This window comes from Stratiformator vulcanicus, from assembly GCF_007744515.1.
GTDB lineage: Bacteria > Planctomycetota > Planctomycetia > Planctomycetales > Planctomycetaceae > Stratiformator > Stratiformator vulcanicus.
In genome coordinates, this window is the sequence record NZ_CP036268.1 from 4,583,113 (window position 1) to 4,639,726 (window position 56,614).

At 58.0% G+C, this 56,614-nt stretch carries 54 protein-coding genes, 1 tRNA gene and 1 pseudogene (1 of these 56 cut by a window edge); 30 read left to right on the top strand and 26 right to left on the bottom strand.

Features of this window, described 5'->3' with window-relative positions; genetic code table 11:
• From Pan189_RS18215 to Pan189_RS21755, 5 genes and pseudogenes are all read left to right on the top strand, one after another.
• Nucleotides 1-259 (top strand): annotated as a pseudogene (locus Pan189_RS18215) (WD40 repeat domain-containing protein); the annotation flags it as partial.
• 231 nt (nt 260-490) lie between these two features.
• Nucleotides 491-1,033 (top strand): hypothetical protein, encoded by a 543-nt coding sequence (locus Pan189_RS18220; protein WP_145365511.1) that lies wholly within the window; start codon nt 491-493, stop codon nt 1,031-1,033.
• Nucleotides 1,034-1,172: 139 nt separating this feature from the next.
• On the top strand, nt 1,173-2,423 hold the full coding sequence (locus tag Pan189_RS18225) for a replication initiation factor domain-containing protein (protein WP_145365512.1): 1,251 nt from the start codon (nt 1,173-1,175) through the stop codon (nt 2,421-2,423).
• Between the two features lie 152 nt (nt 2,424-2,575).
• A complete protein-coding gene (locus tag Pan189_RS21750; protein ID WP_145366249.1) occupies nt 2,576-2,797 on the top strand; it encodes a helix-turn-helix domain-containing protein in 222 nt (73 codons plus the stop codon).
• A gap of 268 nt (nt 2,798-3,065) precedes the next feature.
• A complete protein-coding gene (locus Pan189_RS21755; RefSeq protein ID WP_375154915.1) occupies nt 3,066-4,034 on the top strand; it encodes a tyrosine-type recombinase/integrase in 969 nt (322 codons plus the stop codon).
• Here the strand turns inward: Pan189_RS21755 and Pan189_RS18240 are convergent.
• Nucleotides 3,994-4,067 (bottom strand) — tRNA-Val (locus Pan189_RS18240). The two genes, Pan189_RS21755 and Pan189_RS18240, sit on opposite strands and share 41 nt — an antisense overlap.
• A 195-nt stretch (nt 4,068-4,262) precedes the next feature.
• Here Pan189_RS18240 and Pan189_RS18245 point away from each other — a divergent pair.
• Both Pan189_RS18245 and Pan189_RS18250 read left to right on the top strand, forming a co-directional pair.
• Nucleotides 4,263-6,164 carry a GTPase gene (locus Pan189_RS18245; RefSeq protein WP_310820764.1) on the top strand — a complete coding sequence of 634 codons (1,902 nt, stop codon included), beginning with the start codon at nt 4,263-4,265 and terminating at the stop codon, nt 6,162-6,164.
• A 120-nt stretch (nt 6,165-6,284) separates the two neighbouring features.
• Nucleotides 6,285-8,171, top strand: coding sequence for a dynamin family protein (locus tag Pan189_RS18250; RefSeq protein WP_145365514.1), 1,887 nt, complete (start codon nt 6,285-6,287; stop codon nt 8,169-8,171).
• Nucleotides 8,172-8,215: 44 nt separating this feature from the next.
• Here Pan189_RS18250 and Pan189_RS18255 read toward each other — a convergent pair whose 3' ends face one another.
• Complete coding sequence (locus Pan189_RS18255; protein ID WP_145365515.1) at nt 8,216-9,748, bottom strand: hypothetical protein; 1,533 nt, start codon at nt 9,746-9,748, stop codon at nt 8,216-8,218.
• Nucleotides 9,749-10,069: 321 nt separating this feature from the next.
• Between Pan189_RS18255 and polA the strand changes: the two genes are divergently transcribed.
• From polA to nusB, 7 genes are all read left to right on the top strand, one after another.
• Nucleotides 10,070-12,772 carry a DNA polymerase I gene (gene polA, locus Pan189_RS18260; RefSeq protein ID WP_145365516.1) on the top strand — a complete coding sequence of 901 codons (2,703 nt, stop codon included), beginning with the start codon at nt 10,070-10,072 and terminating at the stop codon, nt 12,770-12,772.
• 306 nt (nt 12,773-13,078) lie between these two features.
• Nucleotides 13,079-13,759 carry a dephospho-CoA kinase gene (gene coaE / locus Pan189_RS18265; RefSeq protein ID WP_145365517.1) on the top strand — a complete coding sequence of 227 codons (681 nt, stop codon included), beginning with the start codon at nt 13,079-13,081 and terminating at the stop codon, nt 13,757-13,759.
• Nucleotides 13,760-13,943: 184 nt separating this feature from the next.
• Nucleotides 13,944-15,353, top strand: coding sequence for a transcription termination factor Rho (gene rho, locus Pan189_RS18270; RefSeq protein ID WP_145365518.1), 1,410 nt, complete (start codon nt 13,944-13,946; stop codon nt 15,351-15,353).
• Nucleotides 15,354-15,357: 4 nt separating this feature from the next.
• Entirely contained in the window at nt 15,358-15,780 is a 423-nt protein-coding gene (locus tag Pan189_RS18275; protein ID WP_145365519.1) for a hypothetical protein, read from the top strand.
• Between the two features lie 303 nt (nt 15,781-16,083).
• The gene (locus Pan189_RS18280; RefSeq protein WP_310820765.1) at nt 16,084-16,851 is read left to right on the top strand and encodes a DUF4058 family protein; all 768 of its coding nucleotides are present in this window, start codon (nt 16,084-16,086) and stop codon (nt 16,849-16,851) included.
• Nucleotides 16,848-17,369 (top strand): 6,7-dimethyl-8-ribityllumazine synthase, encoded by a 522-nt coding sequence (gene ribH / locus Pan189_RS18285; RefSeq protein ID WP_145365521.1) that lies wholly within the window; start codon nt 16,848-16,850, stop codon nt 17,367-17,369. The genes Pan189_RS18280 and ribH overlap by 4 nt, the downstream gene beginning before the upstream one ends.
• Nucleotides 17,370-17,541: 172 nt before the next feature.
• Nucleotides 17,542-17,961, top strand: coding sequence for a transcription antitermination factor NusB (gene nusB, locus Pan189_RS18290; protein WP_145365522.1), 420 nt, complete (start codon nt 17,542-17,544; stop codon nt 17,959-17,961).
• A gap of 12 nt (nt 17,962-17,973) precedes the next feature.
• On the opposite strand, the gene Pan189_RS18295 is transcribed toward nusB, so the two are convergent.
• The 3 genes from Pan189_RS18295 to Pan189_RS18305 all read right to left on the bottom strand — a co-directional run bounded on the left by Pan189_RS18295 (nt 17,974) and on the right by Pan189_RS18305 (nt 21,416).
• A complete protein-coding gene (locus Pan189_RS18295) occupies nt 17,974-18,342 on the bottom strand; it encodes a PilZ domain-containing protein (RefSeq protein ID WP_145365523.1) in 369 nt (122 codons plus the stop codon).
• 268 nt (nt 18,343-18,610) lie between these two features.
• Complete coding sequence (locus Pan189_RS18300) at nt 18,611-20,170, bottom strand: hypothetical protein (protein WP_145365524.1); 1,560 nt, start codon at nt 20,168-20,170, stop codon at nt 18,611-18,613.
• 379 nt (nt 20,171-20,549) lie between these two features.
• The gene (locus Pan189_RS18305; protein WP_145365525.1) at nt 20,550-21,416 is read right to left on the bottom strand and encodes a deoxyribonuclease IV; all 867 of its coding nucleotides are present in this window, start codon (nt 21,414-21,416) and stop codon (nt 20,550-20,552) included.
• A gap of 49 nt (nt 21,417-21,465) precedes the next feature.
• Between Pan189_RS18305 and Pan189_RS18310 the strand changes: the two genes are divergently transcribed.
• Nucleotides 21,466-21,948 carry a hypothetical protein gene (locus tag Pan189_RS18310; RefSeq protein WP_145365526.1) on the top strand — a complete coding sequence of 161 codons (483 nt, stop codon included), beginning with the start codon at nt 21,466-21,468 and terminating at the stop codon, nt 21,946-21,948.
• A gap of 4 nt (nt 21,949-21,952) precedes the next feature.
• Here Pan189_RS18310 and Pan189_RS18315 read toward each other — a convergent pair whose 3' ends face one another.
• From Pan189_RS18315 to Pan189_RS18330, 4 genes are all read right to left on the bottom strand, one after another.
• Nucleotides 21,953-22,567 (bottom strand): HD domain-containing protein, encoded by a 615-nt coding sequence (locus Pan189_RS18315; protein ID WP_145365527.1) that lies wholly within the window; start codon nt 22,565-22,567, stop codon nt 21,953-21,955.
• Nucleotides 22,564-24,570: an ABC transporter ATP-binding protein gene (locus tag Pan189_RS18320; RefSeq protein ID WP_145365528.1), complete on the bottom strand. Its 2,007-nt coding sequence runs from the start codon at nt 24,568-24,570 to the stop codon at nt 22,564-22,566. Before Pan189_RS18320 ends, Pan189_RS18315 begins: the two co-directional genes overlap by 4 nt.
• A gap of 148 nt (nt 24,571-24,718) precedes the next feature.
• Nucleotides 24,719-25,666, bottom strand: coding sequence for an ABC transporter permease subunit (locus Pan189_RS18325; protein WP_145365529.1), 948 nt, complete (start codon nt 25,664-25,666; stop codon nt 24,719-24,721).
• 193 nt (nt 25,667-25,859) lie between these two features.
• Nucleotides 25,860-26,156, bottom strand: coding sequence for an acylphosphatase (locus Pan189_RS18330; RefSeq protein ID WP_310820766.1), 297 nt, complete (start codon nt 26,154-26,156; stop codon nt 25,860-25,862).
• A 128-nt stretch (nt 26,157-26,284) separates the two neighbouring features.
• On the opposite strand from Pan189_RS18330, the gene Pan189_RS18335 reads away from it, so the two are divergent.
• Complete coding sequence (locus tag Pan189_RS18335; RefSeq protein WP_145365531.1) at nt 26,285-27,127, top strand: MBL fold metallo-hydrolase; 843 nt, start codon at nt 26,285-26,287, stop codon at nt 27,125-27,127.
• Nucleotides 27,128-27,248: 121 nt separating this feature from the next.
• On the opposite strand, the gene Pan189_RS18340 is transcribed toward Pan189_RS18335, so the two are convergent.
• Nucleotides 27,249-27,812 carry a Uma2 family endonuclease gene (locus tag Pan189_RS18340; protein ID WP_145365532.1) on the bottom strand — a complete coding sequence of 188 codons (564 nt, stop codon included), beginning with the start codon at nt 27,810-27,812 and terminating at the stop codon, nt 27,249-27,251.
• A gap of 137 nt (nt 27,813-27,949) precedes the next feature.
• Between Pan189_RS18340 and Pan189_RS18345 the strand changes: the two genes are divergently transcribed.
• The 3 genes from Pan189_RS18345 (at nt 27,950) to Pan189_RS18355 (ending at nt 30,214) form a co-directional block, all read left to right on the top strand.
• Nucleotides 27,950-29,302 carry an outer membrane protein assembly factor BamB family protein gene (locus tag Pan189_RS18345; protein WP_145365533.1) on the top strand — a complete coding sequence of 451 codons (1,353 nt, stop codon included), beginning with the start codon at nt 27,950-27,952 and terminating at the stop codon, nt 29,300-29,302.
• Nucleotides 29,289-29,564 (top strand): hypothetical protein, encoded by a 276-nt coding sequence (locus Pan189_RS18350; RefSeq protein ID WP_145365534.1) that lies wholly within the window; start codon nt 29,289-29,291, stop codon nt 29,562-29,564. Before Pan189_RS18345 ends, Pan189_RS18350 begins: the two co-directional genes overlap by 14 nt.
• 329 nt (nt 29,565-29,893) lie before the next feature.
• A complete protein-coding gene (locus tag Pan189_RS18355; protein WP_145365535.1) occupies nt 29,894-30,214 on the top strand; it encodes a hypothetical protein in 321 nt (106 codons plus the stop codon).
• 110 nt (nt 30,215-30,324) lie between these two features.
• On the opposite strand, the gene Pan189_RS18360 is transcribed toward Pan189_RS18355, so the two are convergent.
• The 4 genes from Pan189_RS18360 to Pan189_RS18375 form a co-directional block, all read right to left on the bottom strand.
• Nucleotides 30,325-30,876, bottom strand: coding sequence for a hypothetical protein (locus Pan189_RS18360; protein WP_145365536.1), 552 nt, complete (start codon nt 30,874-30,876; stop codon nt 30,325-30,327).
• Nucleotides 30,877-30,992: 116 nt separating this feature from the next.
• A complete protein-coding gene (locus Pan189_RS21825; RefSeq protein ID WP_145365537.1) occupies nt 30,993-32,534 on the bottom strand; it encodes an anthranilate synthase component I family protein in 1,542 nt (513 codons plus the stop codon).
• Nucleotides 32,461-33,876 (bottom strand): DUF6513 domain-containing protein, encoded by a 1,416-nt coding sequence (locus Pan189_RS18370; RefSeq protein ID WP_145365538.1) that lies wholly within the window; start codon nt 33,874-33,876, stop codon nt 32,461-32,463. The genes Pan189_RS21825 and Pan189_RS18370 overlap by 74 nt, the downstream gene beginning before the upstream one ends.
• Nucleotides 33,877-33,928: 52 nt before the next feature.
• Complete coding sequence (locus Pan189_RS18375) at nt 33,929-34,756, bottom strand: SDR family NAD(P)-dependent oxidoreductase (protein ID WP_145365539.1); 828 nt, start codon at nt 34,754-34,756, stop codon at nt 33,929-33,931.
• A gap of 822 nt (nt 34,757-35,578) precedes the next feature.
• Here Pan189_RS18375 and Pan189_RS18380 point away from each other — a divergent pair.
• The 7 genes from Pan189_RS18380 to Pan189_RS18410 all read left to right on the top strand — a co-directional run bounded on the left by Pan189_RS18380 (nt 35,579) and on the right by Pan189_RS18410 (nt 41,243).
• Nucleotides 35,579-35,935, top strand: coding sequence for an ArsR/SmtB family transcription factor (locus Pan189_RS18380; protein ID WP_145366251.1), 357 nt, complete (start codon nt 35,579-35,581; stop codon nt 35,933-35,935).
• 152 nt (nt 35,936-36,087) lie between these two features.
• Nucleotides 36,088-37,215, top strand: a complete 1,128-nt coding sequence (carA, locus tag Pan189_RS18385; protein ID WP_145365540.1) for a glutamine-hydrolyzing carbamoyl-phosphate synthase small subunit — start codon at nt 36,088-36,090, stop codon at nt 37,213-37,215.
• A gap of 103 nt (nt 37,216-37,318) precedes the next feature.
• Nucleotides 37,319-37,780, top strand: coding sequence for a nucleoside-diphosphate kinase (gene ndk, locus Pan189_RS18390; protein ID WP_145365541.1), 462 nt, complete (start codon nt 37,319-37,321; stop codon nt 37,778-37,780).
• Between the two features lie 56 nt (nt 37,781-37,836).
• Nucleotides 37,837-38,187 (top strand): hypothetical protein, encoded by a 351-nt coding sequence (locus Pan189_RS18395; protein WP_145365542.1) that lies wholly within the window; start codon nt 37,837-37,839, stop codon nt 38,185-38,187.
• Nucleotides 38,184-38,498 (top strand): hypothetical protein, encoded by a 315-nt coding sequence (locus Pan189_RS18400; protein ID WP_145365543.1) that lies wholly within the window; start codon nt 38,184-38,186, stop codon nt 38,496-38,498. Before Pan189_RS18395 ends, Pan189_RS18400 begins: the two co-directional genes overlap by 4 nt.
• A gap of 22 nt (nt 38,499-38,520) precedes the next feature.
• Nucleotides 38,521-38,991 (top strand): DinB family protein, encoded by a 471-nt coding sequence (locus Pan189_RS18405; protein ID WP_145365544.1) that lies wholly within the window; start codon nt 38,521-38,523, stop codon nt 38,989-38,991.
• A 569-nt stretch (nt 38,992-39,560) separates the two neighbouring features.
• Nucleotides 39,561-41,243: a DUF262 domain-containing protein gene (locus Pan189_RS18410; protein ID WP_145365545.1), complete on the top strand. Its 1,683-nt coding sequence runs from the start codon at nt 39,561-39,563 to the stop codon at nt 41,241-41,243.
• 244 nt (nt 41,244-41,487) lie between these two features.
• Here the strand turns inward: Pan189_RS18410 and Pan189_RS18415 are convergent, their stop codons facing one another.
• The 10 genes from Pan189_RS18415 to Pan189_RS21535 form a co-directional block, all read right to left on the bottom strand.
• Nucleotides 41,488-42,561: a glycoside hydrolase family protein gene (locus tag Pan189_RS18415; protein WP_145365546.1), complete on the bottom strand. Its 1,074-nt coding sequence runs from the start codon at nt 42,559-42,561 to the stop codon at nt 41,488-41,490.
• A gap of 45 nt (nt 42,562-42,606) precedes the next feature.
• Nucleotides 42,607-44,346, bottom strand: a complete 1,740-nt coding sequence (locus Pan189_RS18420; protein WP_145365547.1) for a hypothetical protein — start codon at nt 44,344-44,346, stop codon at nt 42,607-42,609.
• A gap of 86 nt (nt 44,347-44,432) precedes the next feature.
• Nucleotides 44,433-45,185 (bottom strand): DUF4328 domain-containing protein, encoded by a 753-nt coding sequence (locus Pan189_RS18425; RefSeq protein ID WP_145365548.1) that lies wholly within the window; start codon nt 45,183-45,185, stop codon nt 44,433-44,435.
• Nucleotides 45,175-46,053: a succinate--CoA ligase subunit alpha gene (gene sucD, locus Pan189_RS18430; protein ID WP_145365549.1), complete on the bottom strand. Its 879-nt coding sequence runs from the start codon at nt 46,051-46,053 to the stop codon at nt 45,175-45,177. Before sucD ends, Pan189_RS18425 begins: the two co-directional genes overlap by 11 nt.
• Nucleotides 46,054-46,112: 59 nt before the next feature.
• Nucleotides 46,113-46,829 (bottom strand): DUF4058 family protein, encoded by a 717-nt coding sequence (locus tag Pan189_RS18435; protein WP_145365550.1) that lies wholly within the window; start codon nt 46,827-46,829, stop codon nt 46,113-46,115.
• Between the two features lie 99 nt (nt 46,830-46,928).
• Nucleotides 46,929-47,450 (bottom strand): hypothetical protein, encoded by a 522-nt coding sequence (locus Pan189_RS18440; RefSeq protein ID WP_145365551.1) that lies wholly within the window; start codon nt 47,448-47,450, stop codon nt 46,929-46,931.
• A gap of 28 nt (nt 47,451-47,478) precedes the next feature.
• Nucleotides 47,479-47,949 carry a hypothetical protein gene (locus tag Pan189_RS18445; RefSeq protein ID WP_145365552.1) on the bottom strand — a complete coding sequence of 157 codons (471 nt, stop codon included), beginning with the start codon at nt 47,947-47,949 and terminating at the stop codon, nt 47,479-47,481.
• Nucleotides 47,946-49,154, bottom strand: coding sequence for an ADP-forming succinate--CoA ligase subunit beta (sucC, locus tag Pan189_RS18450; RefSeq protein WP_145365553.1), 1,209 nt, complete (start codon nt 49,152-49,154; stop codon nt 47,946-47,948). Before sucC ends, Pan189_RS18445 begins: the two co-directional genes overlap by 4 nt.
• Nucleotides 49,155-49,362: 208 nt before the next feature.
• The gene (locus Pan189_RS18455) at nt 49,363-50,955 is read right to left on the bottom strand and encodes an HTTM domain-containing protein (RefSeq protein WP_145365554.1); all 1,593 of its coding nucleotides are present in this window, start codon (nt 50,953-50,955) and stop codon (nt 49,363-49,365) included.
• A gap of 341 nt (nt 50,956-51,296) precedes the next feature.
• Complete coding sequence (locus Pan189_RS21535) at nt 51,297-51,431, bottom strand: hypothetical protein (RefSeq protein WP_310820770.1); 135 nt, start codon at nt 51,429-51,431, stop codon at nt 51,297-51,299.
• Between the two features lie 341 nt (nt 51,432-51,772).
• Between Pan189_RS21535 and Pan189_RS18460 the strand changes: the two genes are divergently transcribed.
• A complete protein-coding gene (locus Pan189_RS18460) occupies nt 51,773-52,648 on the top strand; it encodes an SDR family oxidoreductase (RefSeq protein ID WP_145365555.1) in 876 nt (291 codons plus the stop codon).
• 34 nt (nt 52,649-52,682) lie between these two features.
• On the opposite strand, the gene Pan189_RS18465 is transcribed toward Pan189_RS18460, so the two are convergent.
• Nucleotides 52,683-53,066, bottom strand: coding sequence for a hypothetical protein (locus Pan189_RS18465; RefSeq protein ID WP_145365556.1), 384 nt, complete (start codon nt 53,064-53,066; stop codon nt 52,683-52,685).
• Between the two features lie 444 nt (nt 53,067-53,510).
• On the opposite strand from Pan189_RS18465, the gene dcm reads away from it, so the two are divergent.
• Genes dcm through Pan189_RS18480 form a run of 3 tightly spaced genes read left to right on the top strand, consistent with a single transcriptional unit; the run spans nt 53,511 to nt 55,764 of the window.
• Nucleotides 53,511-54,554 carry a DNA (cytosine-5-)-methyltransferase gene (dcm, locus tag Pan189_RS18470; RefSeq protein WP_375154917.1) on the top strand — a complete coding sequence of 348 codons (1,044 nt, stop codon included), beginning with the start codon at nt 53,511-53,513 and terminating at the stop codon, nt 54,552-54,554.
• A gap of 17 nt (nt 54,555-54,571) precedes the next feature.
• Complete coding sequence (locus Pan189_RS18475) at nt 54,572-55,342, top strand: type II restriction endonuclease (RefSeq protein WP_145365558.1); 771 nt, start codon at nt 54,572-54,574, stop codon at nt 55,340-55,342.
• 11 nt (nt 55,343-55,353) lie between these two features.
• Nucleotides 55,354-55,764 carry a very short patch repair endonuclease gene (locus Pan189_RS18480; RefSeq protein ID WP_145365559.1) on the top strand — a complete coding sequence of 137 codons (411 nt, stop codon included), beginning with the start codon at nt 55,354-55,356 and terminating at the stop codon, nt 55,762-55,764.
• 8 nt (nt 55,765-55,772) lie between these two features.
• Here the strand turns inward: Pan189_RS18480 and Pan189_RS18485 are convergent, their stop codons facing one another.
• Nucleotides 55,773-56,614 carry the 3' portion of an adenylosuccinate synthase gene (locus tag Pan189_RS18485; protein WP_145365560.1) on the bottom strand. It continues 442 nt past the right edge of the window, so 842 of the gene's 1,284 nt are visible here — the last part of the coding sequence; its start codon lies off the right edge, out of view; its stop codon occupies nt 55,773-55,775.

The following is a 56,614-nucleotide window of genomic DNA, read 5'->3' on the forward strand; positions in this document are numbered from 1 at the left end:
CGGTCAGGAGACCCTCACGCTCACAGGGCATACGAGTCATGTCAACAGCGTGTGCTTCAGCCCGGACGGCAAGCGGATCGTCAGTGGGGGTGGGGACTGGACGCTGAAGGTGTGGGATGCCGAGAGCGGTCAGGAGACCCTCACCCTCACAGGGCATACGAGTTCTGTCTACAGCGTATGCTTCAGCCCGGACGGCAAGCGGATCGTCAGTGGGGGTTATGACAGAACGCTGAAAGTTTGGAACGCGCAGAGCGAGTAGAAGCGTCACCCGTTGCGCGGGATATTTTCGGGGTGTGAAGCGTCTCCCACTGCCCCTCCTGTCGAGCCTGAGCCTAGGTCTGGAAACAGGTCTCGGCTATTTCTTTGCGCGCCGCGAATTCGCTAGGCGGAAAAACCCCACGCGATTTCACCTGAAAAGCGAAAGTAATAGCTCTGATGTGTCGATACTAAGTCTTAGCAAGACCAACCAACGAAGAGTGGGGGAGCCGTAATGTCAACAAAGATTGATACAAACGACCGCGTACGAGTGCAGGTCCAAGTCGAAGAAACCTACGCGAAAAAGCTTAACGAATTGTCAGAGGTGCTGGATCGAAGCGTTTCGTGGATCGGCGCCGAACTGGTGAAAGACCGCCTTCTAGACCATGACAACTTCGTGGAGTGGATCGCTGGGCAAGTTCTCTCGGCAGTTACGGCGCCGGTAAGAGGCTGGAAGCGGAAGACAGGTGGGTCGAAGGTGACCGTGCAGCTACTGGTTGAGCAACCGACGGCCTTAAGAGTCGAGAGACTGGCTGAACGGTTGAATCTTTCGACCTCAAAGGTTGCAGCACTTCTGCTGGAGTCAGCAATCCATAGCCAAGGGTGGCTGATTAAATTCGTCAACTCGAACTGGGGCCACCGATTTGTTGAGCCATTCGAGGAATTGATGAAGATATGGTTCGGCGACCACAACAAGCTGGAAAAGAGCAAAGATTTGGAGTGCGCGAAACGCACGCAAACTGACATTGATTTGGAGAGTGAACACAGAGCCGCATAAGCCGCAGCGGGGCCGGTCCGAGGCCGCGAGGGACGCCCCGCGGCCTCGGACCTGGCCCCGCTGTGAGCTAAATCGAGCAGCGTTGGTGAAGCAATGTCGTTTCACCAGTTTTCGAAGTCCTCCAAGGATGGAGCATGCAATGCAATTTGATAATCACGGCGAGCCTGAGCGTCCGTTAGACGTGAAAGGCTCGGCCCGTAGCGGCGACACCGGCGGGGAGCCGGGTTCGCCGCAGCGGGCCGAGCAATCTGAAAGCCTTGAAGGCATGGCGTCACCTGTAACACGCCATGCCCCAATTTCAGGTCCGGAGGATTGGGAGTTTCTGGGAGCCAATGTTGATTCCCTTGATCTCGGCGTCTTCGTCGACTGGGGCGAAGGTTGGGATCAATTTTCAGCAGAACTGGCCGAAGCGAAAGAAGCCGCCGCTGGAAGAAAGGATGTTCGGTTCCGAACCGACGACTGCCTCATGCTCCCGAAGGGCAAGGCTCCTGCCTATCAATGGCATCTTCAATACCGAGAGTTTCATCTCTTCATTGGTAAGTCCGGTCAGCCACGTAATGCGTCCCCCAACGTGTTTGTCTCAATCAATGCGAGGGCGTTGTGGCAGTTTGGGATGGACTCGATGGTCGACACGATCGCCACGGTAATTCGTGAACTCGGCGGGAAGGTTCTGCTGGTGAAGCCCAGCCGGGTTGACCTCGCCGCCGACTTCCGTATTTCAGCGGGCCTCAGTGAAGCGTTCCTTCAAGCGTCTCGTGTACCGCAACGCGGAAAGAATGAGTCTTACCGCGATGGGAACACATTGGAGACGTTCTACCTCGGCCAACGTGGCGCGCCGAAAATGCTTCGCATCTATGACAAGGCGCTTGAGGTCGCCAAGAGTGAAAAGACTTGGATGTCCGACATCTGGGACTTGGAAGAATGCCGGGATGTCTGGCGAGTTGAATTTCAAGTCCGCCGTCCGTTCTTAAAGGAACGCGGTATTAATTCGATCGATGATCTTCGAGAGAATCTCGGCGGGATGTGGCAGTACCTCACAACCGATTTCTTCTCGCTGAGGCTGCGCGACAATCCCAATGTCTCCCGCTGTTCCATGCACCCGTTTTGGAGTGACGTGCAGCGAGCCGCAGGAAAGTTTGGTGAGGTCCATAGCTTGGCTCGGATCGAACAGGAATCGATTGCTGACGCCAACTGGTACGTCGCACATATCGCAGGCTGCCTGCTCGGGTATGCGGTCAGGCGACGAAAGCCAACGCTCGACGCGGCGCTTAAGGACGTGGCTCGGGGAGTGATCCGCTACTGGCGGAAGCGAGATTTCGAAGGCGAATATCGCAATCGCTCGATACGCGACGGGTACCGCGGTGACGATGACTTCAAGATGGCGGCGTGACGCTGCTCTCTTCGAAAGTGATCCGCTGATTCGGTTCGTCAAAAGTCGGAATCTCTATCCGTCGGTCTCTCGGAAAGTCAATCGTCGTGAATCCTCTTAATAATTCCGAGCGTCTATTGATCGATCCGAAGGAAGCCGCAAAGGTGCTTTGTATGTCGCCGCGGAAACTCTGGAGCCTCACGACTCCCCGCGGCGACATACCTTGCATCAAAGCGGGGCGACTCGTGCGGTATGATCCCGTCGACCTGCGGGAATGGATCGACCGCACAAAGCTGCAAGGCGTTTCAGAATCTCCAGAAGGCGGAGCCGATTGTGGCAAGCATCTCGATCGACAAGAAAACCGGCCGTCGAACGATTCAGTTCAGCGGCAGTGACGGGAAACGGCGCAGCATTCGTCTCGGCAAGGTCGACAAGCGAACGGCCGAAGCGGTCAAGGTCCGCGTTGAGCGTCTCGTCTCGGCGTTGCTGATGAACCACAGCCCCGACGATGACACGGCTCGATGGGTAGCCGGTCTGGAAGAGCCGCTCTACGAAAAGCTGGCAGCCACCGGCCTTGTTGCGGAGCGCGCCAAGGCCACTCTGAAAGGATTCATCGACCACTACTACGCGACGCGGAAGGACGTAAAGCAATCGACCAAAACGATGTGGGGACACACCCGGCGTAACCTCATTGAGTACTTCGGCGAAGGAAAGAATCTCCGCGACATCACGCAAGGTGACGCGGAAGAATGGCGGCTCTATCTGCTGCACGATCAAAAGCTTGCAAGCAACACAGTCCGCCGTCGCAGTGGAATGGCAAAGCAGATATTCCGGGCGGCGATTCGGCGGAAACTCATCTCTGACAACCCCTTCTCCGATCTGCCTGCGGCGGTCGGTGGAAATGCTGAGCGGCAATACTTTGTGAGTCGTGAAGAAGCCGACAGGGTGCTTGCTGCATGTCCCGACGTGGAATGGCGAGTCCTCTTCGCCCTGTCCCGGTTCGGCGGATTTCGTTGCCCGTCTGAGCACCTGCGACTGCGATGGCAAGACATCGATTGGGCGCAGAATCGGCTGACCGTCCACTCGCCGAAGACCGAACATCACGAAGGGAAAGCATCGCGGCTGCTGCCGCTCTTCCCCGAGTTACGAACGCACCTGTTCGATCTTTGGGAAGCAGCCCCTGAAGGTGCCGAATATGTGATCACGAGATACCGCGGCACCAATTCGAATATGCGGACCACGCTCTCAAAGATCATCAAGCGAGCCGGGTTAAACCCGTGGCCGAAGTTGTTCCATAACCTCCGAGCCACGCGTCAAACGGAGCTGCAGGAAGAGTTCCCGTCGCACGTGGTCTGTAGCTGGATCGGGAACACGCAGTCGATCGCGCAGAAGCACTACCTGCAGGTGACCGAGGATCACTTCGAGCAGGCAGCAGGCGGTGCAAAATCCGGTGCAGTGGATAGGCAAAATGCGGTGCAGCGAGAAGCCGCACCAAATCGCACCGTTTCGCAGGGCAATCCGCAAGTCGTGAGGCGAAAGAAAGATACGCCGCCCCGTGCGATTCGGTGCGGCGTATTGCAACGACAAAAACTGGGCGATGAGGGACTCGAACCCCCGACATCTTGCGTGTAAAGCAAGCGCTCTAACCAACTGAGCTAATCGCCCTCCGGTGGAGATCGGACAGCGCTTCCGGCGGGCCGGTTCGTGTCACAACTTCCGCAGGCACGATAGAATACGCGCACTCGGCGGTCAATTCTCCGTTGGTTTCGGGGGATCGTCACCGGGCCGATGGTCGCTCGTTTTCACGCCTGCGTTGGATCGACAGGTTCCGCATTATCAGTTCTGGAAGTCAGCTTCTCAATGACGTCGTTGCTGCAAGAGTATGCCGGGACACTCGAGCGGTTGGAGCGGGAACTGCACCAGCTCGAACAGAATTGCGGCCTGCTCCAACTCGATCCGATCGTCGGCCGACCGTGGCATGAACTGCTGGTCGAGAAACTGATTCCGCAGACGGGGCGCGGCGCGTACCTCGTGGTGGGGATCGTCGGCGGAACGAACATCGGCAAGAGTGTCATTTTCAACCACCTCGCCGGCGAACGCGTGAGCGCGACTACCCCGTTGGCATCGGGAACGCGGCACCCGGTTTGTCTTGTTCCACAGGGGTTTGGCGAGTCGCGCGAACTCGCCGAGGTCTTCCCGAAATTCGATTTGAAGCCGTGGGTTGAAGCGGACGCTGCCCTGCAGGAAGACGATCGAGACCTGCTGTTTTGGCGCGAAAGTGGAGCGATCCCGAGCAATCTCGTGCTGCTTGATACGCCCGACGTCGACAGCGATGCCCGCGTCAATTGGGATCGAGCGGCCAAGGTGCGATCGGCTGCGGACGTGCTGCTCGTCGTTCTGACTCAGCAGAAATACAACGACGCCGCGATTCGTGAATTCTTTGCTCGCGCCGCCCGCGAAGAGAAGGCGATCGTGCTCGTGTTCAATCAATTGCACCTGCCCGAAGATGCCGATTATTGGACGACCTGGACGAAGACGTTTTGCGAGTCGACCGGCGTGTCGCCCGAATATGTCTACCTCGCGCCGCATGATCGAGCCGCAGCCGAACAGGGAGAGCTGTCGTTCGTTGAGCATTCCTGGCCGCCCGAAGCTGAGGACGGGAAGCAGATTGCAGAAGGTCGGGCTTGCGATCTGGCCGAGTCGCTATCGCGTCTTCATTTCGACGAAGTCCGGCTGCGAACTCTGAAGGGGGCGATCCGGCAATTGGCCGATCGCCGTGCCGGAATCCCAGGGTATCTCGCCGAAATCCAGGAACGCAGCGGACGACTGGCGGCCGTCGAAGAACGCCTTCGCAGCGAGTCGGTCGTGCGGATCTCCGATTGGCCGACGATTCCCGCCAATACGCTGGTGTCCGAAATCCGCCGCTGGTGGAAGGAGCATCAGACCGGCTGGGTTCGCGGCGTCAGCTCTTTCTACGACGTTGTCGGGACCGGGGTGATGTGGCCGGTCAAGCAGTTGCGGGGCGAACGCAAAGGCCGAACCGCGATCGATAGCTATCGCGAGGCGGAATGGTCGGCGGTTGTCCGTGGGGTCACGGAAATCGTTGACCGGCTGACTTGGATGGCCGATACGGGCGGCGACCTCGTCGGTGAACCGATCCGCGATTTGCTCGCCCGCGTCGATCGCGGCGAGCTGCTGGAACGACTTCGCGAAGGGCACCTCGGCTGCGATCTGCAAGCCGATTTGCAACTGCTGGTCGAAGTCGAAATGCAGAAATTTGAGAAGGAGGCCCCGATCACATTCGCGGTGATTCAAAAGCTACATGTCGCGGGGGCGGGATTGCGGCCGGTGATGAGTGTCGGGCTGTTCCTCGGATTCGGCGGAGCGGATATCGCGGCTCAAGCGTTGACGAGCGCCGTCGCTCAATCGACGCTACACGTGATGGCCGATCTGGCGGGTGGGACCGCGGCCTCGGTCGCGGGAGAACAGGTGGTCGCCAAGGGCGCGGGCTACGGTGTCGGGCAATTACAGGCCATGATGCAGCGGTTGCAGGATCGATTCGCCGAGCGGCGACTCGCTTGGTTCGCGGAATTGCTGCGGCGCGAGTTTCTCGGGGAACTCGCCGATGAACTCGCATCCGCCGCCACTTTGGCCGAGTCCAAGGAGTTCCAAAACGTCAGCGAGCTCACCGAACGGTTGCCCAAGCAATTCGAAGAAGCCATCGAGGCCATGACCGCGTCCGACAATGTCCACGGACAATAAAATCCAAGACACGCCCAATGAAGTTCCTCTCCGATAACGGGCGCGTTGCGATGACCGATTTCGGAGTCACGCAGGCAGACATCAAAACGCAGCTTCGCGAATTCCAAAGGCGGCGGGCGAATGGGTTCTGACGATATCGAAGAGATCGAATTTATGGGCCGTGTCGATCGCCTGTTCGATCGCGTGACCACGTGGGCAAATGCCTCAACAACGTGGGAGCCGCTGAGCGAAACTCAGGCGGTGGTGCGGCGCACGTTGGACCGGGTCGGCCACTTGCGCGATCGCGAAACGGTCCCCCTCATCGTGGCGACCTTCGGCGGGACCGGCACCGGTAAGAGTTCACTCGTGAACGCATTGGTCGGAGAAACGGTCACGCCGACCGGCCGCGAACGACCGACGACCCGACGTCCGACGTTGTTGATTCATGAGACGGTCGAAGTCGATGCGCTCGACCTTCCGCTCGAACATGTGGCGGTCGTCCGCAGCGATGATCCGATGCTGCAAAACTACGCCGTGCTCGACTGCCCCGATCCCGACTCCGGCGCAGAAGACGATGACGGCGGCAATCTGGAACGACTCCGGCAGATGCTGCCCTACTGCGATGTGTTAATCTACACGACCACGCAGCAGAAATATCGTTCGAATCGCGTGCTCGACGAATTGAAGGATGCCGCCGAGGGAGTTCGGCTGATCTACGTGCAAACTCATGCCGGGGTCGATTCTGACATTCGAGACGACCTGAAGGCACAACTCTCCGGCGAATACGAGGTGCCGGAGGTGTTCTTCGTCGACTCGCTCGAGTCGCTCGCGCGATCTCGCGCGGACGAACCTCCGACCGGTGATTTCGCGCGGCTCATCGATACGCTTTACCAAGAGTTGTCGCAGCGATCGCGGGGTCGCATTCGCCAGGTCAATCAATTCGCCCTGCTGTCGTCCGCACTCTCACGCGGGTACACAGAGCTAAGTCGAGATCGATCGGCGCTCAACGAACTGGCCGAAGCGTGTCGGCAGCAGCAGGAGCGGATCAGCCGGGTGATGACCGACCGACTGAAGAAAGAGTTGACCGACAGCCGGGCCCTGTGGGAGCGACGATTGCTGTCAGCCGTTGCCGATCGATGGGGCGCGAGTCCATTTTCCGGCGTGCTGCGACTCTTCAGCGGGCTCGGGAACCTGCTCACGTCGATGACGTTGTTTCGCGCCCACAATTCCGCCCAGGTCGCCTTAATCGGAGCGATGCAGGGAGGACGCTGGCTGAAAGCTCGGCAGAGCGAAAAAACCGCCGAGGAGCAGACGGCCAAGGCGTTCGCGTCGACCGTCGACGAAGACCTGCTGCTGGAAGCGCGATTCGTGTTGGACCAAGCGGTTCGGAAAGCCAAATTCGATCCGCAGATTCTCGCGGGATCATCGAGCGACGAGCTCCGACAAACCGCGGGGTCTGTCGAGCAGGACTTCTTCGTGGAAGCCCGCCGACGGGTCGAAGAGTCGATCGATCGCCTCGCCGCGGCGAACTCACGCTGGTTCGTCCGGATGCGATTTGAGTTTGCCCTCGCCGCCTATCTTGCTTTCGTCGTTTATCGCGTCGGCAAGAATTTCTTCTGGGACAGTTTCTTCGGTCCGTGGGTCGCCGCGTCCGAACCGGAGCCGCTGCTGACGGCCGACTTCTATATCTCGGCGGGCGTCTTCCTGCTGCTTTGGGCCTGGTTTCTGGTCACGATGTTCACTCGGCGGCTGCGGCGAGGATTGAAACGGGAGATCGCCGACCTCGCAACGAACCTGACGGCGCGAAAAATCCCGTCGCACCTGTACCCCAAGGTCTCGTCGGCCATCGACGATGCTCAGCAGCGGGTTCTCGAACTGCAGACGCTCAGCGACCGCACCAATGCGTTAGCCGCCTCCATCAGTTCAAAGACAACGCTTGGCGGGAAGCGGCCTGCTCCGCCGACCGGCGCAGAAAAACAGCCGACGACCCAAGGATCGCCGGCTGTGGTTTCCATCGTCGAGGAGTAACGGCGGTCGACCCGCCAGTTCTCTCGAATTTAATTACTTTTCGATTACTTATTGAACAAGCTGCTGGCCTGTCCGCTCGATGAGTTCGGACGAAGATCGCGTTCGCGTCTCTCATCCTCATAGAACAGACCGGAAACCCGACCGGTTGACGATGGATCGGTTTGATCGCCGCTCGGATCGTTGCGGCTGCCCGATTTGAGCGTCCAGGTTTCCTGCATCCCGGGTGCCCACAGTCGTCGCTTCGGCACGTATCCGATGTAATCCTTGAACTGGTTGAGCGACACGACGCGAATACCGTTCAGGCGGGCTTCGTTGAGCATTTCGCGGCGATGCGTCATCAACTTCTGGACGACCGGCTGTTCGGAAGGTCGAGCATCGGTCACCGGGTCGGGCGTATGGCCGACCACGAGGAACCGCGTCGTGATATCGAGTTCCGACTCGCCGACCCGCTCTCCGTCTTCGAGCGTTTCCGAACTGATCTTGGCCCCGGCGGCCCAGAGCAGTTCGTGGAGTCGTTCGCGATCTTCCTTGGTGTGATTGCCGTCGTTATCCATATCGATCAGTCCGACGAACGCGAATTTCTCGGTTTGGCCGGGTGACCAGACCGGGGTGTAGATCGAATCGCCCGGCGCCATCGGTCGGGCCAGATCTTCTTTCAGGATGCGTGCCTCCGCCAGGTGCGGCGAGATCAGGCGAACGACCTCGATCGAGCCGATGATATCTTCTCGATCCCGGGCAATCTCAACGGCGTCCTTTTTGTAGACGCTGAAATTGATCCGGCGCCGGAGATTATCGGCCTCACCCAGGTCAATCCACACGAGCCGGCTGACTTGGTCAACGCGAACGATTTTTCCGTCCGGTTTTGCAAAGCTGAAGTTCTGAATCGCAGCCAGCTTATCTCTTAAGCCGTCGTTAATATCGCGAAGCTTGACCATGTCTTCGTTCAAATCTCGAAGCTGTGCGGTCAATTGGGCACGCGTCTGGTTCAATTCGAATTGGGCGTCGTTGAGTTGCTTGCGCAGATCTTCGATCTGCGAGTCCTTCGTCTTGAGAAGTTCATTCGTTGTTGATTCGACTTTGACCAATTCATCGTTGGCGCGGGCTCGTTCCGAATCGATTGAAGTCCGCCGGGCGTCGAAATCAGACCGCAGCGAGGCGACACGGGCCGACGCATCGGCAAGGGACGCGCGAGCCTGGCCGAGCTCTTCGATTTTCTTATCGTACTCGGCCCGCACTTTTTGCAGGGCATCGACAAGCTGCTGCGATGCCGGATCGGTGCCGTAATTCGCAATGGCGTTTTGGGCCTCACGAATGACCGTTCCCTGCGCCGGGTCGGTCGCCCCGACTTCCGGCAGGTCGGGGTAGCCGATCACAGTTTTCAGCGCGTCGACCTCGGTGATTCGTCCCTTTAATGCGGCCTCGGCGACCTGCAGCCGGTCGTCGGTCGACTTCACCAAAGCCTGCTGCTCGGCGAGGTCCTTGAAGTTCAGGTAAGCCACGACCCCCAAAATGATGCTCAGCATCACGAAAAAGATCAGGCTGAAGTGAACCGCGGTAGTTTTTCCGGAGGCGGCCATGAAATCCCCGATTGAGCGAGCAAATGAAGCAGATGATGCCTGAAGCAGGCGAGTGAACAGCGACCAGAATCGGTCCGAAGCGAAGCGGGGCCTCGAATGCGAATCGGCCTCCTGCAGATTACCCCAAGCGTACCGACGGCAGGCGGCGTGTCAAGAAGTAGTTGCAGCCGCCTCTTTGTTCAACGACATCTTGAGGCCGGTTGCAACAGGGCCGATTGGAATCTGGCATGCCGATTTCTAAGCTGAGGAAGACTTTGCGGGTTATGCGGCCCGCCGGAAAGGTCAACATCCTCCCTCCCCGTTTTGAACCGCCGCGCGTCGATGAAAAAGCTCCTCTACCTGATCGACACTTTCTCACTCGTCTTTCAGGTGTTTCACGCGATCCCGCGGATGACCGCCCCAAAAGGGGAGCCGACCAACGCGATTTTCGGATTCACCCGCGATCTCCAACACATTCTCGGACAAAAAGGCGCCACCCACGTCATTTTGGCAATGGAGAGCGACGGACCCGGCAAACGGGCCGAACTCTACGAAGAGTACAAAGCCAATCGCACCGAAATGCCGGAAGATTTGCGGTTGCAGATTCCTCGCATTCTGGAAGTCGGCGAAGCGTTCGGGATTCCGGTCGTCAGTCACGCCGGCTGGGAAGCCGATGACGTGATTGCCACGCTGTCAACGCGGGCCGTCGCAGACGGCTTCGAGGTGCGTATCGTCACGTCCGACAAAGACGCCCGGCAATTGCTCGGCCCGCAGGTCAAGCTCTACAACTGCCGCAAGCAGTCGTTTCTCGGCACGGAGGAACTCGCCGCCGATTGGGGCATCCGGCCCGATCAGGTGACCTGCTTCCAAGGCCTGACCGGCGACGCCACCGACAACATCCCCGGCGTCCCCAAGATCGGGCCGAAGACCGCCACGAAGCTGCTTGACGATTATCACACCCTCGAAGGTGTCCTCGAACATGCCGAGGAGGTCTCGCGCAAACAGGCGCGGGAGAACCTGCTCAAATATGCCGACCAGGCGCGCGTCAGTAAGGAACTGGCGACGTTGCAGACCGACTTGCCGATCGATTTCGAATGGGAGTCGGCGGCGATCTCTGAACCGGATCACGAGAAGTTGATCGAGCTCTTCACGGAATTCGGTTTCAAAAGGTTCAGCGAAGAAGCCCGAGCCACGATGCAGGGGAAAACGAACGATCCGACTGCCGCAGCAGAAGATCAAAAGTACGAATGGAACATTATCAGCACACCCGCGGCGCTGAAGAAATTCGCGACGCAGATCAGCCGGCAGAAACACCTTTGCATCGACCTCGAAACCACCGATCTGAACGCCACGGAAGCGGAGATCGTCGGTTGGGCCGTTTGCTGGGAAGCGGGGACCGGCTATTACCTGCCGGTGCAATCGCCCGACGGCGAACAGACGCTCGATCCGCAAGCGGTCATCGACCTGTTTCGCCCGATCCTGGCCGACCCGAAGGTTCAAATATCCAATCAGAATCTGAAATACGATCTGATCGTGCTCCGCAAGCACGACATCGAGGTCGAGACCGACTCGATCGGCGTCGATCCGATGGTCGGGGACTATCTCCTCAACGCGGGCGAGCGCAGCCACAGCCTCGACACGCTGGCCCGCCGGCACCTCAATCGTGAGGTCATCCCGATCAGCGACCTGATCGGTAAAGGTAAACAGCAAAAGAAGATGTTCGAGGTCGAGGTCGAAAAAGCTGCCGAATACGCGGCTGAGGACGCTGTAGTGGCGTTCCAACTGGCGTCCGTGATTGGAGACAAGCTCAAGCAGGAAGAGTTGTGGGATCTCTACTGGGATCTGGAGCGACCACTTATTCCGGTGCTGGTCGAGATGGAGTCAAACGGCGTGCGAGTGAACGTCGAGGAGCTCGGTCGGCAAAGCGCCGCACTCGACTCTCGCATTGCGCAGTTGCAGATCGAGATCTATGAGCTGGCAGGGCATGAGTTCAACATTGCCAGCCCGAAGCAACTCCAGCAGGTGCTGTTCGAGGAATTGAAGCTGCCGGTCGTGAAACGCACAAAGACCGGGCCGAGCACCGATGCCGACGTGCTCGACAAACTGGCCTCAAAGCATGAGTTGCCCGCTCGGATCATCGCCCATCGTCAGCTCGCCAAGCTCAAAGGCACGTATCTCGACGCGCTGCCTAAGCTGGTGAATCCTCTGACCGGAAACATTCACGCCTCGTTCAATCAGGTCGTCGCGGCGACCGGTCGGCTCTCCAGCAGCGATCCCAACCTGCAGAACATTCCCATCCGCACCGAAGAAGGCCGGCTCGTTCGCAAGGCATTTATTCCTTCCCGAGAAGACTGGGTGCTGGTGTGCGCCGACTATTCGCAGATCGAGCTGCGCGTCCTCGCACACTTCAGCGGCGATGAGTCGCTTCAGTCGGCTTTTCGCGACGGACGGGATATCCACGCCGCCGTCGCGGCCGAAATCTATGGCGTGAACGAAGACGACGTGACCCGCGAGATGCGAGGGGTCGCCAAGACGGTCAACTTCGGCGTCATCTACGGCCAAAGTGCTTACGGGCTATCGGACACGCTCGGCATACCGCAGGAAGAAGCGGCCGCGTTCATTGACCAGTACCTCGCCCGATACTCCGGCGTCGCCGAGTTCATCACCGAGACGCTGCAGAAGGTTCGCGTGAGCGGTTATGCCGAGACGATCCTCGGCCGGCGGCGCGAGATCAACGGGATCCGTCCCAAAGTTTTCGGTCAAATGAATCTGCCGGAGCGAACGGCGTTCAACACCGTAATCCAAGGCTCGGCCGCGGACCTCATCAAGCGCGCCATGATCAATCTGTACGAGCGATTGAAGAAGGAGCAGCGCCCCGACCGCATGTTGCTGCAAATCCACGACGAACTCGTGCTCGAAACGCCATCGGATGAGCGTGAAGCTGCCGGCGCGATCGTTCGTGAGGAAATGGAAGCAGCGATGGAGCTCGCGGTTCCACTGGTCGTCGACCTCGGATTCGCTCAGAGCTGGTACGACGCGAAGTGACGACTCTGATTGCGGATCAGTTCGACCATCCCGCCCGCTAGGCTGAGCCGATCCCGTTCGATGATGGGGCCGACCGGTCGGTGCCCGTCAGAGTTTTCCTGCATCGCCTGAACCGATTCGTGAGAACCGAACGGCCTCGCTCGGACCCGCCGGGGCAACTTTTTCGTTGACACTTTGGTGCCGAGTGGTCAACGTATGAGAACTCCATCTTGTCCTCAGCAGAATTCAACCATCAATTCAACGCCGAAGCGGCGCCCGATCTCGCCGCTCGCCACTCGGCACATTTCTTAGCCACCAGTCGGCGGGATGTTTCCGTCCGGACCTTTGGATTCGAACTTCATCATTCAGACAGCGAACACGATCGGTTTCGTCGGCGGAATCGGCTCCGGCAAAAGTGCCGTTGCCCGGGCGTTCGGTGAGCGACATCGCCTTCCGGTGCTCGATGCCGACAAGTTCGGCCATGACGCCCTCCATTTGGAGAGCGTCAAGTCGTCCTTGCGAAACGTCTTCGGAGACTCCGTTTTTCAAACTGTTGACGGAACACAACAAGTGGACCGGTCGGCTTTGGGCCGCGTGGTGTTCAACGAGAGGGAAGAAGCGAAGCGATATCGGAAGCAATTAGAGGCAATCGTTCATCCGGTCATCCGCGAACGGATCGGCGATCAAATCGCCGCATTGAGTCGGCAGCCCCATCCGCCGTCGATGATTGTGATTGATGCCGCGGTAATGTTGGAGACGGGATGGAGCCGGAATTGTGACCGGATCGTCTTTGTCGACGCGACCGAACAAATTCGAAAGCAGCGGGTCAAAACGAATAGAGACTGGACCGAAGACGAGTGGCGGCGACGGGAGCAAAACCAGTGGCCGCTGGACCGAAAAAGAGACGCAGCCGATATCGTTATCTCCAACAACGGAGAATTATCGCACGCCGTTGATGAACTGGAGCGCAAGCTCGAACTGGCTGCATGCGGGCCTGCCGAAATTTGATCTCACCCGAAGCTGACGCGATGTCGGCGAATCCAACTAACTCCGACTAACTGCGAATCGACGACTGAAAGAATTCGACTGCCCGTTCCGCGGATTTTCTTCCGTTTCGGCGGGTCGTCCCTTTCCGACAATTCACCCTTCCCAATCGGCCGTTCTAACCGGCCCCAACCTCTGGCAATTCACAATGAGCCGACCGACACGCCCCGCATCGACCGACACTGCGACCACCTCCGCGAGTGTCGCCGAGGAACCGACCGTCTCTTTTCCGGAGACCGCCGACCCGTCGATCGCCAACCCCGCCGACGCGCGTTACGAGCAAATCAAGCACGGCGAAATTCACATCGCGCAGTTGCAACGCTGTACGATGAAGGAACTGCTCGACTTGGCCCGTGCCGACGGCATCACCGAATACTCCGGTCTGAAGAAGCAGGATCTGATTTTTAAGATCCTCAAAGAGCGGACCAAGATGAACGGACTGATGTTCGGCGAGGGAACGCTGGAGATCCTGCCGGACGGGTTCGGGTTTTTGCGCAGCCCCGACTATCACTACCTGCCCTGCCCTGACGACATTTACGTCTCGCCGAGCCAGATTCGTCGCTTCGGTTTACGCACCGGCGCGACCGTGGCCGGACAGATTCGTCCGCCCAAAGAAAATGAGCGCTACTTCGCGCTGCTGCGTGTCGAAGCGATCAACAACTCCGATCCCAACTCAATGTCGACACGGGTCCCGTTCGACGACCTCACGCCGCTGCACCCGAAAGATCGGCTGCGTCTCGCGGCCGATCCGGCGATGATCAGCACGCGGGTCGTCGACATGGTCGCCCCGATCGGGATGGGGCAGCGGGGCTTGATCGTTTCTCCCCCGCGGGCAGGCAAAACGATTTTGCTGCAGCAACTCGCGCAAGCGACGCTGCAGAATCATCCGGACGCCTACGTCATCGTGTTGCTGATCGACGAGCGGCCCGAAGAAGTGACCGACATGGAACGCCAGGTCAAAGGCCCCAATTGCGAGGTCATCAGCAGTACGTTCGACGAACCCCCGAGCCGGCACATTCAGGTCTCCGAAATGGTGATCGAAAAGGCCAAGCGGATGGTCGAAGCGGGCAGCGACGTGATCATTTTCCTCGATTCGATCACGCGACTGGCGCGAGCGTGGAACACGGAAGTGCCTCACTCCGGTAAGATCCTCTCCGGTGGTGTCGACGCGAATGCGCTGCAGCATCCGAAGCGATTCTTCGGCGCCGCCCGCGCCGTCGAGGAAGGGGGCAGCCTGACGATCGTCGCCACCGCACTGGTCGACACCGGCAGCCGGATGGACGAAGTGATCTTTGAAGAGTTCAAAGGCACCGGCAACACCGAACTGCACCTCGATCGCCGCATGGTAGAAAAACGCGTCTGGCCCGCGATCGACGTCAACAAATCGGGCACCCGCCGCGAAGAACTTCTGATGGATGAAGAAGAACTGCAGCGCGTCTGGATCCTTCGCAAAGTGCTCAACGACATGAACCCGGTCGAAGCGATGGAACTGCTGACAAGCCGGATGAAGCGGACAAAGACGAACGAAGAGTTTTTGCTGAGCATGAACTTAGGGTAGAGCGATGAAAACAATTGAAGACACGCAAATTACGGACCCCAGCTTTCGCTCGGTTGAAGGGATGGATGGCCTGCCGAGCGATGAATTGCGGCATGAGGCCGAGCGTGCGACAAGAATTTTAGCAGATGTTCTTGGCGAAGCTCGGCATGATGTGACCGGCCTCAAAGTCGACTTGGCAAAGGATACAGATATTGAGTGGTCGCACAGCCGTCGCGGATTGCGATTTCGCTTGATCTACAAAGAGAAGTCGGTCGCACTCACCATTCTCAACGCAAAATGTATGGCTGATCGAGAAATTTGGTGGCTCTTCCATGAGCAATGGGGAAAGTACCTCAGACAATGGTCACGAGATGCGCTCCACCGTCTGAACGTCGCGTTGCAGGAAATCGATGACGGTCGTCCAGACAACGGTGAGCCGGTGGAATGACGAACACGGAACTTATACGAGATGCCCGAGAAGCTATCGCAGCTCAGCAGTCCCGAATCGATCACCTTGTTCAAAGTCGCGACGAATTGCGCGAGGAAATTCGAGACTGTCTTCGCCGTGCATAGTTACTTGAGCGTGAGACAACTCGGCTCGCCGAGCAGATTAACTCAAGCGAGGAACGGCGCACCCGGATCGTCGGACGCCGTGACGCGCTCCTAGTGGCGATCATTGCCGCAGGTCCGACGGTCATTGGACAGATCGCCGCCACGTGGGCGAATGTCAGGTTCTTTGAAGGATGATGTAATGCCATCTCCATTTCCGGGCATGAATCCGTATTTAGAGAACTCGGAATTCTGGCACGATTTCCACGAGAGGTTCGTACCGAAGCTTGCGGAAGCCATCACGGCTGAGGTTCGCCCTGACTATTTCTGCAAGATCGACGAGCACGTCTACATTCACGAAATGTCCGCGCGAGAACGACTTATTGGCCGGTCAGATGTGTCCGTCAAAAGTGACGAGTGGAGTTCCCACGGAGATCAGACTGCCTCGACAACCGCACCGGCTCGAGGGCGCGTGAGCGAGTCGATCGATGTTGAACGTATCAATTTTATCGAGGTCCGGGATCGTTCAAATCGGGAAGTTGTGACGGTCGTGGAGTTGCTAAGCCCGTCGAACAAGTCGGGTGGTGATCGCAATCAATATTTGGCGAAGCGCCGCAGTTACTTCGAAAGCCGGGTTCATCTTGTCGAAATCGACCTATTGCGCGGCGGCCCGCGATTGCCGATCGATGAAACTCCCGACTGTGACTACTTAATTATGGTCAGTCGTTCGCCGATGCGACCGGAGGTTGAGCTGTGGCCGATTAACATAGACGAGCCGCTCCCGGTGATTCCAATACCGCTGCGAGACGGTCGTGACGAAGCAATCATCAACCTGCAAATTCAGTTTGAAGCTGTTTTCGAGGCAGCCGCGTACCAAGATTATATTTACGCCTCCAGCCCCGAACCGCCGCTTTCTGATGGGCAAAGACTTTGGGCCGAACAAACGCTTGAGCGCGACACGTTGAAATGAGTGACAACTCGACAAAGAAAGGCATAAAGCCTACCAAAATAAGTCTTTCCGAGGGCGCCCGATTCGCCGTCGTTGCGGCGCGGTGGAATGCGGAAATCACGGATGCCCTGCACGACGCGGCCGTGGAGACTCTTCAAGGGCAAGGCGTCCCCGATAACTTCATCGAGACGTATCGCGTTCCCGGAGCTTTCGAATTGCCGGCAGCCGCAGCCGCACTCTCGCGGCAAGATAGGTACGCCAATGGCGCCGGAGCGGTCATTTGCCTTGGTGCGGTGATCAAAGGCGATACCGAGCACGACCGGTTTATCAATCAGTCGGTCGCCGAAGCGTTGCAGCGAATCGCGGCGGAGCATCTGACGCCGGTCATGTTCGGCGTTCTGACCTGCAACACGATGGAGCAGGCCCGCGAACGGGCGGGTGGAGTTCACGGCAATAAAGGGGCCGAGGCCGCCTTGGCCGCGATCGAAATGGTGAGCGTGCTGCGGTCAATATGCTCGCCTTCGCAGCCCGATCAATGACCAAGCCGAACCTCTTTCCGCAATACAAGTCGGCGCAACTTCGGCGATTCGCCAAACTCCGCCCCTTGTCCGCACGTAGAATTCGTTAGACTGACATTCGCAGCCACGTCTGAAGCATGACCCTCGGCTGCCGATTTCTTGCCTCGTGAAGAGCCCGACCGGGCTCGTTGCTATGTCCCGCCGAACGAAAGCCCGCGAAGTCGCGGTGCAAATGCTTTATCAACTCGACCTCAACTCGGATGTCGCCATGCACGACGTCCGCGGAATGATCGAGGAACAGCTCGACGATGCCGACCTCAGCGCGTTTTCATGGCGCTTGTTCGTGGGCACGATGGAGTTCCGCGGGATCATTGACGAAAAACTCGCCGCTGCCGCGAACAACTGGTCAATCGACCGGATGGCTCCGACCGATCGCAACGTGCTTCGCCTGGGCGTGTTCGAACTGCTCAATACCGACACGCCGCCGCGGGTGGTGATTGACGAAGCCGTCGAAGTCGCCAAACGGTTCGGTTCCGAAAACTCCTCACAGTTCGTCAACGGCCTGCTCGACCGCTTGATTCCGCCCGAAAAACGGGCGGAACTGGACGGCTGAATTTCGCAGGCCCTACTCAGCCTGATCGACGCCCGGCAATCCGGGGCGAACGAATTTTCCGCCGCTCAGGAACATGCCGTTCTCGCAGGGCGAGCACCATTCGATCTGCACGTTGTAATCGAATTCGCGCGTTTCGCTCGCCATTTTCACACGAACCGGGCCCGGTTGGATCGCTCCCCGGTGGATCAGGCCGATGCCCTCGCGGCTGACCTCTCGGGTCATGGCCGAGACCGTGTTGCCCCGCAACGTCTTCACTTCGGCCGGCACATTTAACTCGAGCCGCTCGACCGCTCGATTATTCTCGCTCTCGCTCTGGTCGAGGCTTTCGAGCACGCGGTGCAGGTCTTGAACAGAGGGCCGCGCCCAGGGGTCGACCGCCATAATGAGACTCCGTTGGGAGAGATTCGGTTGTTTCCGCCGCGGGCGGACTCGACCGAACTCTAGAACGGCTGTCTCATGCGGGAGGGCACTTCGGCCGCCAAGGCCGACGAGAGTAACGAAACAGAACGGCATCACCGCCGGAATCCGCACGACCGGCAGATTCCGACCGTGTTTCTCCCATTGAAGACACCAACGTCGACAGTCGCGGGCCCGGCCAGTGGGCAGGGGCTGCCATTTGGCGAACCCCTGCAATTGGCCGGAGGATGCCCTACCGGTTTCGCATCCGGCGAACGACGACAATCACCACGCTGACGCACGCCAAACCGATCGCGTACCAAGCGGTTTTGGTATTGAACGATGTTGGGAGATCGTCATCCGTCTTCGTCTCGGGTTCGATGTCGAAGTCGACGTCGTCGAGGTGAATGTCTTCGGAGGCTCCGTCTTCAGGCGCCCGAGCCGAAGCCATTCGAATGACGCTTGAATCCTCGTCGCCAGATTTCTGGTCGTCTGAAATCGACTCTCCCGCCGACGCTCCGTCCTCGCTGCCAGCGGTTCCGCGACCAAGAGTCGGGCCGAACAGGCTCGGCCCGGCCAGTGACGGCCCGGTCAGCGACGGTCCGGATGGTCCCGGCCCGGTCGCGAGGGCGTCGCTCGACATCGAGCCGGAAGTCGACTCGGCCGGCACAGAGCCCACCGGAGGCAGAGGCAACCCCAAGACCGGCTCATCGTCGGTCGCGATTCCTTCCGCAGGGGCCGAAATCATCTGGCTCGGCTCTGCATCGAGCGACGGAAGGCTCAGTTCGGGACTGTCTACCTTTGACGCCCGCATGGCGGCTTTCGAATCGACGGCATTCGAATTCCAGTCGATCGTCGAGATATTCGAGCCACGGTTCGCCAGCGAGCGGCTAACAACCGGGAACAGGTCCTCGGCAGAATCGGTCCGCGGGGGCTGCTGGCGCGTCAGTTCCATTTGCGGATCGATGGCAAATCGCATGGTGCGGACTTCCGCACCAGTATCATTTCCGCGACTTTGAATCTGAATGCGATCCGGCACGTCCTCGCCGTCCACGATCATCACGTCTTGGGCTGAGTCCGCTCTGCTCGCTGAACGCTCGGGTTGGTTTTCAGGAATTAGTGAGCGATTCGTCGCCCCGAATTCGAGGTCTCGAGCCGCCTCTTCGAGAGACTCGGCCACCGGCTCCCAGCCGGCGTCGATCTGCCCTTTCGGCATCTCCTGTGAGCGTTCTGACGGAACATATTCGGGGGGCGTCGCGGACTCGGCTTCGAACGGCATGACCGATCCGTAAAGCGGCTGACCCGGCGGCGGAAGCGGACGCCTCACGCGGCTCGCCGGTGCTTCACGACGGTTGGCTTGCTCAAACAGATCGGCGAGCGCGTCAAATTCCTGGGTCGTGCCGGGCTGTTCAACATTGCGTTCGGCGACCTGACGAATATTGGGCGACGGCGATGGTCCGCGGTTGGCCAATGTTGCTTCTGGCTGTCGGAGGGCGGTCTCCATCTTCGACGTTGCCGATTCCTCCGAAACGGCCCGCTGCCCGGCCGCGACTTCGGCGACCTTGTCTCTTAATGACGCTTCAACCGCATGTTCGAAAGCGCGGAACTCTTCCCCTTCCTGCGACAGGAAAGGATCCTGCTCGACCGACGAGCGTCCCACAGACTTGGACGTGGCGACCTTACCGGAGCGCGACTTCACTTGATTCGGCTCGTCAGCCGCATCTTTGATCGCGGCGCGACCCGACTTCCGAGGGGACGTCGCGGCGATTTGAGGCGTCGATGGTCGAACCGCGGGTTGGCGATTCGTCGCCACTCGGCCTCCTTGAGCGCACCCCAGCAGCAAACATGTCGCCACCAGGCAAATGCAATTCGCCGCATGAATTCGACTACGTGCCGTTCCGAGCATGACTTCGACTCCGAAGCTTTTGTTTAAGCCGGGCGACGGACAATTTCCGCGCAGGTCGATCGACCGGCATCACTCGGAGCATCGTCGTAACGGAGCAAACGCGATCAACGCTTCGAACCGAACCTGACCATTCGCGGTCGGTTCGCTACGGACGGGTTCGGGACGTACCGATTGTTCCAGTCCGTCAAGCTGGGCAAGGTTTGCCGATCATTCGGGTCGTAAGGGCCGCTGGCGAATGTAACGCGAATCCCGCGATCGTTTCGGCGAATTCCCCACGGTCGATGCCTTACCTCGCGCGGGGCTTCAGGCGGCGCAGCAATCCGAGGTTGACCGCATCCCAATCCTTGTCGTCTTTCTCGCGCTGCCCCTTCGGCGTCTCCAGATACATCGGTAGCGAATCAAATCGCGAATCGGTCACGACGTTTCGGAATCCTTCGCGACCGATCTTACCTTGGCCGATATGCTCGTGGCGATCGACGCGGCTGCCAAGTTCCTTCTTGCTGTCGTTCAGATGAAAGGCCGCAACATTCGACAGACCGACGTGATGGTCGAGTTCGGCAATCGTCTGCTCGTAGTCGGTCTCGTCAGCGATCGGATAGCCCGCCGCAAAGATGTGACAGGTGTCGATACAGACGGCGAGCCGCTTGGGACGGGCCGAACGCTTCAGCAATTCGCCGAGTTGTTCAAAGCGGTGGCCGAGATGACTCCCCTGCCCCGCCGTCGCTTCGAGCCAGATGGGAACCTCGCTGTCCGCCTTCGCCAACACCCGGTCGAGGCATTGGGTGATCCGATCCAATCCGAACTCTTCGCCCCGGTCTTTGGGACTGCCCGGATGCAGAACGAGTCCCGCCAAACCGAGTTGCTCGGCCCGCTCTAATTCGACGATCAGACCGTCGATCGATTTATGCCACAACTCATCGTCCGGAGCAGCCGGATTGAGCAAATAGCTCGTATGGGCACAGGGATAAGACAACCCGGCCCCTTCGACCGCCTCGCGAAATAGAGAGACATCCTCTTCGGTAATCGGCTTGGCTCGCCATTGATTGTTGTTCTTGGTGAAGATCTGCACGCAGTCCATTTTGAGAGCGGCGGCGGCTTCGGCGGCTTTGTGGTAACCTCCGGCGATCGACAGGTGGGCACCGAATAGCGGCATTGTTCATTCTCTTGACTTGTTTTCCGTCTCTTCCGGGATCGTCAGCTTGATGCCATCTTACCTGATCGTGCTACTGGCGGCAGTCGCGGCCGCGATGGGCGTCCTACTCGCGATCGTTGTCACGGCGCATCCCCGGCGAATGCGAAGGCAGCGGGTTGCGCTCAAGCAATTTCGACTGAATCGGGAGCGGCTCGAAGCGATCTTTCTGAGGGAAGCGAATCGCCGCGGCAAGCCTCGGGGAGTCCGATGGGTCCGCTGCAACTGGGGTGATGAGATTGTCTTTGCGGAGGAACGCACGTCATCGCTGCTGACGGCCTTCGTTCAGCTTTCCGTCGGCTTTGAAGCGATCGAGGGGGGCGAGATGGAAGACGTCGAAGCGGTCAGTCTGATTCGCGATACCACCGGCCTGTTTCATTACGAAGGTCGCACCTGGGGCACCGGCGGCAGGGCGTTGTTCAATATGGGACCCGACGAAGCCGTCGAGCGGCTCGGCGACCAATACGAAAGAATTGAACCGCTCGACGTTGGGTGACGCGTTAAGCGGCGTCGGCTTCCAATTGATCCAAGACCGCTGTGACCTCGCGACACAGTAACGCGATGCGCTCATCGTCAACCCCGCAGGCTTCGACCCGCTTACAATGCGCATCGAGAATTTCAGTGCGGGGGGCATTGAATCGGTCCCAGAAATCCGCCGACACCTCTTGATCAGCCAGCATCGTGCTGAGATTGTGCAACTGATCGGCCAGTGCGATCGCTTTGCCTTCGACCGAAGCGTCCCGGAGCCGCTTCAGATGTTCCGCTTTGCGGGTCACCCAAGGGAGGCTCTCTCCCGCAGCGTCGCGTTTCTGCTCCGACAATTCACCGATCAATTCGAGCACGCGCAGCGGAAATCGCTCCGCGAGGTCGTCCCACGAACGAGGCGTGTCCTCGATCACGTCGTGTAACACCGCCGCGGCGATCGTCTCTTCCTCTTCGAATCCCGCACGCGCGAGGATCAACGCGACGGCAGCCGGGTGATAGAAATAAGGGAGTCGGGAGGCCTTGCGGAATTGCCCGTCATGGGCGATCGACGCTTCGCGAAACGCCATCTCGACCAAGGGAGGCCAAATCGAATCGGACCGCCGGTTGGTTGCCACGCCGATCTGCCTCACTGAGGTTTTCCGTCGCCGATCACTTGGGAATCGGTCACGCGAAACTCGTTGTACCGGACGTACTCCCAGTGACGATACAGCGGCGATCGGCGGATCAAATCGACGTGCTTGCCGATGCCCGCCACCCGGCCTTCGTGCACCAGCGCGACTTCGTCCGCCTTCTTCAGAGACGACAAGCGCTGCGGCAACATAATGACCGTCCGCCCCGGGAAGATCCGCTTGTAGGCATCGTCGATCAACGACTTGGTGTCCTCATCGAACGGCTCCTCCGGCTCTTCGATAACTAGCACCGCGGGATCACGCAGGATGGCCCGCGCGAGCGAGATTCGAAATTGCTGGCCGACATTGAGATCTTCGCCGCCCGCACCGATGACCGTTTCGTACCCTTGCTCCAACTTCTGAATGAAATTGTGGGCTCGGGCAATTTTCGCCGCTTCGATCACCTGGTGGAGGGAGACCTCCTCACGGCCGGCGGTAATGTTTTCGCGAATCGAATAGCTGAAACACTGCTCACGAACCGACGCGATCACCGTCTCGGCCCTGAGCGACTCGAGCGTGGCCCACGCGGTGTCTTCGTTGTCGTAGCGAATGCGACCGCTCGTCGGCTCAATAAATCTTGGCAGCAGATCGACGATCGCGCGGCCGGCCATCGGCTCGGTGGCGACAATTGCCACGAACTTTCCAGCGAAGACCTGTAGGTCGAGTCGGTCGAGCAGCAGCCCGCGATCGGGCGATTTGTAGCTGACCGATTCGAATCGAATCCGATCACTTAACGGCTGCAGAAATTTCGCGCCGACGGCCTGCGCGACGGTCGGCGAACGGTTGAGATAGCGATATACCCGATCGGCCGCTTCGGCCGCCGCGATCCGGTCACGGCGAAGTTCGATCAGCATTTCAGCCGGTCTGTACATCGCGCCGAAGATCGCCAGCAGGAGTAGCGCCGCTGCCAACGTCATGCCCTCGGCCCCGGCGAGTACTTTGATACCGATCAGCAACACCACCAGCGCGAAGCAGATAATCAGGAGCGTCCGGAATGTGACGCGTGAGGCACGCTGCCTCTTCCGCAGGGCGGTTGCATCTTTCTGGTAGCGACCCAACTCCTGCTCGAATCGTTGTTCGTCGAATTGCTCCATCCCGAAGCCGCGAATCAGTCGCGCTCGGGTGAGACTTTCGCTCAGCAGTCGTATCTCGCGCAGCGCGACAGCATTGGCCGCCCGGGTCGTTTCGGCCATTCGACGCCGCTCGCGATGAAACAGGAACCAGCAAACCGCCAGCGGCAACAGGCACTGCAGTGTGACCAGCCATTGGACGGAAAACGCCATCGCCGATAACAGCACCAATTTCGCCGGGTGGCGGCCGATGCGATAGGCGAACAGGGCGACGCCGTCGCGAATGCGATCACAATCCTCGGTGAAGAACTGGACGATATTGTTCGAATCGCGGCCGGTGAGATCGGCCGTGCCGAGTCGTAAGGCCTGGCGGTGAAGCATCCGACGCAGCCGGGTCACCGTTTCGAGGGCGGCGCGGTCACTCAATCCGCGGGCGATCGACAGCAGCCCGGCCCGCAACAGTCCGAGAACCACCCCCGCACCAATCAGAATCAGCAACGTGGTCCGGTTCCCCTGAAACGCCGGGATTGCATGATAGAGCCCGTAAAACACAGGTCCGAACGGGGTCGAGCGTGACCACCAGACGGCGTGAAGCAGGCCGCCGTCTTCGACGACCTCAGTGAGCATAACCGGAGCAAGCGGCACCGGTCCGTCCGCGGGGGGTTCGGCAGGTCGGCCCGTTCGCAGTTCATAGAACTCTTCCGCGTCGTCGACCTCGACCACCACGCGGCCGCGGCTCTCGAGCAGGTCGGCGATCAGGAATCCGTCAACAAGCAATAAACAGAGCGTAATCGACCCAACAAGGGAGCAAAGCACCGACCCCAGCGCTGCCCCGCGGAACAACGCCCAGCGTGGGAAGACTCGCTGAAATGTCTCGGAAACGTTTTGACTCACCGCGGCGCCCTGCGAAACGAGGTCGGTCGCTCGAAAAAATTCGGGCGTGCGGCCTCCGAGTGCCTTCGCGGACGCGGCCGAGGTCCGTCAGCGACCGCCTGATACTTAGAGCATATTCGGGACAGCAGCCGTGTCAAAGACAGCCGCCTCAGGCGAGATCGCGATCTTCGAACAAGATGAAGCCGAACAGGATCGCCGCCCCGACGTAGGCGAGGCAATAAACGGCCGACCATCCGATGTAATCGGGCGGCACGAGGACATTGCGCGCGATCGCCGCCTCGATCTTGAAGAACTCGAGCACCGGCAACACCGTCGCGATCAACTGCGCCACGAACTGCACGACTTCGATCGAGCGATTACTCGTTTCAGCCAGTACCAGCACCGGTGTGAGGTGCCCCACGATGAAGATCGCGAAGCACGCCGTCATGTTGACGACCATCGGCAGTCGGGTCGCAATCGCGACGCTGATCGCTGTCACGATCGCCGCCTCCATGCAAACCAGCAACACTCCCGGGATGACCTGCACCGCCTGCGAAATGCACTCGACCCACTCCGGCTTCTCGCCGCCCGACTCCGCTGCGTCGTAAATTGGTTTGAAGGTGACCAGCCCTAAGAAGATCACCGACAGAATCACGATCAGCAGGAGCACGGCTTGGAGAATCCCGACGTACTTCCCCAATACGAACTGCAAGCGGTTGATCGGTTTGGAGAGCAGCGTCATCGCGGTCTTGCCTTCGATTTCGTCCGTCACACTCGTGCTGGCGGTCCAGATCGCCAGCAGCAAGCTCGAAACCAAAATCGTGACCAGCCCGACATCTTTGAGCATCTTGACGTCTTCGCCGAACGAGAAGTACGGGATGACCGTACTGACGCCCAATAGCAGCGTCGACAAAATCAGAATCATGAGAAACAGCGGCTGGCGAATCGCTTCCTTGGTCGTGGCCGCCGCGATCACCCCGGCGCGACTGAACAGTCGAAACGCCAACAGAGCTCCGGCAAAAGCGATGACACCGGCAAAAACTCCGATCCAGCCCGGCGATAAAATCTGGGCGAGAATCTCGTTCGATTCAGCGCCGAAAAGCAACATGTTGTCCATGGGATTCGATCGTATCACGCAGAGAAGACGTCAATATGGAGAAATGCAGGCCCCGGCGCAGACCGATCACCTGATCTTGGACACCTGGTAAACGTCAAAAGCGGCGGGAGTGTTGGATCGTAATCGGCGGATCGGGCGACGAAAAGCGTGGACTGACCCGTCAGCGTCCATTTTGGTGGCGGGGTGACGCCGTTCACCGCCGAATCTCGAATTGCTCGAACGACTCGGCGGGCGTCACATTTCCCTCTTCGACGTTCGTCAGATTGGCGGAAAATCGGTCGCGAATCGACGACAAAAACCGGTCGATCTCCGAACATGAACCCGCGGCGATCAACTCAACCGTCCCGTCCGCCTGGTTTCGGACATAGCCGGTCACCGCGAACCGCGAGGCGATCGATTGGGTCGTTGCCCGAAAGCCGACGCCTTGCACGCGTCCGTGAAAGATCACCCGCTTGGCCCCCGTGTCGCTATTTGCCGGATCACTCGACATGAGAATTCCGCTTTCTTTGCTCGCTAAAGAAGGACTCTCGTCGGTTTGACTTCGACGCATCGCATCCCGACCCTTGGTCTCCCCGCAAATCGAATTTGCCATTTCCACAGCCCCGAACCCGTCGTTTGATGATTGAAAATCTCCCGCTTCGCCAGATTAAGCATGGCGAGTTCACGATCGAAGGCTACTCCCGCGCTGCGGTGCAGAGCTATTGGCGTATTCCCGAACTGAAGCTCGCCTTCGAACTCGGCGGCAGCCCGTGGGACTTCATGGGCACGCCCACGGCGTTCGTCTCTCACGGGCACCTCGACCACCTGGCGGCAATCCCCGTCTACGTCGCCCGGCGGCGGATGATGAAAATGGAGCCGCCGGTCATCTATCTGCCGGAAGAGATCGTCGACAACGTCTGGCGAATGCTCAGGGCGTGGCAGAAGCTCGACCGCGGACGCATGTTGTGCGAACTCGTCGGGGTCAAAGGCGGGGAGGAGATCGAACTCAGTCGCGAGCACGTCGTGACGGTCTTTCCGACCGCGCACACCGTCCCCAGCGTCGGCTACATCATCTGGGATCGCCGACGGAAGCTGAAGCCGGAGTATCAGTCACTCTCGCAAGACGAAATTCGTGAGCTGGCGACAGCCGGGACCGACGTTAGTGGTGAAGTCCGGGTCCCTCAAATCTGTTTTACCGGCGACACCGCGCCGAAGGGACTCGATGCCGACCCGGCCGCTTACGAAGCGAAGATACTCATCACGGAGATGACTTTTTTCCGACCGGAACATCGCAAGGAAAAAATCCACAAATTCGGCCACATGCATTTGGACGACATTCTGGAGCGCGCCGAGCGCTTTCAAAATGAGCTCATTGTGCTCGCGCACTTCAGCACCCGCTATCAGGACCACCAGGTGCGTCGCGCTGTCGATCGACGAATGCCCGAGTCGCTTCGCTCCCGCGTCGAACTCTGGACCGAGTAACAATCAATCGCGATCAAACAAGCCCGCAGCGCAAGCAAGGGATGAAATCACCCGACCACCCAACGTCGCACCGACCCCGACCGATCCGAGATATCCTCGACCAACACCACACGTGACCCCATCACCGATACCACTTCGGGATCGCGAACAGGTCCTCAATCGTCACCGCCAATTCGAGATCAATCAGCGGGACGAGCGGGTCGTCTTCGCGATAAATCGCAGGCAGACCTTCACGCGGTGCGATCGTCAGCGCCTGTTCGTGCGGATCGATCACCCAGACCGCCCCGACCCCGGCATCATGATATTCGAGAATCCGCTCCGCACAGTGCAGCCGACGTTGCGGATCGGCAGCGATTTCGATCGCCACTTCTGGCACTCGATCGGCGATCACTTCCCCGACTTCGCCGAAGCGGTCACCCCCTCGAAACGCGACCGCGGCGGGAAAACGAATCGTATCGGGGTCGTGCAGCGTTTGAATCCCGAGATCAAAGCACGGGGCCGCGTCGATGGATCGATCGGCACGCATCGCAGTTCCGATCGCTTTCGACAGATTTAACACAATCGTGCCGTAAATCTCGTCGGGCGGATCGAGCACGACCGGCCTGCCCTCGACCAACTCGGTCCACCGACCGCCGTCTGGCAGTTCGTGTCGCGTGCTTGAGAATTCTTCGGCCGTAACTTGCATCGATCCGTCAGCTAGAATCCGCAGGAGACCGGAACCGTTTGCCAAGGCGTCTGTGAAGTCTAACGATACAGGCTCAGAAGTGTCTCGCGACTGTCCCGCCCCCGTTCAAATTCCAACGAAACCGAACGCCTGTTCTCATGTTAGCTCGGACTGCCCTCCTCACTTTTCTCGCGATCGCCCACCTGTTGGTGCTCGGATGTGCGAAACGCAGCACCGAGACACCGCAGGATCAAACGACACCCGGCGAGCCGCCTGCGATGTCGGCACCGGTGTCAGCCGATTGGCCCACACCCTTCGGCCCGCGGCATGACAGCACCTCGGCGGAAACCGGCCTCAAGCATGACTGGCCGGACAGCGGCCCGCCGGTCCTGTGGGAACGCCCCTGCGGACTCGGCTACAGCATCCCGGTCGTCTCCGACGGTCGGCTGATTCTGTTCGAACGCGTCGATGATCGCGAAATCCTCACGGCTCTGGATGCCGCGACGGGCGAGTTGCAGTGGGAACACGCCTACCCGGCGACCTACGTCAAAGAATTCGAAGCCTACAGCGACGGCCCCTACGCGACCCCGGTGATCGACGGCGACGCCCTCTTCGCCCTCGGAGCGGCGGGAACGTTCCGCTGCCTCGACTTCCAAACTGGAGAACTCCGCTGGCAGCGACAATTGGCCGATGAATATAAGTCGGAACCGAACGCTTTCGGCATGGGGTCCAGTCCGCTGGTAATCGGCGATCAGGTGATCGTTTGCGTGGGCGGCACCGTCACCGGTCCCAACGGTCACGGAACAGGAATCGTCTCGCTCGATCGCACCACGGGCCAAACCCGCTGGACGGCCACCAACTACGGCGACAGCTACGCCACTCCCAAAGTCGCCACGATGCATGGGCGCGACTTTCTATTCGTGCTGACCGAAAAGGCCTTCGTGGTGCTCGATCCGGCAAACGGGACAGTGCTTGATGACGTCCCCTATGAAGTGCGCGGGGCACGGGAACGAGTCACCGCAGTCTCCCCCGTCTTCGGACCGGACGGCGAAACCGTCATGATCACCGGTGGCCCGGGCCCGGGCACCATCCTGTTTCGCGTGTCGGCTGAAGGAAAATTAACCGAAGTGTGGAAGGACCACCGCATCCTCGACAGCCAATTTAATAACCTGACGGTGGTCGATTACGTCGTGTTCGGCTTCACGTCGGGTTGGACACAAAAGATTTTTCGCTGCGTCGACTATAAGACCGGCGAACTGCTGTGGGAGTGGGACTCCGACCTCCGCAACGGCACGTCAATCTACGCCGACGGGCATCTCTATCTACTCGGAGAAGCCGGCCGACTCGCCTGCCTGAAGTTTAATAGAGCCGAGCCGCAGGTCGTCTCCATGACGAGCGATCCGCTCTTAAAATCTCCAACTTATACGGCCCCCGCGTTGTCAAAACATCGTCTTTACCTCCGCAACGAGTCCCGAATCATTTGCTGCGACCTCTCTAATGAAAAAAGATAAAGACGAGGCCCCTCGCGGCGAGGTCATCCTTCGGGGCCTCAACCCTGAGGGAGGATTGGTGGTCGAGGTCCGCCTCGACGTATTTAAGTATTACGAAGAACTTCACGAACTTCTGGACGATGGAATCGAATACCGGTCGTCACGAAACATCACTTTTGTGACCGGGGAAATCTATGATTACGAGGGAAAGAAGGACCAAGAATTTACAAACTTCTATGGTTCCGACGGAACCTTCATTCGCAACGAAGTTAAGTTCTTTTGAAATGTGAAGCCGGGTGGCTGGGGACGGGCGCGAATTGGACTGCGGCTTCATGACGGGAACGCGACCGATGGCGGACCAACCGCCCGCCCACAGCGAATCACGCTCGGGCTGTGAAGGATCGGCGGAGTCCACCCCGCGCTCGCTGGAGGCGGCTCTACGAGACCGTCCCCAGCCACCCACAAAATCTGAAAAGATTTTCAGAATACGCGTAACAACACCGCGCGCTCTTCGCTCCCTAGAATGTCACAGTGATGTCAGGCCGGATCCCGCGGAGTGCCGGCGTCACCTTCACGATCAACTCGCGGGGCGTTCGAAGAGGAGATGTTGTGATGCGTTTTTCCACGGGAACCATTCTGGCGGCCCTCGTCCTGCTGACTTGTTCATTCGCGGCCGAACCGGCACTCGCTCAGATCGGCGGCGGGGGCCGGGGACCGACGCTCAACGGCCGCAATCGGAACAGCCCGATGGTGCGTTGGTGGTCGAAAAGTTTTTCCCGCAACAGCCGAATCCGGATGGTCGCCGAAGACCGCATCGGCCCGCGAAACGAGGTCCGGTCCCGCCATCAGTCCTACTACCGCACGCCGACGTACTATCGCTACGGCTCCCGCTACCACAGCCAGCCGCAGATCATCTACCGTCGGCATCGATAAACGCGGTCACGATCCTGTCATCTCATGCGAGAAGTCGCCCGGCCAAGAACGGCCGGGCGACTCGCTGCGCAGGCGTTGAAGTGTCAAGCGATTGAAGCGTGACGGCTCCGTCAATCTGCAACATCCGAAACGGCCGGTGGTTCACGGGTCATGACCAGATAGGCCGGGACGAAGGCCAACCACGCTCCGTATCGCATTGCGTAAAAGCTGAATTGCACGAAATAGAAGCCCGGCGATACGACGTCGAAGTCGAGATCGAGATATGGGTGAGCTGAGACGCCGATCAGGCCGGCGCACAGCCAAATGGCTGTCGCCACAACGATCGCCACGGCATAGCCAACGAGAATGGACCAGGTGCGAACTTCCCACGAGCATCGCCGACCGACGAAGAAAAGATAAATCGCAAAGCCGACGCTGCCAATCAGCATCGATTCCCGAACCGCTGATCGAATGACGATAAAGTTCGTCAAGAACTTCGGACAGCCCAGAATCTTCCAATAGAAATGGCTGTCGACCTCGAAATTGATCGCGGTCACCATAGCGGTCCAGCAGGCCGCGAGTGTCCAACCGACGGTCCATAAAACAAGCCATCGCAATAGTTGCAGCAGCCCACCGTCAGAGCTTCGCTGAAACAGAGATGCCGTGTCACGGATCGGCCCCATCGTTTTCTCCAATTCAACTGACAGCGTAAAACCGCGTGAACCCCGTCGCTCACCCGCGATCGCTGATGTACAACCCTCAACTCTCAACCCTTAACCCTCGACTCTCAACCCCCAACTCAAACCAACTCCAGCGCCGCGAGCATCCCCACTGCTTTGTCGATCGTTTCCTGATATTCGGCCTGCGGGTCGCTGAGCATGGTGATCCCGCCGCCGACGGGGAGTTGGGCCCAACCGCCGCGGCAGAGGATTGTGCGAATGAGGATGTTCGCCGCGGCCTGCCCGCCGAATCCCTGATAGAAGAGATTGCCGCAGTAGGGTCCGCGCACGGTCGGTTCGAGTTCGCCGATGATCTCCATCGCTCGGACCTTCGGCGCCCCGCTGATTGATCCGCCCGGCAGCGTGGCTGCGAGAAGGTCCCATAGCGTGCGGTCCTTATTAAGCGTGCCGGTCACTTCCGAAACGAGGTGATGAACCGTCGCAAACGATTCGAGTCGGCACAACTTCGGCACCCGCACCGATTCGTCGGTGCAAACGCGCGACAGGTCGTTGCGCAGTAGGTCGACAATCATCACGTTCTCGGCTCGATCCTTCTCGCTGCATTCGAGATCGATCCTCACGCCGAGATCGGCCTCCGGCGTCAATTGCCGACGGCGCGTGCCTTTAATTGGTCGGGTCACGACATCACGGCCATCGAGTTGCACGAACGACTCCGGTGATGCACTCAGCAACCACCAATCGTCGAAATGGGCAAGTCCCGCGTAGGGTGCCGCGTTGCCGGTCCGCAGCCGCGAATAGAAATTCAGCGGATCGCCCCGAAAGGGCGTTAGCAACCGCTGCGAGAGATTCGCCTGAAAAATATCTCCGGCGCGGATGTACTCGATCACCCGGCCGACCGCTTCGCGATATTCGGCAGCCGGGTGATCACTGAAGACATTCGCGATCTCGGCATGCGGATGAAGTACCGACGGGTCCGGTTCGATTTGACTCGCGGAAGCAGCGGGCAAAGCCGCGAAATTGGATTCGGCGGAGACTCTCCGCCGAATCCATTCCGCTCTCGCTTCGGCAGACATCGATTGAGGCACCGCCGCCGATGCCCCGAAATCATGGACGATCGACTCCACCGAGTCGTTCGTGTGGTCCCACACGATCGCCCAGTCGTAAAGGCCGACGGTCATAGCGGGAAAGCCAAATTCATCGATCCGGGCCGGCCTCACGTGCTCGAAGCAGCCACCCAGTTCGTAGCTAAGCACCCCGGCCAATCCGCCCGAAAACGGCGGCAAGTGCCGTCCGGGTTCGCACATCGCAATCGCCTCAGACAGTTGATGAAGCTCGGCGAACGGGTCGGTCCCATATTCGGCGTGCTGCAGATCGAACCGCCGCACCGGATCGGCGGTGAGAAAGGAATATCGTCCAGCCTGCGAAGCGCCGGGCCTGTCCGCGTCCGCGCTGTCGAAGACCAGTAATCCGTCGCAATCCGCGAAGCAGCCGATCGCAGATTCGATCGTGAGATCTGTCGACAGCAATTCGCGAATGGTTGGCAAAGCGGCGGAACCTGCCGCAGTGCGATCGTTCTTCGGGCCGGGCTCACTCACTGGCGTCCGGCTCCACCATCGGGTTTCGCTCCCGGTGCCGACGCTCGACAGCGCTGACTTCCGCATTTGTCAGAAGGCCCCACGAGAGTGATTGGTCCTGCCGATATGTCTTACCAAGCGTCATCGCGGTGGCCGCCTTCGACAGTTCGTAGCCGAGATAAAAGGAGTGCGAGGGCTCGAGCGGGCCGACCTCTCGATGCATGGCGTCGAACACCTCGAACGGATCGTCGCCCGACCAGTGCCCGTCGCGGTTCATCAAATGAATCCCGTCCTCGGCGACGAATACCCGAAAATTCGCATCGCGGATTGCGTTGGCCACGACACAGAGTTCTTCATCGCTGATCCGCACTGCCTTCGGATCACGCAGCATCGCCAGTGAAGAATCGACATGCTTCGGCAGCGCTCGCTCCGTTAATGAATGCCGGACCAACCGACGGGCGACATCGAGCTCTTGTACCGAAGACCGACACCAATTGATGACCTGCGTGGTCAGCACGCTCTTGATGCCCCATTCCTGACAGCACGCGGCGAGCAGGAAGTTGACCCCCGCCGAATCAACCTCCGTCAATTCGGTGAGGTTGCCAACGCCCATCATCATGCGGGCATTGGGCCAGCGCCGCCGGGTCTCACGATATCGGACGAGCGATTCGGCAAACCCGAATCCGATCGGTTCCAGAATCGGATCGAGCCGGTACCTCGTTCCGGCCGCTTCGAGCCGATCGATGACGTCCGTCATCGTTTCCGGGTATTTCGGATCATCGGGGATGACCACGACTTCGGCGCCGCATCCCGAAAGTGCCGCAACATTGGAGGAGTTGCAGCTCAGAACGAGTTCCGCCCCGGCATCGATCGCTGCGCTGACCTCCGCAGCGTCGAACGAATCGATCGACACCCGGTGACCGTCCCGCACAAGTCGGTCGACGATCTCGCCCATGCGTTCGCTCGGCTCGCCGGGAACGCAACCAACGTCAATGACATCGGCGCCGCGTTCGCGATAGTCGCGAGCGATCCGCATCAGCTCCGCATCGTCGAGCCGGGGCGCGTGATTGATTTCGGCGATGATCTCAATATCGTAGCGCGACAAATCAGCCTTTCGTGACTTCTTTCCGCTGAGATATTCGGGCAAATCATAGAGATCGAACGGCCCGCGTTCGAATCGCGTCTCGAACTGTCGCTCCAGATCATCCAATTCTCCGTCGCACCAACCGGGGAGGATGACGCGATCGTAGCGATGCTCTAAATGCAGCCGACGCGAGACGAGCTTCGGCGTGATGAACGCCGCGACGTTCACCCCGATGACCTCGACATCAAAATCGAATGTCGATCCTCCTCCGGCTTGTTGCAGGACGTTCCGCAGCGAGTGCTCCGCCAGATGGCCAGTCACGAAAAGGATGCGTTCGCGAGTCATCGGTTGACCACTCCTCGTGTTGCCCCGGTCCGTTGCGACTTGTCGGCAGCGTTCATCGCGCCGCGCCGCCATTGACGTTGATGACCTGCCCGGTGATGAAGCTGGCGTCGTCGCTGGCGAGAAAACGAATCGCCTTCGCGATGTCTTCCGGCGTGCCCCAACGCCGCAGCGGCGTTTCGTCAATCACCCGCTGCTGCCAGTACTCACTGGCCCCCTCACCCCAAGCCGTCTGAATCCAGCCCGGTGCCACACAATTGACGCGGACATCCGGCGCCAGTGAAACCGCGAGGGACCGCGTAAACCCCATCACGGCATTCTTGGCCGTCGCAAACAGTTCGCCGCTGTCCCCCTCCATTCCCACTTCGGCGAGATCCCAACCGATATTGATGATTGAACGAGACGCGGGCGCGCCGTCGCGACGAGCCGCTTCGGCCATTCGCAGTCCGAATGACTTAGCGACTTCGACCGTCACCGCGATGTCGACCTCGAACAGTCGCCGCAACTTATCACCGTAGGCCAGCTCACTTTCGGACCCGGTCAGTAAATCGACACCCGCATTGTTCACCACGACGTGCGGCACGCCAAATCGTTCAAAGGTCGCCCGCTCCAGTTCCGCTCGAACGAACGGGTCAGCGAGATCTCCGACGAACGTTTCCACGCGACCGCCGAATTCGCGGCAATCGCTTGCCGATCGTTCCAGCGATTCCCGAGAGGACCGACAGGTGATCAGCAAGTCGGCTCCGGCTTTCGCAAGCTGAATCGCGATCGCCCGGCCGATGCCGGAGGATGCGCCCGTGACAACGGCACTGCGTCCGGGCAAGGCTGCAAAAGCAGCCGCGCCCTCGGCGGAATCGGCGGTTGCATCTTCGGGCTCGCTCATCGGATGTCGCTGATGATCCTATTCGGTCCGTTCCGCACAATCAGACGAAAAACTTAAGTGTCGAACGGACAGAGGCAACCCTGCGTAAGTACGACGCAGCGCACCTGACCGCAATCGGGTTATCCTACCGCTCGCGAAAAGGTCGAGACTTCTTTTTATAATTTGAAGAACTGAGGCAATTCGCGGAAACGCTGCTGAATATTGCGGCAGTACTGCCCGCCCCCATCGCCCCGCCAAATGACTTAAATAGTTTCAAGACTTCACGTTAAACGCGCCAGCGTCCCCGCCGATACGCCATGTGGACCACCATTTGCATTATTGGGGTACCAGCCGGCTGCAGCAGGAGGCAGACGGCCGGAAACCAAAATCCCTTCCCCGAAAGGAGGCCGCGAGCGTGACGTAAACCATACGTTATAAATACCTTGCGGAATATCTCAATCAAACGAAGAAAGACGTTGACCGGTTGAGGCAACCGGTTGATAATCGGACGGTCGAAGCGAACCAAAGCGATCACGTTCTGTCGGTTCTGCATGAGCCAGCGAAATTCCGATGATCGAATTCGACTGAACTCTGCTATGATCCACGAGCCAGAAGTCTGCTGACAGACTCGACAGATCTTCCTGGCGATGCTGATGAGGCCCGGGAGGACCGGTGCCTCACTCCCCTAACCCTCTTTCGGAACGACAAGTGAACTGAACGATGCGGGCCCGATGCCGCGAAAGGCCGTTCGCCCGAACTTTGTTCCAATCACAACCTATAGGACTCAAGATGATGACTGCTGCCACTTTTGATCGAAACGTCGACGAACGAAGCCCGGAAGATATGGCTTCCGCGACGATCGCCGACCTGCCGCTTCAGCTCGAAAAAGACCTCGTGCAGGTCTTCAAGCTGCTCAGCGACGAAACGCGACTCCGCGTCCTGATGTATCTGATTCAGGAAACGGAACTACACGTAACGGCCCTCTGCGAGCGGCTCGGTCAGAGCCAGCCCGCCGTCAGCCATCACCTCGCGCTGCTTCGCGTGGCCGGGCTGATCGAAGCCCGCCGCGACGGTAAGCATAACTACTACTCGATCCGCCGGAATCACTTCCACCGGATTATGTCTGAGCTCTTCAGCTACATCCGCAACCCGGAAACAGACGACGTGCGATTCGACGACTTTGTCCTCGCACAGCGATAAGTCCTGAGTTGGCCCTCCGGGCCGTGACGAACCCATCGAGACCGCCGGCCCTGTGTCGGCGGTCTCTTTTCATTTGTCGGCCGCAACATCACAATGCCGCAGATTTACACCGCTTTCGCACCGCCCTGCTCCGATCGACCCCACCCTGCCGCATGTCTCGCATCGCCAAACTTGCTCTCGCCGACGGAACCGTATTCGAAGGAGAAGCCTTCGGAGCCGAGGGCGAAGTCTTCGGTGAGGTCGTGTTCAATACCAGCATGACCGGCTATCAGGAGATCCTCACCGATCCCTCGTACTGCGGGCAAATCGTCACGATGACCTACCCGCAGATCGGCAACTACGGCGTGAATAGCGAGGATGTCGAGAGCGGCGGCATCAAGGCCCGCGGCTTTATCGTTCGTGAATACTGCCGCCGACCCAGCAATTACCGCAGCGACCGCTCGCTCGACGAATTGCTCACCGAGCAGGGCGTCATTGGTATCGAGGGCCTCGACACCCGCGCGCTCGTCCGCAGGCTTCGCGTCGAGGGGGCCATGACCGGCGTCCTGTCGACTACCGACCTTGATAACGCCTCATTAATCGAGAAGGCGAAGTCCAGTCCGGAACTGAGCGGGATCGACTACGTCAAGGAGGTCATGCCTTCCGAGTCGAATGATTGGGCGAGCGGCCTCGACGAACTCGGTCGCGGACTGCAAGAATTTCCCAGCGACAAATCTCAGGCCGAGCCACACGTCGTCGCCATCGACTACGGCATGAAATGGAACATCCCGCGTCATCTCCGCGAGTCAGGCTGCCGGGTGACGGTCATGCCGGGCAATTCGTCTGCCGAAGACATTCTCAAACTGAATCCGGACGGCGTATTTCTCTCCAACGGCCCGGGCGACCCCCGGCCGCTTAATTATGCGGTCGAGACGATCCGCGGGTTGCTCGGGCAAACGCCGGTCTTCGGAATCTGTCTCGGGCACCAGCTTCTCGGCCTCGCCTGCGGTGCGGATATCTTTAAATTGAAGTTCGGTCACCGCGGGGCGAATCAGCCGGTGCTCAATCGCGAATCGGGACAGGTAGAGATCACCTCACAGAATCACGGCTTCGCGCTCGTCGCCGACTCGATGCCCGAAGACGTCGAGGTCACGCACTTGAACCTCAACGACGACACGGTCGCCGGCATCCGCCATCGCAAGCACAACGCGTTCAGCGTGCAGTATCACCCCGAAGCCTCTGCCGGCCCGCACGACAGCCACTACCTGTTTCATCAATTTAAGTCGATGCTGAATACTTAGCAGTCAGCTTTCGGCCGTCAGTTCTCAGCCAATACAACTCACTCCGGTTCTCAAATTTCTGAAAGGATAGCTGAAAGCGGATCGCTGACAGCTAAGAGCCTCAATGCAACGCACTCTCGTTCTGATTAAGCCCGACGCGATGAAGCGGCGACTCGCCGGTCGCATCCTGACCCGTCTGGAAGACAAAGGGCTCGCGTTGGTCGGCCTAAAAATAATGCAGGTCACGCCCGATCTGGCAAAGCAGCATTATGCCGAACACGTCGCGAAACCGTTCTACCCCGAGTTGGAAGAGTTCATCACCTCCGGCCCCGTCGTCGCAATCTGCCTCGAAGGCCCCGAAGCCATCACCGTGACCCGCGGAATGATGGGCAAGACCAACGGCCGCGAATCGGCCCCCGGCACCATCCGCGGCGACTTCGGCATGAGCCGTCAGCTCAACCTCATCCACGGCAGCGACAGTCCCGAAGCCTCCGACCGCGAAATCCCGCTCTATTTTTCCGACGAAGAACTCGTCGGCTCGACCGACGGGATGGTGGGGACATTTTTCGCGGGGGATGAGGTGTAGGGCCTAACGAGCAATTCCACATAACCCATTAACTGAAACACTGGGATTGAGTGGCCATGAACGAGGTCGCATTCGGTTTCAGCCGAAATCTGCGATCTTTTAAAAAGCTATTTTCGCATGCCAGAGATTATAATGACCTTCACCTGAGTCCGTTCCAACCGGGCTTCGCGCAAGAACTGAAATATGCGATGCGCGAAGCCGCGACGATCCGATTCGATGTGAGTGGGATGAGGTGCCTCACCGGAAAACATGGCGTCTTAACTGGTCCAGCCGAACTTAATTGCGAGGGATCGACCAACTGGGAACTGAGGACTATCTTTGATGATGCAGATTTGAGGGCGAAAACGACGGTTTACGTCGATGGTGTCATCACGACCTTCGAAGATTTGCTGGAAGGTGAAACATGAACGACTTGAAATTATTAAAGGCCGCGATCAACCGACCGAACATGTACACGTTGCATGGAAGTTACGCTGAGATCGTCGCGTTCTTGGAAGGCTACTACAGCGGCGCGGCTCTCGCCATTCCGGACAACCCGTCGAGTCAAGCATGGTCTGAATTCGAGTCGTTTCTTTCAAGAGAGTTGAAGGTGCCGAGTGCCGAGGTCTTTCGTCATATTGAAGAAAAGCACTCCACCGATGCTATTCAAACGCTTTCTGATTTCGCTGAGAGATTTCTTGCGAGCGACACGGTAGATTTAAGCTATACCGAAGCGTGAGCAGCATTGTTGTAGGTAAGACATGTCACCCGATTTCCAGTCGGCGCTCGCGACTATCTTGAAAGAATTAACGCGAGGCGCTGAAACCGAGTTCTGCTGGGTCTTAAATCCCGAAGACGCCGGTTTGATTCCGCTTCTCCGGTCGCTGGACGCCGCACAAGCTCAGTCTCCGCCAGGCCCCGGCCGGAAGTCTGCCGCCGAACATGCCCACCATTTGCGCTACAGCATCTCACTTTTGAATCGATGGGCGAGCGGCGAGGAGAACCCGTTTGCGACCGCCGACTGGGCGAGCAGTTGGTCAATCGACAAACTCGACGATCGCGGATGGCAGCAATTTGTCGACGATTTTGAACACGAGTTGCAAAATTGGTCCGGCGCATTGAACGAACCCCGTGAATGGGATCAGTTCTCACTCCCCGGAGCACTCGCCAGCGCGGCTCATGTCGCCTATCACTTCGGCGCAATCCGGCAGATCGTCTTGAGTACACAATAGATATTATTAACCCGTGCACTCAGCGCACCGAGCCCACCGTTCGAAGCGACGGGTACGATAAGTCGCGATTCACACCTCGCAGGAGTCGAACCGGCAGCTTTCCCATTCATCGTTCGACCGCTTGTTCTTACTTCATTTTTGAGTCCTCATCTTCGAGTACCGACACAACGTAGTAAAAACCGGACGCGTGTCCGCAGCTTTGCCGCGGCAACATCCGCCGCATGGGCATGACGGCCAAGCGGCCGCGCCCACCGGCGGGGTGAAAAGAGGCGGTGCACCGTGTTCCTCTATCCTTGGGGACTCGGTTGCGCGGAACCTTGCAACGATCGAATGCAATCGATTCACTTCTGAATTAGACGAACCAACCTCAGAGTTACCGCAGCCGCGCTCAAGACTGTCACGATAGTGCGCGACAATAGGCAACTCGCGCGCCGGAGCTGGTCCCGGACGTGTTCAACCAATACCGAGATTCGTCATCGAGCACACCCAGCGGACCTGTAATTTTCAGCAAGCGTCGTCTATCTTGTACACTTACCATAGCGGCGAACGCCATTCTTTCAGGTATCATAATGAATATCGTACACCTCTTAAATCAAATCAAGTCTGAAGAGATTGTGCTCCCGGCGATTCAACGAGATTTTGTTTGGCCTATAGCAAAGATTGAAATGCTATTTGATTCAGTGATGCGAGGCTACCCCGTCGGCATAGTACTCATGTGGGAAACACACAAAGAAATTCAATTTCGTCGATTTGAACGGGAGTTCCGCAAAGGCAATCGCCCGGCCTTTTATGATAACAATGCCCACCGGAAACTTCGCGTTGTCCTTGACGGACAGCAAAGACTTCAATCTCTCTACCTAGCGCTTTTCGGCCAGTACGACAACGACTTTCTTTATTTCAATGTCCTAAGCGGAATAGCATCAGACGATTTTGAAGAGCAAAAATATGAGTTTACTTTTGAATCCCCCCAAAGAGTTAAAGAATGGAATAAGAAGGCAACCGAAACCATCGCCGACGAAGACACTGTACCCGAATACTATATCAGTGTCCGCGACCTATTTACCTTGTCTGTCAATGACAAATTGGCAGAAAAACGGAGAATAACGTCCACACTTTCACTAGATGATGACGACCAAGTGCGATTGGACACAAATCTCGCGAAGTTTGACGAAGTCCTAACCAAAGACCAGAACATTCTCAAGGCCTCAATAATTGACGAGAACAAAACAGCTGACAGCCCGGATCGCCAAACAGAATCAGACGTTCTCGAGATATTTGTACGAATCAACAGACAGGGGACACCACTCAGCAGATCGGACCTCATTTTCAGCATGCTGAAACTTAACTGGAAAGAATCTGCAACAGCACTGCCTGATTTTATCGAAGACGTCAACACCGGCAATTCCTTCAACATTGAAATCGATTTTGTCATCCGGTGCCTATATGCGGTATCAGACTTAGGAACTAAATTTAACATTGATCTATTGCGAAAGAAGAGCAACATGGAAATGCTCAAAGCGAATTTCCCGACGTGCTGCAATGCCATCAGAGCTGCAATCGACAATGTACAACAGCACTGCTCAATATCTAGTTCGAAATTGCTTGGGGGCGACGAGAACCTTGTTCCTATTGTATACTACCTCTTTCATGTCCCCAATCACGAATTGCCAAACAATCAAGTTGAGGCGTTCCGAAAGTCTTTGTTTCTCTTGGGGTTTTCGTCTCCGTTCTCCCGGTACGGTGACAGCCGTCTTGCAAAATTTATTCGAGAAGAATTACAACCTAGCCAGGCAGACGGCGATACAACATTTCCATTTCAAGAATTGGTATATTGGGTGGATTACTGGGAGAATTTGAGTGAGTGGGACGAACGTCTGGTTCAGCAAAACCCGAGGTTGGCACTACATCTTGTGCAGGGGCAAAGCGGAAACAAGAGCCATTATAAACTCAACACCCGCGAAATGGACCACATATTCCCGCGTTCAATCCTGTATGAAAAGCACTTCGACCAGGCTGAAATCAATCATTTTGCAAACCAATGGATTCTGCCGAAGGGCAAGAATATCAACAAGAGCAACAAGCACCCCAAGAAATACCTCGCAGAAGTCTCGGACGCAGAACTCAGCCGAGCTTTAATCGACCGCAATCAGCTTGACTACCGCCAATTCCGATCGTTCATAAGAAATCGGGCATCTCGCATCATGAACGCTCTGGAGACGAAGACAGGCTTATCTCGTAATGATTTTAAGTGATCAATTCAAATTGCCTATTCTTCAAGTCATTGAATTGGCATTTGCAGAATGATGCGGAAGACGCATTCATTTCATAGGGTGCAATAGCACTCGCGACCACTAAGACTTCATGACCAACACATTGCCCCGGAATCCGCACGGCTCACTTTGGAAGTCTGGTATAATCATGGTCGCGATCACTTTGCTTCTGTGAGATTGTTTCGAGTTCTAGGAAAATATTTTTCGCCAGTCGCGCCGACGGCATTTATTTCCACACCGCCGTGTTGATCGCGAAATATTTATTCACATGCGGAGGCTTCTTGCGGCTGGCGTACCACATTCGAAACGAGCCATCATTAAGTCGCATCACTGATTGACTGGTCGTGTAGTGTGACTCCCATGGGCGCTCCGGGTCGGGACGCAGCACGGGGTTGTTCGGATGCTTGTGCCAAGTAATTCCGTCGGTGCTGGCGGCGAAGCCGATGGCCGTACGCGGTCCCGGCTTCGTGCGGCTGCCGTACCACATTAAATAGACCGCGGACGAAGGCTCACCACCCGGCGTCGTCTCGACCTGCATTACAAACGGATAATTAATCCGCAGGCGCTCCCACTCCTGATCGACTTTTAAGACCTCGCTCGCGGACGTTGACCAATTCAGGCCGTCATCGCTTTGGGCGTGCCGCACTGCCCACGGCTCCCGACTCACGTCAACGTACCGCATTCTATACCCGTTATCAGTTTTCAAGACGCTCGGAGCCCGAGCCTCCGAAAGCAGCGGCTTGGACGGCTTCGACCATCGAATGCCGTCGCTGCTCGACGTTTCATGAATCTCGTAAGGACTCTCCGGATCAGTCAGATCACGGGCGCTGAACCACATCCGCAATCGACCTTGATCTCGTACGGCAGTACCGTCAGAACTGCGTAGGAGACTCGGCGTGACGACCGATCGCCGGTTGTCAGCGAAGCCGAAGATCGGGCTTTGCGGATGCCGATTGAAATCTCGGCCGTCCCGACTTGTCGCCAAGCCGAGCCGAAAGACGCGCTCGTTGACATCACCGCGAGAGCCCGAGTAGTAGAGCAGAAATCGCCCATCTTTCCGGATCACCGACGGCGCAAAGATATGCCGGTCGTCAAAATGACCGGCCTCGCCCAGAGTCAGAACCGCTTTTTCGACGTCGCGTTTCCAGACCTGAGGGGCAAGCCACGGCTTCACTGCTGCTGGAATCTCTTCGGCACTTTGGGCTTCACAATGACGAATTGGGTCTGCAAGCAGAATCGCTGCAGCGATCAGACAACGATAATTAAGGTCCGTTACGACGCACGAACGAGTTCGTTCCATATCGAATGATATCATTGGAGTGAAACGCTATCTATTTCTTCAGGACTATTCGGGCCATTCCGAACCATCTCTTAAACGGATTGTGTATTCTGGCGGAAACATGTCTTCTCCGATGTCCAGATGGGGCAGCTTGTATTCGGCCCCCAGCTTTAAGTCGGCTTGGTGGCGCTTCAGAAATTGCTGCCATAAGGGCTTAATGCGGCGTGCCTCTTTGCGAAGGTCAATATTACTGCTGCGGCCGCCTCCTCCGGCATTCGGGAAGAGTGGCTTCAGGGCGTCAAGGGATTCAAACATCATTCCAGGTTCGTCGATTCGGTCGACAAGTATCTCCAGCCGCTCGTAGCGGTTAAGAACCTCTCGCGCGGCTCCATCGGCCGCTGAGAAATGAAAGCTTTGCCGGGCGGTCCGCAATTGCTTTCGAACGGGGTCGCGAAATTCCGTCAGTCGATCGCGACTGACAATGTGAAGTGCTTCGATCACGCTGCCCAGATGCGGCGACGCGAACACTTCGATCAAGTCCGGCCGTAGAGCCGCGGGAATAGGCTGCGGCAGGTTTTCCAGCATCGTGCGTCGGACATGCAGTATTTCGTGCCGAATCAAAAGGCGGCAAGTCTGTTCCCAGCCTTCCGGCTCGAATTGCGAATCCTGCCCGAATTTTATTGCGAACAACATCGCCTCACCCGCTGACTTCGGGTCGGCCGGGCATTTCGCACCACGTTCGAAGAGACGACGCGCGGCGTGCTCCAGGCTGTGGCAGGCACCCGGACGACCGGGATAGTCGCGATACGTATTGCCTTCCTTAACGGTCGATTGGCTTCGTCCGACTTCGAGGTCAAGTGCCCTTTGCACCTCGATAAGGTGGTCCGGTTCGCCGACTGCTGCAATCATTTTCGCCCCGGCCTCAAGATCATCTGAGTTTTCGCTATTAAGGTAGACGACGCCGAGCGCGGCGACATCTGCGGCGAGACTTTTCTGCCAGGAATCGTCGACGAGCCATCGCCCCGTCGGCGGCTTGTTGTCTCGAGACGCGGGTAATCGATTCAGAAGGTGCCGGCGAGCTTGAGTGCGAATCACCTTTTCTTGGGAACCCGCCAATTGAATTAATAAACGGGTCGCGTCGGGAGTCGCGATGCTCGCTACGCCACTTATCGCCCGCTTGTTCCCCGCCGTGGCTGGTTCTGTCAGTGGACCGAGATATGTGGCGTTCCGAATCACCGAGAAGTCGGGATGTGGCTGCGTTTCCTTATTGTTTGTTCGATTCGCGTCTGAATCCGACTTAAGCCATCGCTCGACGAGGTGCCGAGCCTGCCCTGCCGAAGGCTGCTTAAGTACGAGTTCAATCTTCGCCTCTGGAAACTTCCTCTCAGCCGACTCCTTCCATCCGCAGTCATGCCGGATAGTAATGACATAGCGTCCCGGCTCGTTAAATCTCAGAAATCGCAGCAGCGGGATGGATTCGACATAAGGATCATCCGGCACGACCGTATGCCAAGTCAAAAAACCGCCACGGCGTATAATTATTCTCAGCGGATCTTGAACCTCATTCCCCTGAGCATCGACTGCCGAAACTTTAAAACGTTCTGAGCGCCCGGTGCCGCGATAATCTCCACCGAACCATGCGACGAATGGGTCACCGCCGGTATTGATCACCCGATAATGAACGAGGATATTCTCGCCCAGAAAGTACTCCTGCCGATCGCTCGCCAATTGAACCTCGGCATGATCGGGCACGGTCGGCCTCGCAGCTAATTGGAGCAGCAACAGCGGGATCAAGGCAGCGTGCATTAGAACTTCCGTGGTCGACCGAACACTCTCAATTCAAGCATGTTCCGGTTTACCGCAAGCACGGGCGGAAAGCTATCTGAAATCAATTAAACGTAATGAGAACTCACCTCATCAATGGAACCTGCAGTCGACATTGAGGCGACGAAACGGCGATCCTGCGAAGTGCAAAGGTTTCTGAAGAGCAGCAATTGAATCCATGAGGCCGCAGCCATCAGCGCAAACCTCAACACTTCATTGATACCCTGAACATAGAAAAAGACTGCAATGCTGAAGCGATCGCTTTCCCGCAGATAACCGGCCGTCACCATCCACCCTATACTGAGAATCTCCGTCAAACTGAATAGCCACCATAGATGGACGATTGAAGGAACGGGCGTGTCTCTCCAATTCGACCCCGGTTTCGAATTCGCGATGCGGCCAATTTCTCTCAGAATGCGGTATGGCAGAAAATACTTGATGACCGGAACGAGAAAGTAGACCACCAGCATCGTCGGCGAGGCGAACAAAGGCCCTTCGCCGAAGGCCTCAGTATTCTTCGCAAGGCGATAAAATAGCATTAAAGAGGAGATCGCCATCGTGCCGACAACCGGCATGATGAAACAGATCAACAATGCCTCCGTGAGAGTCGACCAGGGCGAACCGTCGTTAGGCAGAATCAGTAGATCGACGCCCGGCGCGAACAACTCGATGGCCTGACAGACCAGCAAGAAGATCAACACGATGATCGATCCCGACGTGGAATACTCCACGACTGTCAGCAGCATCCCGCCGCTACGATAGTCGGCGAGCGCTTCGCTGCATCCGACGTCCGAATTGGTGGGAGCGGCCTCAACCGGCATTACCCATCGCCCGCTTCACCGCTGCGCCCATGTCGGCCGGGCTGTCGGCGACTTCGACGCCGGCGTCGCGGAGGGCGGCGATTTTTTCGTCGGCCGTGCCCTGCCCGCCGGAGATGATTGCGCCGGCGTGGCCCATGCGTTTGCCGGGAGGGGCCGTCTTGCCGGCGATGAAGGCGGCGCAGGGCTTCGACACATTGGCCTTAATATATTGCGCGGCTTCGATCTCCGCGGTGCCGCCGATTTCGCCGATCAGCAGGATCGATTCGGTCTTGGGGTCGTTCTCGAACTCTTCGAGCAGGTCGATGAACGACGTGCCGACGATCGGGTCGCCGCCGATGCCGACGGCCGTCGATTGACCGAGGCCGACATTCCCAAGTTGCCACGCGGCTTCATAAGTCAGCGTGCCACTCTTTGAGATCAGACCGACCGTGCCTGGCGAATGAATGTAACCCGGCATGATGCCGATCTTGGCGATACCGGGCGTGATCACGCCCGGGCAGTTCGGCCCGACAAGCTGGCTCGTCGTGTGCGAGACGTAATCGTACGCCTTCACCATATCGAGCACCGGAATGCCTTCGGTGATCGCCACGATCAGATCGATCCCGGCATCGGCCGCTTCCATAATCGCATCGGCCGCAAACGGAGGCGGGACGAAGATCAGGCTGCAGTTGGCTCCGGTCTCATCGCAGGCTTCGTCCACGGTGTCGAAGACTTTGAAGCCGTCGACCTCCGTGCCGCCCTTGCCCGGCGTCACGCCGCCAACAAGCGGCGTACCGTATTCCCGGCACTGCTGGCTGTGAAACAGCCCGTGCTTACCGGTGATGCCCTGAGTAATGACTTTGGTATTTTCGTCAACGAGGATGGCCATGGCGTGCTATCGTCTACAGTGTTAGTCGGAAAGCAATGTTGGTCAGGAAGTAGTGGTCGTCAGGAAGCGGCAGGTTGGTCGAACCGGATACGGAGTTCCCGGCAGGTCTCTCGGTAGGTGGCGTCGAGGTCGACCGGCATCGTGGGGCCGACCCGCAACGGCAGAGGCATCGTCGGCAACGGCTCGCCGATCCGCAAGCAACTTTCCCAAACCTGAACCGCGTGCTCTTCACCCCTCTCAATGGGCTGATACGAGCAAGCGTAGAGCTGGTCGCACTGTGCCGTCGAAGAGGGATCAAGCCGTTCGGCAAGTTCGCGGTGCAGACTGTGCTTCGACTCGGTCACCACATCGACCACCATCAAGCCCGCACCGTTGGACAGCAGCGCCTCACATTTCGATAGAAACGCGGTTCGCCCGGCTTTCGACCTCTTATTGCTGGGGCTGACGAGTTCGATCGCACCGACAATCTGCGGATTGTAGCCGATGGCTTCGATCCAGATTTCGACCGAATCGGTCAGCACTGGTGCGGGCAGCGTGAGCGTCGGCTGCGGCGCCGTGTAAGCGCTCGACACTTCCTCTCGAAATTCCGGCCCCTCCTCTGCGTCCTCCTGCACGCCGACATCAACTTCGATGCCGTACCGCAGGTGCGGACTGGCGATCCAACCGTCCGGCAGTTCATCATTCAAGGCGAAGGCAATTTTGACGGCCCAAGCCGAGTGGAAGCTATTCCACTGCATACGCCCGGCGACGGGGCCGCTGAAATGATCGAGTAGCATGGCGTCCTCCTGAAACAGGTCTGGCCTGTCATTCTACCCCAACGCCGCCACCACCATCTTCGCCGCGTCGGTCAGCGTGGTCCAATCTGTAGACATCATTCACTGACTTTGGAATTCGAGTTCCCATTGGCCGTTCTCCGCTTTTTCGCGAAGGAAAGCGAGTGCCCCTTGAGCGTCGCCCTCGTCGGCGCAAAAAACGTCGCTCCCGAACGGCAAGACAGGCAACGATTCTTTAAGCTCGGCAAGGGCTTTTTCGGTCCTCATGTCATAAATTCCTTTTGCGGTCGCATGGACGCGGTATGGCATCAATCCCATACGAATTGCTTCCGAAGGCGTCCAAGAACCGAGATGGACGATATCGGCGAGCTCGGCGACGTCATCCACGGAGCCTTCGAACGACTCCGACGTAATCTTTGCTCGAACCGCATCATCAATATCTTCCCACTCCGACCAAATAACGTCGATTGAGTGCCCACCTTCCGGGTCGATCCGTTCCAGGATGATTGGCTCACCGCCCTGACTCGGCTTCTTCAATTCGTCCAACAGCCTTTCCCGCAAGCGTTCGCTGTATTTCAACTGCTCGGCAGATTCGTCGACCATCTGGATGACTTTTCTGGCCATATCAACTCTCCACCTGGTTCAAACAGTTTCAAAGGATTGCATGATTTTCGTTGAACCAAGCCGCAGCGAGCCGTGCGTTATGGATCTCGAACGTCTTGACATAAATCCGTTTGTATCGCATTTCGACAACGCGTAAGCCCTGAAGCCTGGCCGAATGATTTGTAAGAGCCGCCCTGTCATGGGGCAATAAGGGTGCGTTTTGCCGCTTCCGCTCTGAACTTAATTCCGCAGCCAATTGGCCGATATCGTGAAGATTATTCACTCCAAGACGTTTACGGAGGTCCTTTGGTTTGCTGAATCGAGTGGTGGCCGGGACGCTCTTGACACGCAAAATCGCCACTTTCAGCCACATTTCCACCGCGTAGCCGTACATCATGATCGCGCCAGCCCGGCGGTTATCTGCGGCAAGAATCTCGCCATCAAGAAATCGAGCCCGGGCAGCGAATTCAAACGCCGCGCTCGTATCATAATTCTTTGACCGCGCGGCGAGGGGGTTCATTCTTGCGGGCTCGACTGCGAGTCCCCCAACGCCGCCACCACTTTCTTCGCCGCATCCGTCAAATCCGTCGCCGATGTGATCGCCTTGCCGCTGTCGGCGAGCATTTTGCGGGCTTCTTCGACCTTATTGCCTTCGAGCCGGACCACGAGTGGGACGCTGAAGCCGATCTTGTCGTAAGCTTCGAGCAGCGCCGTCGCGATCGTATCGCAGCGCATAATGCCGCCGAAGATATTCACCAGCACCGCCTTCACGTTGTCGTCGGAAAGGATGATCGAGAACGCTTCGGTCACCTGTTCGACGTTCGCGCCGCCGCCGACGTCGAGGAAGTTGGCCGGCTCGCCGCCGTGCAGCTTGATGAGGTCCATCGTGCTCATCGCCAGCCCCGCCCCGTTGACGAGGCAGCCGATGTTGCCTTCGAGCTTCACATAGCTCAGCCCGGCGTCGGCGGCGCGGACCTCCGAGTCTTCCTCTTCGCTCAGGTCACGGAGCTCGGTCACGTTCTTGTGACGGAACAGGGCGTTGTCGTCGAACGTGACTTTGGCATCGAGCGGCACCAGTTGGCCGTCGCCGGTCACCACGAGCGGGTTGACCTCGGCCATGCTGCAGTCGCTGTCGAGGAAGAACCGCACGAACTGCGGCAGGAACTTCTGAGCCGCCCGAATCGCCGGGCCTTCCAGCCCGAGCTGAAACGCCAGATTCGTCGCTTGAAAGGTGTGCAGTCCGTATCCCGCGTCGACCTTCTCCTGCAGGATCTTCTCCGGCGTCTTCGCCGCGACTTCTTCGATGTCCATCCCCCCTTCGGAGGACATGATGATCACCGGCGACTTCGTCTCCCGGTCGACCAGCACCGCGAGGTAGAGCTCCCGCGCGATATCGAGGCCCTGCTCGACCAGCAAGGTGTTGACCTGCTTGCCTTCCTCGCCGGTCTGAATCGTGACGAGCGTGTTACCCAGCATCCGCTCGGCGTTCGCTTTCGCCTCATCGGCACTCTTCACCAACGTGACGCCGGGCTGCTCGGGTTCCTCCTTAAATCGGCCCTTACCGCGCCCCCCCGCGTGGATTTGCGATTTGACGACGGCGAGCGGTCCGCCCAAATCGTCAAACGCTTGCGCGGCTTCGTCGGCCGACTTGGCGACGACGTGACGGGGAACGCTGACTCCGGCCTCGGCGAGAAGCCGCTTGGCCTGAAATTCGTGGATTTTCATTGCTGGCAGGTCGCTAGTTGGGCGGTTCGATCGAGTGCAGGTCGGATGGTACCGCCCCGCTCTGGCCGATTCCACCGGGAACGCTGTCAGACCGAAGCGGGAGGATCACCGACGGACGGAACTCTTTCGGACCGGTCGCACGATTACGGAAAAGTATTCGTGGGCCGCACTCGATCAGCACGGCGGCGTCAATCGGTCACTTACAGCGCTACTTCGGAAATTCGACGAACTCATTGCCGTCCGGCGAGATGGTCCAACGAACGAGCGTTAGCACATTTGACTGCGGGCCCGCGTAAGGCCCGTCGGTGTCGGTCAGAAACTTCCACCGAACGTATTCGATTTCTAAGGATTCAAGGGGCGGTTCCCCCTCCGTCGTGGCTCGGGCGTTGTACTTTGCGATAAATCGCTGAAAGAGATTCGCGAGATCTTCCCGGTACGCCGGGTCTTCGAAAGCCCGGAAGAGCACCACTCGATGTCGGGACCCGCGCAAAATCGGAAATTCGATGCCCGGATGCACACGTACCGTTTGTCCGTCCCGTGTCGTCGCGTTTAAACGGAAATACCAAGCATTCCATGCCCTGTCGATTTTGGAATACATCTTCCAGGAGGTCATCGGGTAATGTTCGATTCCGTAGACATTTCCGATGAAAAAGTAGACGACGACCAACGCGAATGCGATCCTAAGAACTAAAGCTCTTTCATTGTTCGGCCCGCCGCTTCTGGCAGTCTCGTTCCTCATCGATTCATTTTCGCCGACGCGATCTCGATCGGTATTGAGAGACATCGCTTTTCGATCTTGATCGGCTCGGTCAACCGGCGAGTCGCCGTCGTCTTCGGAACGAACGGGCCCTCGGCCGATTCCTCGCCGTAACGCCGCCATGCTGATAAAGAACAGCGGCACGAACAACAGGTCTTGAAAAACCAGTCTTTGGGCGATCCAGATGCCGACATGCAGTCCCAGGGCCGCCGTCGGCAGAATCCAGCGAGCAATTCGAGAGTAAAGTACGAGTGGGAAAAACAGTTCGACGAGCAGGCCGCCAAGCCCGATGAAGCCGAACAGGGCAGCGGGTGCTCCAAAAATTAGCGATTCGATCCCCCAATCGAATACCATAAAGTCATCCAGTTGATCACTGAAAATGATGAACTGCATGTTGCTCGGCCACCACCAGAAAAGTCCTGTGTTCCGGATTTTGCTGATTGCGGCCCCGAGATACATCATTGCAAACGGCGTCCAAATCAGCATGCGAGCCGCGCCGTATTCACTTGTCTGCAAAAAAGGGTTCAGCCGGTCACCGTGACTTAATCGGCGCATTAATGCGTCGACTGACCAGACACGCGAGCACGGAGTCAAAATGAGTAGCGGGAGCAGTGCGAGGACAGAAAAGAATTCGTGGTAACAGAAGTTATATTCTCTCCCGATTCCCATAAAGACGAAGTAACTTAAGTACGCGCAGGCCAAGCTCCAACGTGTCAAAAAGCCGATCGCGCCCAAGATCAGGAATAGCCCGGTCGTCCAACGTATTCCGAAGAGTATCGTCGGGTCTCGGAATGCTTCGGCCAGACCGAAGGAATGCTTCATCTCGGTGAAAAGGCCGAGCGGCTTAATTAAGCCGGCGGGCATGTCCGCCGCCGCCTCCGGTTTCGTCCAAAAGAACGCCAGCAATCCGATGCTGCAAACCGTGATCCTTAAGAAGGCGAGATCGGCCGCGCAACCCGGCACGCGCCAACCACGTCGCCATTGCCATTCTCGCAGACCGATTAGAATCAACGGCCCCAAAACGACCAGCAAGAAGTCTGCCATTGATTCGAGCCCGTCTCGGTGCTGTCAACGCCCGCAAAGTGCCGTGTTGTCAGCTGTGGAATGTGTCTGGAGTGATTCTTAAAGGTGGTTTACGAAACCGGATGTGAGGAGGGCGAGACACGGCGTTGCCCAACGTTGCCCAAATTGTTCGTCAGGTTGTTCGTCTTGTTCGTCAGGCGTTTTTTTGTTGATCAGCTTAGCAATTCAGAGCATCGAAACGAGGAGACGCTCTGTGAAAATCTCGTGAAACCCCCGTCGGCGGCGAGCCGGGGCTGCGTTCGGCAATAATGGGAAACCAAATTGAAATTCGCAGTCGGGTCTTTCCCTTCAATTGTTCTGTGTCATTCTTCAGGTGAGCGTACCGTCGAATCGTCGAGCAAACGCGGGAGCGAGACGGCGAGCGGTCCGCTCAGTTGGTCGAAGGCCTGAGCGGCCTCGTCCGGGCTCTTCGCAACGACATGACGGGGAACGCTCACCCCCGGCCTCGGCGAGAAGCCGCTTGGCCTGAAATTCGTGAATTTTCATTGTTGGCAGGTCGCTAGTTGGGCGGTTCGATCGAGTGCAGGTCGGATGGTACCGCCCGACGCCGGGCGATTCCACCGGGCACGGCGTGAGGCTGCCACGCAAGGTGAGTGGCCGTCGAACTGTCGCGTCATGCGCCGCACTGACTCGCGGGCGAGCAGCAGCCGATCGGACGTCGAAGCGGGAGAGCGACCTTCATTCGAAAACAGCGTCGCGGGCCGATCTCTACCGGCTTGGCTCGGCGATTGCACATCGGGCGATCGATCAGACCGCGAAAGCCAACAAAGGATACTCCATGGCCGCAGACCCCCGAGAACTGTACCCCAAGCCTCCGTTCAAGCAGATCGAGGGTCAGGATACCCCCGGCGTCGAACGGAAAATGGAGCCGGAGCCGATCCACGGCGAATCGAGTTACGTCGGCCACGGCCGCTTGGAGGGAATGGCGGCTCTGATTACCGGGGCGGACAGTGGAATCGGCCGGGCCGTCGCGATCGCATTCGCACGGGAGGGAGCCGATATCGTCTGCTCCTATCTCTCCGAGGACAAAGACGCTGAAAAGACAGCCGCTGCGGTGCGAGAGGCCGGTCGCAAATGCCTCACCATTGCGGGCGACATCAAGGATCAGGCCCACTGTCAGAAATTGGTCGACCGCACGCTCGAGGAATTCGACAAGCTCGACGTGCTCGTCAACAATGCCGCGACGCAGGTCACGCACGAGGACATCGGAGACTTCACAGCGGAGGAGTGGGAAGACACGTTCCGCACGAACATTCACGCGATGTTCTACCTCTGCAAAGCCGCGCTGCCGAGGATGAATCCGGGTGGTTCGATCATCAACACGACATCGATTCAAAGCTATGACCCCAGCGCGATCCTGCTGCCCTACGCCCCGACCAAGGCGGCAATCACCAACTTCACGAAGGCCCTCTGCCCGCAGGCGATGCGGCGCGGCGTCCGCGTCAATGGCGTTGCCCCCGGCCCCGTTTGGACCCCGCTGATCCCCGCGACGATGCCCAAAGACAAGGTCGAGAATTTCGGTGCCAATACTGTATTCGAGCGACCCGCGCAGCCGGTCGAACTGGCTCCGCTCTATGTCTTTCTCGCCTCCGCCGAAGCGAGCTACGTCACTGGCGAAATCTACGGCGCGACGGGCGGTCGATCACCCGTCTAACAGAAGGACAGAACACTTCGTCACGGCGGAATTTTTAGCGAGGGGTCTTTGGGAGAGCGGTCAACTTCAACCGGCCGTTCGACCCGCCCGTGTAGGTCGCCTCCAGCGCGGACCCTTTAATCGTCCCCGTCAGCCGATAGGTCTTTCGGCTTCCCCGAGCCGTCCCGGTGAAGCTGCGCACCCCGGCCTCCGTCGTGAAGTTCAGCGTGGCCGGATATCGTTTCCCGCCTTTGGCCCGGTCGCGAAATTCGCCCGTCCACGTGTCGCCGTCCCGTGACTTCACTTCGAAGACGGCAACGCCCTTGCCGAATCCGGAATCGACCCAACTGCCCTCAAACCGATCTTGGGCGACGGCTGGCGTCGTGAGTAGTGCGAGGCAGATTGCGAGGCACGAGACAGTCAGCCGAGTGATATCCATGGGAATTTCCTGTGATGACAAGTCAGAGAGATCATATGCGGCTCCGAACCACCAGAACAGTCAGGAATCGGGGCATGGATCAATCGTCGAGCGTTTGACTACCGCTCAAAATCTTCTTGTTGTAACTTACGTTGAAACTGCGTTCACGGAGGTGCAATGGACTCGCGAACAATCACGATCACGTCTTCCACCATCGCCCACGGAAGACTTAATATCCGACCATGCGGCAAGACTTTCTTTCCCGCCGATTCATTTGGGAAACCTTCGCGTAGTGCTGGAGTCGGGACTTCCATTCGTATACGTGCGACCGGACTCCCGGACATTATTGAAACCGATATTCCGACAGACGGCGCTGGCCGCCCTCGCTGGTTTTTCCGCGCTCGACGATGGGTCAAGGATTTTGCGTCCATAAATCGCCTTGGTGCAGGAGCGAAGGCGAATCTCATTCGAGTAGCGGAACGTGATTACTGCCTTACGCCAGATTCTCGCCCGATTCGTTTTGTCGACTTGTTTGCCGGAATCGGAGGCATGCGCCTCGGATTTGAGGCTGTCGGAGCAGAGTGCGTATTTTCGTCCGAATGGGATAAGCATAGCCAGAAGACTTACCAAGCAAATTTTGAGGATCTGCCTGCCGGCGATATTCGGACGATTGTCGCGGAATCCATTCCCGACCATGAAATTCTGACCGCAGGCTTTCCGTGTCAACCTTTTTCCATCGCCGGGGTGAGCAAGAAAAACGCGCTCGGTCAGGCACACGGGTTTGAGTGCCGAACCCAAGGCACACTTTTTTTCGATGTTGCGAGAATTATCTCGGCGAAGAAACCAGCCGCATTCGTGCTTGAGAACGTCAAAAATCTGCAAAGTCACGATAAAGGACGCACATTTAAAGTCATCCTTGAGACACTAACTGAGGATTTGGGATATTATATCCACCACCGCGTAATTGATGCGAAGAATGTCCTTCCGCAACATCGCGAGAGGCTTATTATTGTCGGGACCCGCAAGCCCCTCGACTTCCATTTCCCAACCGTTGACGAACTCTCTCAATATCGACAAGCCGAGGTGCTCGGCGACATATTGGACGCTGATGTTCCCGACAAATATACGTTAACAGACCATTTGTGGGCGTATTTGCAGAACTATGCTGCGAAGCATCGGGCCAAGGGAAATGGCTTCGGATTTGGGCTATGTCGGCCAAGCGATGTGACTCGGACGCTGAGCGCCCGCTACTATAAGGACGGCAGCGAAATTCTAGTCAATCAGCCGAAACGCAATCCGAGGCGCCTCACACCTCGCGAATGTGCGCGGCTGATGGGTTTCCCTGACAGTTTTACGATTCCAGTAAGCGACACCCAAGCCTACCGGCAGTTTGGAAATTCAATCGCCGTCCCTATTGTGAAAAGTATCGCCGATAGGTTGACCCTTGCATTAAGGACAGGCGAAACCTCAGATACTATTACGCGTCCCGCAAGCTTTCAATTTTCGTAGAATGAAGTTCGCGAAGAATGGCAAATCCCATAAACGATCTTGCGGACGCCCAGTTGCTGGACCTTCTCAGGAATGAAATGAGGCGTAACCTGCCGAGCGGGATCGAATTCGCGAAGATGGCGGTCGAGCATGAACTCGGACAGCACTCAGACGATCCGGACTGGATCAAAGCAAATTTCAGCAACTTAGTCGAAAAAATACAGACTACCGCCTATCGCCATTATCTCGAATTTGAAAAGCCCGCTGCATTGGCGGCCATGAAATCGGCTCTTCCAGCCGAATGCGAAAACAGGTTCATCGCCGTATTGGAAGAGCATTTCTTTACCATCGATAGATTCTTCTTAGGACTGACACAGGGGCGTCGACCACGTGCGGGCGGTGCGTTCGAGCAACTTATCTCAATCTTATTTTCAAAACTGGACTACCCATACACTTCACAACCGATAATCAATGGCCAGCCTGACTTTTTAATCCCGAGTGAAACACATTATCGAAATAATCCGGTGGATTGCATCGTATTTACTGTGAAGAGAACGCTACGGGAGCGTTGGCGACAGATAGTCACTGAAGGCATGCGCGGATATCAATTCTTTCTCGCCACGATCGACGAGAAAATCGCCGCGCGAGATTTGGACGCTATTCGCGATCACCGTATTCATCTCGTGCTCCCCGAACGGATTAGATCGGAACGGTATGGTGATCGCCCCAATGCAATCTCATTCGAAACCTTTTTTCGAGACCATCTTGATCCGGCAATGGATCGGTGGCGAAACAATTCTGTGATCTGAAATTTACTCGGATGGATGTGCTGACAATTGAACAAAGACGGCGGAACATGCGTGCCGTCAAATCTCGCGACACCCGGCCGGAACTCAGAATCAGAAGAACGCTTCATCAACTAGGATTCCGCTACCGCGTTAATAAAAAAGGCCTCCCAGGCTCGCCGGACATGGTGTTTCCCGGTCGTCGCAAAGTGATCTTCGTCCACGGCTGCTTCTGGCACCGGCATGATTGCCCGCGGGGCCATGCCACCCCGGCAACGCGGCCTGAATTTTGGGCTGAAAAGTTCGCCAGGAATATCGCGCGAGACAAAAGAAATATTCGCGAATTACGCAAGCTCGGTTGGAGTGTAATGACGATCTGGGAGTGTCAGACACTCAGTGCAAACCTTCCGACGACAATCAAACGTACAATTCGTTTTCTTGGGTGAGTTCCAGCCTACTCAACAACAATCGTCTGCTCGCGATCCGGGCCGACAGACACCCATTTCACCGGGCGGCCGCACAGTTCCGCCACGGTGTCGATGTAGCTGCGGGCGTTGGCGGGGAGGTCGTTTATGATCCGGGCGGCGGTGGTGTCTTCCGACCAGCCGGGGAGTGTGCGGTAGATCGGTTTGGCGATCGCGAGGTCGTCAGCATGGCTGGGGAAATCGGTGGTGCGTTCGCCGTTGATTTCATAGGCCTCGCAGATCTTTAATTTCTCGAAGCCGTCGAGGACATCGAGCAGGGCCAGCGCGATATTATCAACGCCGCTCAAGCGCGCGCTGTAACCGGTGGCGACGGCGTCGAACCAGCCGCAACGGCGGGGACGGCCCGTGACGGTGCCGTATTCGCGACCGCGTTCGCGGATGCGATTGCCGGTGTCATCGTTTAATTCCGTCACGCAGGGACCGCCGCCGACGCGGGTGGTATAGGCCTTAGCGACGCCGATCATCTCCGTGATATAACGCTCCGGCACGCCGCTGCCGGGATGCACGCCGCAGCCGGAGCTATTCGAGCTTGTCACGTAGGGGAAGGTGCCGTGGTCGATGTCGAGTAACGACCCCTGTGCCCCCTCGAACAGAATCTTTTGCTCGTCGGCAACTGCGCGATGCAGGAAGGCCGTCGTATCGGTGATATAGGATTCCAATTTCGCAATGTGACCGCGATACTCTTCGAATATTTCATCGACGTCGAACTGCGGCGCTTCGGGATCGAGGGCCCTGAGCAGTAGATTCTTAACCGGCACAATTTCAGCAAGCCGGGCTTTAAACTTATCGGGCCGCAGGATTTCCCCCAGCC

What these genes read in the sequence shown, in the direction of transcription:
- Pan189_RS18220 (WP_145365511.1), top strand. Translation starts at nt 491, where the DNA reads ATGTCAACAAAGATTGATACAAACGACCGCGTACGAGTGCAGGTCCAA.
- Pan189_RS18225 (WP_145365512.1), top strand. Translation starts at nt 1,173, where the DNA reads ATGCAATTTGATAATCACGGCGAGCCTGAGCGTCCGTTAGACGTGAAA.
- Pan189_RS21750 (WP_145366249.1), top strand. Translation starts at nt 2,576, where the DNA reads ATGTCGCCGCGGAAACTCTGGAGCCTCACGACTCCCCGCGGCGACATA.
- Pan189_RS21755 (WP_375154915.1), top strand. Translation starts at nt 3,066, where the DNA reads ATGTGGGGACACACCCGGCGTAACCTCATTGAGTACTTCGGCGAAGGA.
- Pan189_RS18245 (WP_310820764.1), top strand. Translation starts at nt 4,263, where the DNA reads ATGACGTCGTTGCTGCAAGAGTATGCCGGGACACTCGAGCGGTTGGAG.
- Pan189_RS18250 (WP_145365514.1), top strand. Translation starts at nt 6,285, where the DNA reads ATGGGTTCTGACGATATCGAAGAGATCGAATTTATGGGCCGTGTCGAT.
- Pan189_RS18255 (WP_145365515.1), bottom strand. Translation starts at nt 9,748, where the DNA reads ATGGCCGCCTCCGGAAAAACTACCGCGGTTCACTTCAGCCTGATCTTT.
- polA (WP_145365516.1), top strand. Translation starts at nt 10,070, where the DNA reads ATGAAAAAGCTCCTCTACCTGATCGACACTTTCTCACTCGTCTTTCAG.
- coaE (WP_145365517.1), top strand. Translation starts at nt 13,079, where the DNA reads ATGTTTCCGTCCGGACCTTTGGATTCGAACTTCATCATTCAGACAGCG.
- rho (WP_145365518.1), top strand. Translation starts at nt 13,944, where the DNA reads ATGAGCCGACCGACACGCCCCGCATCGACCGACACTGCGACCACCTCC.
- Pan189_RS18275 (WP_145365519.1), top strand. Translation starts at nt 15,358, where the DNA reads ATGAAAACAATTGAAGACACGCAAATTACGGACCCCAGCTTTCGCTCG.
- Pan189_RS18280 (WP_310820765.1), top strand. Translation starts at nt 16,084, where the DNA reads ATGCCATCTCCATTTCCGGGCATGAATCCGTATTTAGAGAACTCGGAA.
- ribH (WP_145365521.1), top strand. Translation starts at nt 16,848, where the DNA reads ATGAGTGACAACTCGACAAAGAAAGGCATAAAGCCTACCAAAATAAGT.
- nusB (WP_145365522.1), top strand. Translation starts at nt 17,542, where the DNA reads ATGTCCCGCCGAACGAAAGCCCGCGAAGTCGCGGTGCAAATGCTTTAT.
- Pan189_RS18295 (WP_145365523.1), bottom strand. Translation starts at nt 18,342, where the DNA reads ATGGCGGTCGACCCCTGGGCGCGGCCCTCTGTTCAAGACCTGCACCGC.
- Pan189_RS18305 (WP_145365525.1), bottom strand. Translation starts at nt 21,416, where the DNA reads ATGCCGCTATTCGGTGCCCACCTGTCGATCGCCGGAGGTTACCACAAA.
- Pan189_RS18310 (WP_145365526.1), top strand. Translation starts at nt 21,466, where the DNA reads ATGCCATCTTACCTGATCGTGCTACTGGCGGCAGTCGCGGCCGCGATG.
- Pan189_RS18325 (WP_145365529.1), bottom strand. Translation starts at nt 25,666, where the DNA reads ATGGACAACATGTTGCTTTTCGGCGCTGAATCGAACGAGATTCTCGCC.
- Pan189_RS18330 (WP_310820766.1), bottom strand. Translation starts at nt 26,156, where the DNA reads ATGTCGAGTGATCCGGCAAATAGCGACACGGGGGCCAAGCGGGTGATC.
- Pan189_RS18335 (WP_145365531.1), top strand. Translation starts at nt 26,285, where the DNA reads ATGATTGAAAATCTCCCGCTTCGCCAGATTAAGCATGGCGAGTTCACG.
- Pan189_RS18340 (WP_145365532.1), bottom strand. Translation starts at nt 27,812, where the DNA reads ATGCAAGTTACGGCCGAAGAATTCTCAAGCACGCGACACGAACTGCCA.
- Pan189_RS18345 (WP_145365533.1), top strand. Translation starts at nt 27,950, where the DNA reads ATGTTAGCTCGGACTGCCCTCCTCACTTTTCTCGCGATCGCCCACCTG.
- Pan189_RS18350 (WP_145365534.1), top strand. Translation starts at nt 29,289, where the DNA reads ATGAAAAAAGATAAAGACGAGGCCCCTCGCGGCGAGGTCATCCTTCGG.
- Pan189_RS18355 (WP_145365535.1), top strand. Translation starts at nt 29,894, where the DNA reads ATGCGTTTTTCCACGGGAACCATTCTGGCGGCCCTCGTCCTGCTGACT.
- Pan189_RS18360 (WP_145365536.1), bottom strand. Translation starts at nt 30,876, where the DNA reads ATGGGGCCGATCCGTGACACGGCATCTCTGTTTCAGCGAAGCTCTGAC.
- Pan189_RS21825 (WP_145365537.1), bottom strand. Translation starts at nt 32,534, where the DNA reads ATGCGGAAGTCAGCGCTGTCGAGCGTCGGCACCGGGAGCGAAACCCGA.
- Pan189_RS18370 (WP_145365538.1), bottom strand. Translation starts at nt 33,876, where the DNA reads ATGACTCGCGAACGCATCCTTTTCGTGACTGGCCATCTGGCGGAGCAC.
- Pan189_RS18375 (WP_145365539.1), bottom strand. Translation starts at nt 34,756, where the DNA reads ATGAGCGAGCCCGAAGATGCAACCGCCGATTCCGCCGAGGGCGCGGCT.
- Pan189_RS18380 (WP_145366251.1), top strand. Translation starts at nt 35,579, where the DNA reads ATGGCTTCCGCGACGATCGCCGACCTGCCGCTTCAGCTCGAAAAAGAC.
- carA (WP_145365540.1), top strand. Translation starts at nt 36,088, where the DNA reads ATGTCTCGCATCGCCAAACTTGCTCTCGCCGACGGAACCGTATTCGAA.
- ndk (WP_145365541.1), top strand. Translation starts at nt 37,319, where the DNA reads ATGCAACGCACTCTCGTTCTGATTAAGCCCGACGCGATGAAGCGGCGA.
- Pan189_RS18395 (WP_145365542.1), top strand. Translation starts at nt 37,837, where the DNA reads ATGAACGAGGTCGCATTCGGTTTCAGCCGAAATCTGCGATCTTTTAAA.
- Pan189_RS18400 (WP_145365543.1), top strand. Translation starts at nt 38,184, where the DNA reads ATGAACGACTTGAAATTATTAAAGGCCGCGATCAACCGACCGAACATG.
- Pan189_RS18405 (WP_145365544.1), top strand. Translation starts at nt 38,521, where the DNA reads ATGTCACCCGATTTCCAGTCGGCGCTCGCGACTATCTTGAAAGAATTA.
- Pan189_RS18410 (WP_145365545.1), top strand. Translation starts at nt 39,561, where the DNA reads ATGAATATCGTACACCTCTTAAATCAAATCAAGTCTGAAGAGATTGTG.
- Pan189_RS18415 (WP_145365546.1), bottom strand. Translation starts at nt 42,561, where the DNA reads ATGGAACGAACTCGTTCGTGCGTCGTAACGGACCTTAATTATCGTTGT.
- Pan189_RS18420 (WP_145365547.1), bottom strand. Translation starts at nt 44,346, where the DNA reads ATGCACGCTGCCTTGATCCCGCTGTTGCTGCTCCAATTAGCTGCGAGG.
- Pan189_RS18425 (WP_145365548.1), bottom strand. Translation starts at nt 45,185, where the DNA reads ATGCCGGTTGAGGCCGCTCCCACCAATTCGGACGTCGGATGCAGCGAA.
- sucD (WP_145365549.1), bottom strand. Translation starts at nt 46,053, where the DNA reads ATGGCCATCCTCGTTGACGAAAATACCAAAGTCATTACTCAGGGCATC.
- Pan189_RS18435 (WP_145365550.1), bottom strand. Translation starts at nt 46,829, where the DNA reads ATGCTACTCGATCATTTCAGCGGCCCCGTCGCCGGGCGTATGCAGTGG.
- Pan189_RS18440 (WP_145365551.1), bottom strand. Translation starts at nt 47,450, where the DNA reads ATGGCCAGAAAAGTCATCCAGATGGTCGACGAATCTGCCGAGCAGTTG.
- Pan189_RS18445 (WP_145365552.1), bottom strand. Translation starts at nt 47,949, where the DNA reads ATGAACCCCCTCGCCGCGCGGTCAAAGAATTATGATACGAGCGCGGCG.
- sucC (WP_145365553.1), bottom strand. Translation starts at nt 49,154, where the DNA reads ATGAAAATCCACGAATTTCAGGCCAAGCGGCTTCTCGCCGAGGCCGGA.
- Pan189_RS18455 (WP_145365554.1), bottom strand. Translation starts at nt 50,955, where the DNA reads ATGGCAGACTTCTTGCTGGTCGTTTTGGGGCCGTTGATTCTAATCGGT.
- Pan189_RS18460 (WP_145365555.1), top strand. Translation starts at nt 51,773, where the DNA reads ATGGCCGCAGACCCCCGAGAACTGTACCCCAAGCCTCCGTTCAAGCAG.
- Pan189_RS18465 (WP_145365556.1), bottom strand. Translation starts at nt 53,066, where the DNA reads ATGGATATCACTCGGCTGACTGTCTCGTGCCTCGCAATCTGCCTCGCA.
- Pan189_RS18475 (WP_145365558.1), top strand. Translation starts at nt 54,572, where the DNA reads ATGGCAAATCCCATAAACGATCTTGCGGACGCCCAGTTGCTGGACCTT.
- Pan189_RS18480 (WP_145365559.1), top strand. Translation starts at nt 55,354, where the DNA reads ATGGATGTGCTGACAATTGAACAAAGACGGCGGAACATGCGTGCCGTC.